A 57,671-nucleotide genomic window follows, 5' to 3' on the forward strand; every position below is an offset into this window, starting at 1 on the left:
TGAGTCCCTTGGCTCTCAGCCCTCGCCTTCCTCAACAAACACCAGTCGATTCCCAAACGGGTCCTTGATGCTCATCTCCCGCGAGCCCCAAGGCGTTTCTTCAACCCCAGGCTTGGCATACCGGTAGTCCTTGGCCAGCAACTGCTGCTGGTAGCCGTCCACGCCTTGCGCCTGAATCCGCACCGCCGAGCCCGGCGAAGCATCGCCATGGTGCTCGGACAAATGCAGCACGCACTCGCCCAGCGACACTTGCAGATACAACGGGAAATTCGCCTCGAAACGGTGCTGCCAGTCAACCTTGAACCCCAGGAAGTCGACGTAGAACTCCAACGCCTTGGCCTCGTCGAAGATCCGCAAAATCGGGGTGACTTTTCCTAAGTGCATGGCAACCGCTCCGTGTATGAAGGCACCCACTATAGGGACGAAAACCCGCCACGCAAATCCCCATTGCGCGCAAGGAATCGCCCCGGCCGATGACCATTGGCCTGCCCATCGCTATAACTCAGCACGCCATTGACCCACACGCCATCAATCCCCTCGGCAGCGCGTTGCGGTTCTTTGAAATCCGCCACATCACGCACGCGCAACGGGTCGAACAACACCAGGTCGGCCCAGTGCCCTTCACGAATTTCTCCACGCTCGACCAGCCCAAAACGCGCCGCCGACAACCCGGTCATCTTGTGCACCGCCGTGTGCAGTGGAAACAACCCCACATCCCGGCTGAAGTGCCCCAGCACCCGTGGAAATGCGCCCCACAAACGTGGATGGGGAAACGGGTCTTCCGGCAAACCATCCGAACCCACCATCGACAACGGATGCGCAAGAATACGCCGTACATCCGCCTCATCCATTCCGTAATACACGGCCCCTGCCGGTTGCAGGCGACGTGCCGCATCCATCAGCGAAACCTCCCACTGCGCCGCGATGTCCTGCAAGTCGCGCCCGCCGACCTCCGGGTGCGGTGTTGACCAGGTAATAGTGATACGAAACGCGTCGGTGACCTGCTTCAAATCCAGCGTCGACGAGCTGGCGGCATAGGGATAGCAATCACACCCGACCGGATGGGTTTGCGCTGCCAATTCCAACGATGCCAACAGTTGCGGACTGCGCCCCCAATTGCCCGCACCGGCGCACTTGAGGTGGGAAATGATCACCGGTGCCTGCGCATGTCGGCCAATCACAAACGCCTCGTCCATCGCCTCCAGTACCGGTTCGAATTCGCTGCGCAAATGCGTGGTGTACACCGCACCAAACGCCGTGAGTTCTTCACTGAGCTGCAGCACTTCATCGGTCTCGGCATTAAACGCGCTGGCGTAGGCCAGGCCTGTGGATAAACCGAGGGCACCCGCCTGCAGACTCTCCTGCAACTGCACACGCATGGCGGCAATTTCACTGGGCGTGGCGGTGCGGTGCAGGTCGTCCATATGGTTGCTGCGCAAGGCGGTGTGGCCGATCAAAGCGGCAACGTTGACTGCCGGATGAGCACTTTCCACGGCAGCACGATAGTCGGCAAAACGTGGATAAGCGAATGCCTCACGCGCCCCCAGCAGGTTCATCGGGTCCGGCGGATCGCTACGTAAACTCACCGGCGATGCGCTGATGCCGCAGTTGCCGACAATCACCGTGGTAACGCCCTGGCTGAGCTTGGGCAGCATCTGCGGGTGGCGGATCACCACCGTGTCATCGTGGGTGTGCACGTCGATAAAACCCGGCGCCAACACGCGGCCACTGGCGTCGACTTCATGCTCGCCGGTTGCGCTCGACAAGTCGCCGATCGTCTCGATGCGCCCGGCGCGCAGCCCCACATCGGCGACATAGCCCGGCGTGTTGCTGCCATCAATGATCAGCGCCTGGCGGATCAGCGTGTCGTACTTCATATCAGTCTCCAAGCGGCAGGCTGTCGGGGCCGCCGCGATAATCGTCGAGGGCCAGCTTGATCCGGCGCAGGCGTTCCTGGTTGTCGTCCGGCAGGGCCAGCGCCAGTTCGGTGGCGAGCAGGTCGATGGCCAACAGCATGCCGTAGCGCGCCGCGGTGGGCTTGTAGATAAAACTGGTTTCGGCCGGTTGCAGCGGCAGTAATACATCCGCCAATTCGGCCAGGGGTGAGTCGGCCAGGGTGATGGCGATGATGGGGGCATCGTAGCTACGCGCCAGTTTCACGACGTCCAACAGTTCTGGCGTCAGCCCGGTGAGCGAGCACACGATCAGCGCCTGCTCCGGGCCTAAAGTGGCCGCCGTGACCCGCATCATCACCGGGTCATGGCTGGCGGCAATCGGGTAGCCCAGGCGTACCAGGCGCACCTGCAATTCGTCACTGCACAGGCTCGATGGGCCGCCCATGCCAAACGCGTGAATCATCCGCGCCTTGCCCAACAGGCTGACCGCATCAACAAAACTGGCCTGGTTAAACCCCGACAGGTGCTGACGCAACGTCGCTTCGATGTCCCCCAGAATCTGCCGGTGAAAGGCCGACTGCTCCGGCAACCCGGCCGGGTCCAGAAAACGACTGCCCACGCCACTGGCCTGGGCCAATTGCAGGCGCAAATCACGTAAATCGCGGCAACCGACACTGCGAGCAAAACGCGACAAAGTTGCCGTGCTGACCTCGGCCCGTTGCGACAACGCTTCCAGGCTGGCCGACGCGGCAAAGCCCACGTCATCGAGCATCAGCTTGGCGATACGGCCTTCACCGGCGCTGAACGAATCCTGACGGGCGCGGATCTGGTAGAGGATGTCCATGGCGGCTCCGGCTTAAAAAATGAGGCTTATAAAACAAGAGAAAGGCCGTAAGTCAGACCAAACGCGACCACCGAAATCAAAGTCTCCAACACGGTCCAGGTCTTGAAGGTCTGGATCACCGTCATATTGAAGTATTCCTTGATCAGCCAGAAGCCGCCGTCGTTGACGTGGGAAAAGATCACCGAACCCGCACCGGTCGCCAGCACCAACAATTCAGGGTGTGGATAACCCAGGCCCATGGCGACGGGCGCGACCACACCCGAGGCCGTGGTCATGGCCACGGTGGCCGAGCCGGTAGCGATGCGCATCAATGCGGCAAACAACCAACCCATCACCAGCGGCGACAGGTGGAAGGCATGCGCCAGACCAAGAATCTCATTGGTCACGCCCGCGTCCACCAGGATGCGGTTCAAACCGCCGCCTGCGCCCACCAGCAAGGTGATGCTGGCGGTCGGCGCCAGGCATTCATTGGTGAACTTGAGGATCGATTCGCGGTTGAAGCCCTGGGCCAGGCCCAAGGTCCAGAAGCTCACCAGCGTGGCGACCAGCAGCGCAATCACCGAGTTGCCGATAAACAGCAGGAATTGATTGAAACCAGTGCCCGGAGTGGAAATCACGTTGGCCCAACCGCCGATCATCATCAGCACCACCGGAAGCAAGATGGTGCCCATGGTCAGGGCGAAACTTGGCAAACGTGTACGCGGCTCGCGCTCGATAAACTGGCGTTCCAACGGGTTTTCCGCCGGCAGGTGGATGCGTGGCACGATGAACTTGGCGTACACGGGGCCGGCGATGATCGCCGTGGGAATGCCGATCAGAATCGCGTACAGCACGGTCTGCCCCACCGACGCGTTATAGGCCAGCACCGCCATCATCGCCGCCGGGTGTGGCGGCACCAGCGCGTGTACCACCGACAGACCGGCGACCATCGGCAAGCCGACCATCAGGATCGACACGCCCACACGCCGCGCCACGGTAAAGGCGATCGGCACCAGCAACACAAAACCGACCTCGAAAAACAGCGGCAGCCCCACCAGGAACGCAATACACACCATCGCCCAATGCGCGTTGCGCTCGCCGAAACGGTTGATCAGCGTGCGCGCCACCTGCTCGGCACCGCCGGATTCGGCCATCATCTTGCCAAGCATGGTGCCCAACGCCACCACCAGGGCGATATGCCCAAGGGTCTTGCCGACGCCCGCCTCGTACGAGCCCATGATCGTGTCGGCCGGCATGCCGGCCATCAAGGCCAGGCCGATAGACACCAACGTGATGACGATAAACGGGTTGAGTCGGTAGCGTGCAATCAGCACGATCAATGCAATGATGGCGATGGCAGCGTATGCCAACAGCCCAAAGCCCAGTGGTGCGGCCATGCGGTACTCCTTGGAAAGGGTCACGTCGAATTGGTTGTGAAACTCATAAATCATTACCGGGTGTAATTTTCAATTTTTATGAAAGTAATTTTCGCCCACAGATAAGCGCTGTCGCTTTGGGACATGCCCAACGCCAGCCGATGAAAATCCGGGGGGTGTTCTTACATGAAGTTTTTTGCGTGCGGAAACTCAGTTGCCAGGGCCGAGTCTCAGATGACAGGCCTATCCACAACCAGGAAAACCAACAATGAAGCGCAAGACCCTGCTTGTTCCTTTCGCCGCCAGCGCACTGCTGCTGGCCTTTTGCGGCAGCGCTTGGGCCGATGACAGCCCGGCGTTGAAAAAATGCCTGGATGGCGCCAACACCACGGCGGACATGGTCAGCTGCAACGCCACCGAAGCCAAGATCCAGGACGCGCGCCTGAACAAGGCCTACAAAGACGTCCTTGCGCTTCAGGAAGGCAAACAGAAGCAGCAACTGCAGGACGTACAGCGCCTGTGGATCAAGTACCGAGACGCCAACTGCGGCTTCATCGGCTCAGCGACTGGTGGCACCATCGATCAGGTCAATGGCATCGGCTGCATGCTGGACATGACCCGCACCCGCGCCCAGGAACTGGAAAATATGCTGCCGCTGTAATCAGTCGTGATGCACGCGGGCGCGCTTGAGCAGCTTCTTGCAGCGCTCCGACAAATGCAGCACGCGCAATTGCTTGCCGGCCTTGGTGTAGCGCTCGCGCAAAGTCATCAGCGCTGCAGTCGCTGAATAGTCGACAAAGCTCAGGTGACGACAATCGAGCGTCACCTGGGCCGGGTCGTTGGCCGGGTCGAACTGGTTCAAAAACGGCGTGGTCGAGGCAAAGAACAGCGTGCCGTGCAGGCGATACAGCTTGCTGCCGTCGGCTTCCAGATGCTCATCGGCATACAGCTCACGGGCCTGTTGCCAGGCGAAGTTCAGCGCCGCAATCACGATACCGCAGAGCACGGCGGTCGCCAGGTCGGTGAACACGGTAATCACCGTTACCGCAATAATCACCAACACGTCGTTGACCGGCACCTTGTTGATCACCCGCAGCGACGCCCAGGCAAAGGTCTGCTGGGACACCACGAACATCACGCCGACCAAAGCCGCGAGCGGAATACGCTCAATCAGCGGCGACAAAAACAGAATAAACAACAGGATCATCACCCCGGCGAACACCCCGGAGAAACGCCCGCGCCCGCCAGAGCTCAAGTTGATCACGGTTTGCCCGATCATCGCGCAACCGCCCATGCCGCCAAACAGGCCCGAGACCATATTCGCCGCGCCCAGGGCCACGCTTTCGCGGTCGGGGTAGCCACGGGTTTCGGTGATTTCGTCGGTGAGGTTCAGGGTCAGCAGGGTTTCCAGCAGGCCGACCATCGCCATCAGGAACGCGTAAGGCGCAATGATGCCGAGGGTTTCCAGGGTCCACGGGATTTGCGGCAACGCGAAGGTTGGCAGGCCGCCGGCGATGTGGGCCATGTCGCCCAACGTGCGGGTTGGCAGGCCAAGCAGGTAAACAGCCAGGCCGACGCCCAAAATCGCCACCAGCGCGGGCGGCACGGCGCGGGTCAGGCGTGGCAGCAGGTAAACAATCGCCATGGTTGCCACCACCAGCCCGCTCATCACATACAACGGCGTGCCGCTCAGCCAGGTTTCACCGCTTTTGAAATGCTCCAGCTGCGCCAGCGCAATGATGATCGCCAGGCCGTTGACGAACCCGAGCATCACCGAGTGCGGCACCATGCGCACCAGTTTGCCCAGGCGTAGCAGGCCGAACGCAACCATGATCAGCCCGCCCAGCAGCACGGTCGCGAGCAAATATTCCACGCCGTGTTGCACCACCAGCGCCACGATCACCACCGCCATCGAACCCGCGGCGCCCGAGACCATGCCCGGCCGGCCGCCGAACAAGGCCGTGAGCGTGCAGATGATAAAGGCGCCGTAGAGGCCCATCAGCGGGTTGAGGTGAGCCACCAGGGCAAAGGCGATGCATTCGGGCAGCAGTGCGAAAGACGTGGTGAGGCCAGCCAGGGCATCGGCGCGCAGACGGGTGAGGTTCATGAGGTACCAGGGAGTAGCGAGGGATATGGCGGGGGATGGTACGGAATTGCGGTCGGTGGGGCCAGTAATGTGTAACAACACATGAACCGAGTCGCCTTCATCGCAGGCAAGCCAGCTCCCACATTTTGAATTGCGAATACATTCAAGTGTGGGAGCTGGCTTGCCTGCGATGGCAACGCCGCGGTACTAAGCGAACATCACACCATCTCGTTGCGAATCCACTCCACCACCGACGTGCGCGTCGGCGCCCAGCCCAGCAACTCACGCGCATGTTTGCCACGCACCCGGCTGTTGGAACCCAGGCCATAGTTGGCCATTTCATAGCCCCACTCAGCCTCAGCCTCAGCCAATGGCCAATCCTGCGGCTCGCCCAGGTTCAGGGCTTGGGCAATCGCGGTGGTCATGTCGACAAACGCCGCTTCGCTGCTTTCCACAAAGTAGAACGTGCCCGGGACGTTCTTGGTCAGCGCCAGCAGATACAGGGCTACCACATCTTCAATATGCACGTTGGACCAGATGTTCTGGCCAGTGCCCACATGCCGTACCACACCACTTTTGCGCGCTTGCTTGAGCAGTCGTGGCAACTGCACGCTGTCACGCTTCACGCCCAGGCTGTGGCCGTAGATCAAGGTATTGCAGATCACCGCCGAGTTCACGCCCTCTTTGGCCGCCGCCAGGATCAGGTTGTCGATGGCCACGCGCGCGGCCTTGTCGACGGTCGGCTCCGGCAGGTTGTCTTCAACGTAGATGACATCGCTGGATTTACCGCCCGAAGCATCACCGACAATGCTCGAACCGCTGGTGTGCAGGAACGGCTTGTTTGAACCTTTCAAGGCGGCCAGCAAGGTTTCCACGGCAGCGCGATGGTCGCTGCTCGCGGCATTGATCACCGCATCAGCTTTAGAAGCCTGTGCGCTCAACACGGCGGCGTCATCCAGCGTGCCGATCACGGGCGTGATGCCCAGGGCGGTCATTTCAGCCGCTTGCTCGGCGCTGCGCACCAGGCCGGTGACCGTGTGGCCGGCCTTGACCAGGCCGGTGGCGATGGAGCCGCCGATAAACCCTGCTGCGCCGGTGACGAATACGTTCATGGAGGTTGCTCCTGACTGGGTAAGTGATAGGCCCAGTATCAAGGACTCATTCCTGCCGAATAAGCCCATGCTGCCCAATTCAATCTTGCGCACAGGTCACGAATCAGCAGGCATACCGCGCAAGCTTGGTTTGAATGAAATCCAGGAAGCACTGGATGCGCAGCGCCAACTGCGAGTTACGGTAGAACACCGCGTGGATCGGCTGGCGATAGCCGCTGTTGAAGGCTTCCAGCACCGGTACCAGGCGCCCGGCATCGATGTCGGCGTTGGTCATGAAGTTCGACAGGCAGCAAATGCCCTGGCCTTCCAGCGCCAGTTGGCGCACGGTTTCGCCGCTGGAGGCGGCAATGCTTGGCTGGATCAGCCAGCGGTCGCCTTCCACGTGGCGCAGCGGCCAGTGGTTGAGGGTTTCGGTCTGGGTGAAGCCCAGCAGCGTATGGTCGACCAACTCGGCCACCGTCTTCGGCGTGCCGAACTGCTTGAGGTAGTCGGGGCTGGCGAGGATATGCAGCGGCGTACAACCCAACGAGCGCGCATGCAGGGTCGAGTCGGCCAGGGCACCGATGCGGATGGCAATGTCGGTGCTCTGCTCCAGCAGGTCGATGATCAGGTCGTCACTGTTCAGCTCCAGCTGGATATCCGGGTAGAGGCTGCGAAACTCGGCAATGTAGGGCACGATCCCATGCAGCATGAACGGCACGGCCGCATTGATGCGCAGACGCCCGGCGGGGTTCTTCTGGCGCGACGACAGGCGCTCTTCCAGCTCGTCCATCTGCGCCAGGATCAGCTTGGCCTGCTCGAAAAAGTACTTGCCCTCCTCGGTCAGGTCCATGCGCCGCGTGGTGCGGTTGATCAGCGTGGTGTCGAGCTTGGCTTCCAGGCGCGACAAGGTGCGGCTGACGGCCGACGGCGTCTGCCCGACCTGCTCCGCGGCTGCCGAAATCGAGCCGCACTCAATCACGCTGACGAAGATCTGTAGCTCATCGGATCGGGCTTTCACGGGGTGTCCTCTCAATCGGTTCGCGACAGCTTACACCGTGAACAGCCACTCAGCCGCTGATCAGTAGATGGCCCCCCAACAGCGCCATGCCGACGAAAAACACCCGTTTGAACAGCACCGCGCTGATGCGCTGGCGCAACACCTGGCCCAGCCACATCCCCAACAACGCGGGTATCAGCGCCAACAGCGAGGCGCTGACTTCGCCACCGCCCAGGGTGCCACGCCAGGTCAGCGCTGCGGCCAACGCCAACGTGGAAGCGGTGAACGCCAGCCCCAGCGCCTGCACCAATTGATCGCGGTTCAAACCCAGGGCTTGCAGATAGGGCACGGCCGGAATCACGAACACGCCCGTCGCCGAAGTGATAAGGCCGGTGACCAGACCGCACAACGGGCCAAGCCAGCGCTCGGTTTTAGGTTTCACCTTGAAGGTCGGCAAAAACAAGCCACTTAACGCATACACCAGCAAGGCGCCACCCAGCGCGCGAACCACCCAATGCCCGCCGTCCGTGCCCAGCCACAACGTGCCAAGCCCGGTGCCGAGAAAAATCAGCAGCAGCATTGGCCACAGGCGCTTGAGCAAGGCGCTCAAGTGGCCACCGAACGCCAGTTGCCAGAGGTTGGTGACTGTGGATGGAATGATCAGCAAGGCCGCAGCCTGCGCCGGGAGCATAGCCAGGCCGAGCATGCCCATGGCCACGGTGGGCAGGCCCAGGCCGATCACGCCCTTGACGGTGCCGGCCAGCAGGAAGGTGCCGATCACCAGCAGGGTCAAGGCCGGGCCGAGGTTTTGGTAGAACGCGAGGAAGGTAGTCATGAGGCGATTTTGCAGGCTTTCGTTGAGGTCGAAAATTCGCCATATACTGAGGTAGCCTCTTGTTTTGCGTGAGGCTTAAATAGCTATCGCAGGCAAGCCAGCTCCCACATTGGACTGTGTTCACAAAGCAAAATGTGGGAGCTGGCTTGCCTGCGATAAGGCCAGTGAAGTCACTCGAGAAACCTCAGCCATGCACTTTGACCTGATCGACCTGCGCCTCTACCTGCACACCCTCGACACCGGCAACATCACCGCCGGCGCCGCCCGAAGCCATTTGTCCCTGGCCGCCGCCAGCGCGCGCATCCGTGCGATGGAAGCCTCACTGGGCATCGAGCTACTCGAACGTAACCGCCGTGGCGTCAGCCCAACACCCGCCGGCAAAGCCCTGGCCCGCCACGCCCGCCTGCTGTTGCAACAGGCCGAGCACCTGCAACAGGACCTGGCCGAATACGCCCAGGGCATCAAAGGCCAGGTGCGCCTGCTGTGCAACACCACCGCCCTGAGCGAATACCTGCCGGAACTGCTGGCGGACTTTTTGCGCCAACACCCCAACCTCGATATCGACTTGCAGGAGTTGCCCAGCCTGCGCATTACCCAAGCCTTGCGCCAGGGCACAGCAGACCTGGGGATTATCTCCGATGCGGTGGACACCCACGGCTTGCAGACCCTGCCGTTTCGCGATGACCCGCTGGTGCTGATCATGCCCCTCGATCATCCGTTGGCGACGGCGAATTTCATCGACAGCCTGCAATACGATTATGTAGGCCTGACCGCCAACAGCGCGCTTTCGGTATACCTGGAAGAACAGGCATTGCACGCAGGCTTTCGCCTGCAAACACGCATTCGCGCCGAGGGTTTTGATGGGTTGATCCGCATGGTCGCCGGCGGCGCCGGCCTGGGCATCGTGCCCCAGGCCGCATTGGAACGTTGGCCGACAGAAAAGCGCATTAAAGCCCAGCCATTAAGCGAAGACTGGGCCTGTCGCAAACTACTGTTATGCGCCCGCTCCTTCGAGCAATTGCCCGGTTACGCCAAAGCCTTGTTCGACGCCCTGGCCTTGCGGAAAAACCCGTAATACACCGCTGACAGGATCATCAGGAATGGCACGCCAAACACCAGCGTCATCTTGAAGGCCTCGGTGAAGTACGTGGTGATCATCACCGCCCCCATCAGCACCAGGCCCAGCAGTGTGCTGTAGGGAAACAGGCGCAGCTGGAACGACAGCTTCGGCCCGCCATGACGCTTGCGATAACGGCGAAAAAACAGGTGCGTGAGGAAGATCATGAACCAGGTGAAGATCGCGCCAAACATCGAAATCGCCATCATCAAGGTGAACGAGCTTTCCGGGTACACCACGTTCAACAAGGTCGCCAGGGCAATGCCGGAGCTGGACAGCAGCAACGCGTTCAGCGGAATGCCGCTCTTGCTCAAGGCGCCCATGGACTTGGGCGCAAAACCTGCACGCGACAGGCTGAACATCATGCGTGTGGTGATGTAGAGCTGGCTGTTCATCGCCGACAACGCGGCGATCAGGATCACGAAATTCATCACCCCGGTGGCACCGGGAATACCAATGGTCTGCATTACCGTAACAAACGGGCTCTGGGTCTGGCCGGCCTGGTTCCACGGCACGATGGCGAGCATCAATGCCAGGGTCAGCAGGTAGAACACCACCAACCGCACGATGGTGGCGCGAAAGGCCTTCTTCACCGCTTGCTCCGGGTCGGCGGCTTCACCGGCGGCCACGGCGATCATCTCTACGCTCAGATAGCTGAAGATCGACACGATCACTGCGATCCACATGCCGCTCAGCCCATGGGGGAAAAACCCGTCGTGGGCCGTATAGTTCTGCACGCCATAATCAGGATTACCGGAGCCGAACACCACGTACACCGCGAGGATGATGAAGCCGACGATTGCGGTGATCTTGATGGTCGAGAACCAGTATTCGAAGTTGCCGAAGGTCTTTACGCTGATGGCATTGAGCAGGATCAGCACACTGGAAAACGACACGATCCACACCCACTCCGGCACGTTGGCGAACCAGTACTTCATGTACATCGCCACCGCCGTGACCTCGGCGCCCACTGCCAGCACAATCGCCGCCCAGTAGGCATAACGCACCAGAAAGCCGGCCAGCGGGCTGATGTAGAACTCGGCGTAGGCACCGAACGAGCCCGAGGTGGAGTGCGCCACGGTCATCTCCGCCAGGCAGCCCATCAACAGCAAGGTGATCAACGCACCGATGGCGTAACTCACCAGCACACTCGGCCCGGCATAACCGATGGCGTAGGCGCTGCCCATGAACAGCCCCGTGCCGATGGCGCCACCGATGGCGATCATGCTCATCTGGCCGGAAGTGAGCTGGCGCCTCAGGCCCAGTTCGCGATGGGTGATCTCTGCAAAGCCGTTGTCTGGCGTGGTCACGTGGTGTGCCCCTTTATTATTGTGATGGTTATGGCTGGCGCTGAACCTTGTGGGAGCTGGCTTGCTGTGGCGAGGGAGCTTGCTCCCGTTCGACAGCGCAGCTGGAGCCGGCTTTTTGGGGGCGCTTCGCACCCCAGCGCAAGCAAGCTTGCTCGCCACAACAAGCCAGCTCCCACATTTTGATTCGTGTTGTACTTAAGTGACGCTGTTGCGCACTTTGAATTGGGGTTGGTCCCAGGTGTGGTTGTCGAGGATTTCGCCAAGGATCTCCACGGCGTCCCATACCTCGGTAAAGCTCGTATACAACGGCGTAAACCCAAAGCGCATGATGCGCGGCTCACGGTAATCGCCGATCACGCCACGGGCGATCAAGGCCTGGATCACCGCATAACCTTCAGGGTGTTCGAAACTCACGTGGCTTCCGCGCCGGGCATGCTCACGCGGCGTAATCAGCTCCAGCCTGTGGGCGGCGCAACGGGCTTCGACCAGCGCGATAAACAGGTCGGTCAAGGCCAGGGATTTGCTGCGCAGGCTGGCCATGTCGGTCTGGGCAAAAATCTCCAGGCCGCATTCGACCATTGCCAACGACGTGATCGGCTGCGTGCCGCACAGGTAGCGCGTGATGCCGGCGCTTGGCGCGTAGTGAGCTTCCATGGCGAACTGGCGCGTGTGGCCAAACCAACCCGATAGCGGCTGGCGCACCATATCCACCAACGCCGGGTTGACCCACACAAACGCCTGCGAGCCCGGCCCGCCATTCAGGTATTTGTAGGTGCAGCCGATCGCATAATCGGCACCGGCCTTGTTCAGGTCGATGGGCACCGCGCCCGCCGAATGCGCCAGGTCCCAGATGCTCAGCGCGCCACATTCGTGGCTCAAGGCGGTGAGCGCCTGCATGTCGTACATGTAGCCGGTCTTGTAATTGACGTGGGTAAGCATCACCACCGCCACGTCCTGGTCGATGGCTTGGGGCAGCTCGTCCGGGCTGTTGACCAACCGCAGGGAATAGCCCTGTTGCAACAACTCGGTCAGGCCTTCGGCGATGTACAAATCGGTGGGAAAGTTACTCGCCTCGCTGACAATCACCTTGCGCGCAGGCTCGCGTTGGCGCTGCACGCTCAAGGCAGCGCTGAGCACCTTGAACAGGTTGATCGAGGTGGTATCGGTAATCACCACTTCACCGTCACGCGCGCCGATCAGCGGCGCCAGGCGGTTGCCCAGGCGTTGGGACAAATCCGCCCAACCGGCGCTGTTCCAGCTGCGAATCAAGCCATTGCCCCACTCCTCGGCAATCACCTGCTGGGCGCGCGCCATCGCCGCCACCGGGCGGGCGCCCAGAGAGTTGCCATCGAGGTAGATCACGCCCGCAGGCAAGGCAAACTGCTGACGCAGTGGCGCCAGCGGGTCCTGGGCATCGAGGGCTTGGCAGTGGCTTCGGTTGGTCATGGGTTGTCCTGATTTTTTATAAGTGAAGATGGACCAAATAATGAACGAAGTTTTAGAGAATTTTCGTGCAAAGTGGTGGGTAACAGGCTAATTAAGCTGTAGGAAATTCGAATTTAACCCCCAAATACGCGGATTTATTCTAACCATGATTCTCGACGCCACCGACCTGCGCCTCCTGCATTTTTTGCAACAGGATGGCCGCATCAGCAACCAGGAACTGGCGGAAAAAGTCGCCCTCTCGCCCTCCGCCTGCCTGCGCCGTTTGCGCCTGCTGGAGAGCGAAGGAATCATCAGCGGCTACCGCGCCGTGTTGAATGCCGAGCAGCTGGGGATTGAGCTTGAGGCCATCGTGCACCTGTCGTTGCGCCAGGATGTGGAGGACTGGCACGAGACGTTTATCAAGAAGGTGCAGGGGTGGCCGGAGGTGGCCAGTGCCTATGTGATTACGGGTGCAAGCAACTATGTGTTGCGTGTGCAGGCGCGCAACCTCAAGCACTTTTCCGACTTTATCGTGAACCACCTGAACCGCACGGCGGGGGTGATGGATATTCGTTCGGAGATTGTGTTGCAGAAGATCAAGGACCGGGATGAGGTGTTGGATCTGGTGGTGCGCAAATAACCGCAACACTACAAAACCTGTGGGAGCTGGCTTGTTGTGGCGAGGGAGCTTGCTCCCGTACGACAGCGCAGCTGGAGCCGGCTTTTTGGGGGCGCTTCGCACCCCAGCGCAAGCAAGCTTGCTCGCCACAACAAGCCAGCTCCCACATTTTTTTGACCGCGTTTAATCAGTCTTCGAGGGCGCGAACGCGCTGCATGCGTTTTTGCTCTACCGGCGCGTCTGCCAGTTGCAACTCAAAGTCAAAATCAATCTGCGCAAACCGCCCTTGCACCCCAAACTCGCGCGCCAATTGCTGATCGTCACTAAAGCGAATCTCGGCGATCAACTCATCGCGCGTCGCGTAGGCAAAATCATCATGCAGGTACGGGTCGTCCGACAGGTTGATCTGCGTGGTCAGGTGCCGGTGCCCCGGCGCCGAGATGAAGAAGTGAATATGCGCCGGCCGCTGCCCGTGGCGACCCAACTGGTCGAGCAACTGCTGAGTCGGCCCGGTCGGCGGGCAACCGTAGCCCGACGGCACGATGCTGCGGAACCGGTAGTTGCCCTGGGCATCGGTCTCAATGCGCCGACGCAGGTTGAACTCCGATTGCGTTGGGTCAAACCACGAATAGGTGCCACCCGTGTTGGCCTGCCACACATCCACAATCGCACCCGCCAACGGCTTGCCGTCGGTGTCGCGCACTTGCCCGCGCATAAACAGCGGCACTGCGTCGTCCTTGCCATCGTCCAGCCGCGCTTCGTATTGGCTCAGCGGCGCGCCGGCCACGTACAGCGGGCCTTCGATGGTGCGTGGCGTACCGCCGGATTTGCCGGCCTCTTCGTCCGCAGCGTCCATCAGCAAGTCCAGGTAATGCTCCAGGCCCAAGCCGGCAGCCAGCAAACCCGCCTCCTGATTTTTACCCAATTCATTGAGGTAATTGACCGCCTTCCAGAACTCTTCCGGGGTCACTTCCAGGTCTTCGATGATGTTTACCGTATCGCGCAGGATCCGGTAGATCAGCGCCTTGGCGCGCGGGTTGCCGCCGTCGTTATGGTTGCCGCTGGCTTCTTCGAGAAACGCCTGGGCATGGGCAGTCTGGGACAGTCGGATGGACATGGTGCAATCCTCATCTTGTAATTATTGGGTGCAAAACAGGCTCAACGGTCGTCCTCATGGATCGACGAAGGGTGGCGGCACAGGGCGTTCACTTCGATGGCCATGTAGGGAAAAAGCGGCAGTTGCATCAGCAGGTCGTGCAGGTCTTGCACGCTGTCGACATCGAACACGCTGTAGTTGGCGTAGTGCCCGGCGATTCGCCACAAGTGGCGCCATTTGCCCTCCTGTTGCAGGCGCTGCGCCAGGGCTTTCTCCTCGGCCTTGAGGGTGGCGGCGCGCTCGGGGTTCATGTCCAGCGGCAGGTTCACGGTCATTTTTACGTGGAACAACATGGCAGGCGCCTCTTAGTGTTTGTCACGACGCAAGAACGCCAAGCGTTCTTCATCAATGGCCAGGCCCAGGCCCGGTGCGGTGGAGACATGCAGCTCGAAATCGCGGTACACCGGCGGTTCGGTGAGAATGTCTTCGGTGAGCAGCAGTGGGCCGAACAGTTCGGTGCCCCACACCAGCGTGTTCAGCGTGAGAAAGGCATGCGCCGACGCCAATGTGCCGATGCCGCCTTCGAGCATGGTGCCGCCGTACAAGCCGATGCCCGCCGCCTCGGCAATCGCGGCGGTGCGCAACACCGCCCGTGGGCCGCCGTTTTTGGCTATCTTGAGCGCGAACACCGAAGCCGCGCCTTCGCGGGCCAGGTTGAAGGCGTCTTCGACACATTCAATGGATTCATCGGCCATGATCGGCGCCGGGCTCGACAGGTTGAGCCGGGCCATGCCGCCACGGTTGTTGCGCGAAATCGGCTGCTCGATCAGGTCAATGCCGTTATCGCCCAGCACCTTGCAGGCGCGCAGGGCCACGGCTTCGTCCCAGGCCTGGTTGACGTCGACACGCACACTGGCACGCTCGCCCAGGGCTTTTTTGATCGCGATCACATGGGCCAGGTCGCGATTGACCTCTCCAGCGCCGATCTTCAACTTGAAGAGGCGATGACGGCGCAGGTCGAGCATCTTTTCGGCCTCGGCGATGTCCTGTTCGGTGTTGCCGCTGGCCAAGGTCCAGGCCACCGGCAAGGCGTCACGTACACGCCCGCCGAGCAGTTCGCTCACCGGCAGGTTCAGGCGTTTGCCCAGTGCATCGAGCAAGGCGCTTTCGATGCCGGATTTGGCAAAGGTATTACCGCGAATGCTGCGCTCCAGGCGCAACATGGCCGCGTTGATATTGCTCGCGTCCTGGCCAATCAGCAGCGGCGCGAAGTGACGGTCAATGTTGACCTTGATGCTGTCCGGGCTTTCGTTGCCGTAGCTCAAACCGCCGATGGTGGTGGACTCACCGATGCCTTCAATGCCGTCGGCGCAGCGCAGGCGGATGATCACCAACGTCTGGTTTTGCATGGTGTGCATCGCCAACTTGTGCGGGCGAATGGTGGGAAGGTCGACGATGATGGTCTCGATCGACTCGATGGCGCAAATCGGCATGGCTATACCCGTTGGGTTCTTTATAGATTTGAGCCGATTCTGTGCCGTATCTTTAAAGGCTTCCAATATAGAATGGGTCTCGCACGATACCCTCAAGGTATAAAAGGAACCGTCATGGAACTGCGTCATCTTCGCTATTTCCAGGTGCTGGGTGAAACCCTCAACTTCACCCGCGCAGCCGTTCGCCTGCACATTGCCCAGCCGCCATTGAGCCGGCAGATCCAGCAACTGGAGGATGAACTGGGCGTGATGTTGCTGGAACGCGGCCGCCCGTTGCGGCTGACCGAAGCCGGGCGATTTTTCTATGAGCACGCCAATGTGCTGCTGGAACAACTGGCCAAGGTTTGCGATACCACGCGGCGCATCGGCCAGGGCGAAAAGACCTGGCTGGGCATCGGCTTTGCGCCATCGACCCTGTACGGCGTGCTGCCGGAGTTGATACGGCGGCTGCGCAACCATGAGGCGCTGGAGCTGGAGTTGGGCTTGTCGGAGATGACCACCTTGCAGCAAGTCGAGGCGCTCAAGGCCGGGCGCATTGATGTGGGTTTCGGGCGCATTCGCATCGACGACCCGGCCATCGTCCAGCGCGTGCTGGTGGAAGATCGACTGGTGGCCGTATTGCCCGCCGGCCACTCGCTGCTGGGCGCGCCCGCCACCCTCGCGCAATTGGCCGCAGAGCCGTTTGTGCTCTACCCCGGCAACCCGCGCCCCAGCTATGCCGACCATGTGATCGCGCTGTTCGACGCCCATGGCTTGAGCCTCAAGGTGGTGCAGTGGACCAACGAGTTGCAGACGGCCATCGGGCTGGTGGGCGCGGGAATGGGCGTGACGCTGGTGCCGGCCTCGGTGCAGGTGTTGCACCGGGCGGATATCGGCTACACGCCGATTGTGGAAGCCACTGCGACCTCGCCGATTATCCTGAGCAGGCGAGTGAATGATCAGTCGCCAGGGCTGAGTCATTGTTTGCAGTTGGTTGAGGAGTTGATCTGAAACCCTCCAAACACCGCAATTCCCCTGTGGGATCTGGCTTGCCTGCGATAGCGGTGGGTCAGTTAACCAGGATGCCAACGGGTCCACCGCTATCGCAGGCAAGCCAGCTCCCACATTTGAATACTCTTTGATTTCAGAGACTGCGCAGGCGTTTGCGCTGCAGGGTTTGGCTGGGGGATTCATCGAAGAGTTTGCGGTACTCCGCCGAAAACCGACCCAAGTGGGTAAAGCCCCAGCCCAGCGCGATCTCGGAGATAGTGCGAATTGAACCATGCTCGAGGATTTCCTGGCGCACGACACCCAGTCGGTACTTCTTCAAATACGCCATCGGCGACAGTGCAAAGTATTTACGAAACGCATCGAACAGCTTGAACCGCGACACACCCGCAGCCGCTTCCAGGTCTTCCAAATGGATCGCCTCGCGGGCGTTGTCGTGGATGTATTGCCGCGCCCGAATCAGGTAATGCGGCAGCTTCACGCCGAGCACGTCGCGCAATTCTTCTGAATAGTTGTTCGGCTGGGCCAGGATCAAACCCTTGATCAACGAGCTTTCCAGATCCCGCGTAAACGCCGCCTGCTCATACAACTCGCTGCTGCACTCAAGCTCCGCAATAAAGTAGCGCGCCATGCGCCACCACGATGCCGAAGCACCGTCCACCGCATCCATCACCGACTCAAACCGCAGTGGCGCTTCAATCGGCCGTTGCAGCAACCCTTCCAGCGACTCACTCATCGCCGCCCGCGTAATCACCACCTGCAACTTGCGACAATCACCGGAAATCGCCAGCACCTGATGCTCGTTAGGCGACAAAATCACGCCTTGGTCACGGTTGGAACTCAGGCGCTCGCCGTTCTTGCTCAATTCCTGCTCGCCCACCAACGGCAGGCTCAGGCTGTAGCTGCTGAAGTGCTCGGCGTCTTCGATATCAATGGTCACATCGGTGCCGTACTCGATCACGCCCAAGGTGGTGGCGCGGGACTTGAACACATTGGCGCTGTGGTGAAAACGCAGGCGCTCGGGCGTGCTTGTCGCCAGGCGGTGCGGCCCGCAGATGCCGGACATCCAGCTGCAGGCGCCCTCCAGGTCGAAGCGTTGAATATGGATCTCGCGTGTATGGCTACTCATCAGGGTGCACCCACGGCGGTTAGGCGGTTGCGCGCTCTGGCGGCGCGTCGTTGGCAATCGACAGCAAGTTCTACGCCACGCCCGCCTGAATGCAACCGGGTGGATAGCAAGCGTCGACTATGTGGATAAGCCGCAGGCATTTGCGACCTTCCTTTGGTATGACAGTAGCGCATGGCGTCACCTGGGCGCACTGAACTGGGTATTTGCTGCCCAATTTTGCGGCCTGCCTTCACCCATTAAGCGGATAGCCCGCGCCCTGCCCCACTGCCTCTAATAACCCACCGATTAGCCCCTATCTAAAAAGGTGCCTCCCATGAGTGGTGCAAGAAGCGTCGAGCAGTGGAAAACGTTTATCGAAGGTTGCCTGGACTTTCGGCCGGTGGATGAAGTGTTTCGCATCGCCCGCGACATGTTCACCGAGCCCGAACTGTTCGACCTGGAGATGGAACTGATCTTCGAAAAAAACTGGATCTACGCCTGCCACGAAAGCGAACTGGCCAATAACCACGACTTCGTGACCATGCGCGCCGGGCGCCAGCCGATGATCATCACCCGCGACGGCGAAGGCCAACTCAATGCGCTGATCAACGCCTGCCAGCATCGTGGCACCACACTGACCCGCGTCGGCAAGGGCAACCAATCGACCTTTACCTGCCCGTTCCACGCCTGGTGCTACAAGAGCGACGGCCGGCTGGTGAAGGTCAAGGCGCCGGGCGAGTACCCGGAAGGTTTCGACAAAGCCACACGCGGCCTGAAAAAAGCCCGTATCGAAAGCTACAAGGGCTTTGTGTTCATCAGCCTCAACGTGCAAGGCACCGACAGCCTGGAAGACTTCCTCGGTGACGCCAAAGTGTTCTTCGACATGATGGTCGCGCAGTCGGCCACCGGTGAGCTGGAAGTGTTGCCGGGCAAATCCGCCTACACCTACGACGGCAACTGGAAACTGCAAAACGAAAACGGCCTGGACGGTTATCACGTCAGCACCGTGCACTACAACTACGTGGCCACGGTGCAGCATCGCCAGCAGGTGAATACCGAAAACGGCAGCGCGTCCGCCAGCACACTGGACTACAGCAAACTCGGCGCCGGCGACGCGAATACCGATGACGGCTGGTTCGCCTTCAACAACGGCCACAGCGTGCTGTTCAGCGACATGCCCAACCCCAGCGTGCGCTCGGGCTACGCCACCATCATGCCGCGCCTGGTGGAAGAACACGGCCAGCAGAAAGCCGAGTGGATGATGCACCGCCTGCGCAACCTGAACATCTACCCGAGCCTGTTCTTTCTCGACCAGATCAGCTCGCAGCTGCGCATCATCCGCCCGGTGGCGTGGAACAAGACGGAGATCATCAGCCAGTGCCTGGGCGTGAAAAACGAGTCGGATGCCGACCGCGAAAACCGCATTCGCCAGTTTGAGGATTTCTTCAACGTATCGGGCATGGGCACGCCGGATGATCTGGTGGAGTTTCGCGAAGCCCAGCGCGGTTTCCAGGGCCGCCTGGAGCGCTGGAGCGATATCTCACGGGGCAGCCATCGCTGGGAAACCGGCCCTACGCCGAACAGCAAAGCCATCGGCATTCAACCGGCCATGACCGGCACCGAATTCACCCACGAAGGCCTGTATGTGAACCAGCACCGTAACTGGCAGCAATTTCTGCTCAAAGGCCTGGACCAGCAAGCGCTGACACTGCGGGAGGTGAAGTGATGGATGCCCAATTGCAGTACCGGATCGAGCAATTTTTCTATCGCAAATCCGAACTGTGCGACGCCCAGGACTGGGACGCCTATGTGCAGCTGTTCGACCCGCAGAGCGAGTTTCACTTGCCGCAATGGGACTCGGAGCACGTGTACACCCGCGACCCCAAACGCGAAATGTCGCTGATCTACTACGCCAACCGTTCGGGCCTGGAAGACCGCGTGTTCCGTTTGCGCACCGGCAAGGCCGCGTCGGCCACGCCGATGCCGCGCACCTTGCACTTGATCAATAACGTGCGGATCGCCGAGCAGGCAGACGGCACGCTGGAGGTGAAGCTGAACTGGCACACGCTGTTCTATCGCCTGGCCACCTCAGAGCAGTTTTACGGGCCTGCCACTTACCACCTCAAGCCGGATGGGGACAGCTGGCTGATCACCCGCAAGCACGCACTGTTGCTCAACGACACCATCAACTCGGTGCTGGATTTCTATCACTTGTAGCAGAGAACTTTTGTGACAAGCACCGTCCTGTGGCGAGCGGGCTTGCCCCGCGTTGGGGCGCGAAGCGGCCCTAATTCAGGCACTGCGGTTTGACTGGATAAATGCGGTGACTTTATTGGGGCTGCTTCGCAGCCCAACGCGGGGCAAGCCCGCTCGCCACAACAAGCCCGGTCGCCACAAAAGCTCACGGGTCAGCCACAAAAATCAGATACGCGGAGTTATGCGGATGAATCACAAAGTGGCCTTCAGTTTTGCCGACGGCAAGACCCTGTTTTTCCCGGTAGGCGCGAATGAAATCCTGCTGGATGCGGCATTGCGCAACGGCATCAAGATCCCGCTCGATTGCCGCGAAGGCGTGTGCGGCACCTGCCAGGGTCGTTGCGAGTCCGGCGATTACACCCAGGATTATGTCGACGACGAAGCCCTCTCCAGCCTCGACCTCAAGCAACGCAAGATGCTCAGTTGCCAGACGCGGGTGCAGTCCGACGCTACGTTCTACTTCGATTTTGATTCAAGCCTGTGCAACGCGCCGGGGCCGGTACACGTGCGCGGCGAGGTCAGCGAAGTGCAGCAGGTGTCGGCCAGCACGGCGATTTTGCAGGTGACCCTGGACAACCCGCTGGACTTCCTGCCCGGCCAATACGCCCGCCTGGCGGTGCCCGGCACCGACAGTTGGCGTTCGTACTCCTTCGCCAACCGGCCGGGTAATCAACTGCAGTTTCTGGTGCGCCTGCTGCCCGATGGTGTCATGAGCAACTACCTGCGCGAGCGCTGCCAGGTCGGTGATCAAGTGCTGATGGAGGCGCCATTGGGTGCCTTCTACCTCAGGCATGTCACCCGGCCGCTGATACTGGTGGCCGGCGGCACTGGCTTGTCGGCCTTGCTGGGTATGCTCGATGAGCTGGCTGCCAACGGCTGCAACCAGCCGGTCCACTTGTATTACGGCGTGCGCGGGGCCGAGGACTTGTGCGAAGCACAACGCATCGAAGCCTACACCTCGACAATCCCCGGCTTTCGCTACACCGAAGTGCTCAGCGACCCGTCACCCGAGTGGCCTGGCAAACGCGGTTACCTCACCGAACATTTCGACCTGGCCGAATTGCGGGACAGTTCGGCCGATATGTACGTATGCGGCCCCCCTCCAATGGTCGAATCCATCCAACAATGGCTGGCGGATCAGACACTTGATGGCGTTCAGCTGTATTACGAAAAGTTTACGCAGAGTAATATCTGACCCTCAGCAGTTCTGAGGGGCTGATGCGGCGTGCACTCACCCTCAAGAAAAACAAGTAGAAGGGAATGTTAATGGCGGATGACATGGTTAACCCGGTGGGCCTCAAGCGTGGCCTGAAGAACCGGCACATTCAGCTGATCGCCTTGGGAGGGGCGATTGGCACAGGGTTGTTCCTTGGCTCGGCCGGGGTGCTCAAGTCGGCGGGGCCGTCGATGATCCTGGGCTACGCGATTGCCGGTTTCATCGCGTTCCTGATCATGCGCCAGCTTGGCGAGATGATCGTCGAAGAGCCGGTGGCCGGCTCCTTCAGCCACTTCGCCCACAAATACTGGGGCGGCTACGCAGGCTTTCTGGCCGGCTGGAACTACTGGGTGCTCTACGTGCTGGTGGGCATGGCCGAACTGACAGCCGTGGGCAAATACATCCAGTTCTGGTGGCCGGAGATTCCGACCTGGGTCAGCGCGCTGGTGTTCTTTGTCGCGGTCAACCTGATCAACACCCTCAACGTGAAGTTCTTCGGTGAAGCCGAGTTCTGGTTCGCGATCATCAAGGTGGTGGCGATTGTCGGCATGATCGTGCTCGGCTGTTACCTGCTGTTCAGCGGCACCGGTGGCCCGCAAGCCTCGGTGAGCAACCTGTGGAGCCACGGCGGGTTCTTCCCCAATGGCGGCATGGGGCTGTTGATGTCCATGGCCTTCATCATGTTCTCGTTCGGCGGCCTGGAGCTGGTGGGTATCACCGCAGCCGAGGCCAGCGAGCCGCGCAAAGTGATCCCCAAGGCGATCAACCAGGTGGTCTACCGCATCCTGATTTTCTACGTCGGCGCGCTGACCGTGCTGCTGTCGCTGTACCCGTGGGACCAACTGCTGCAAACCCTCGGCGCGTCGGGCGATGCCTACAGCGGCAGCCCGTTTGTACAGATCTTCTCGCTGATCGGTAACGACACCGCCGCGCACATTCTCAACTTCGTGGTGCTGACCGCGGCGCTGTCGGTGTACAACAGCGGCGTGTACTGCAACAGCCGCATGCTGTTCGGCCTGGCCGAGCAAGGCGATGCGCCCAAAGCGCTGATGAAACTCAACAAACAAGGCGTGCCGATTCGCGCCCTGGCCATTTCGGCGCTGGTGACGATGCTGTGCGTGGTGGTCAACTACGTCGCGCCGCACAGTGCGCTGGAACTGCTGTTTGCGCTGGTGGTTGCCTCGCTGATGATCAACTGGGCACTGATCAGCCTCACCCACATCAAGTTCCGCAAGGCCATGGGCGAGCAAGGCGTGACGCCGTCGTTCAAGACCTTCTGGTTCCCGTTCAGCAACTACCTGTGCCTGGCGTTCATGGTGATGATCATCAGCGTGATGCTGGCGATTCCGGGGATTAACAACTCGGTGTATGCGATGCCGGTTTGGGTGGGGATTATCTACATTGCCTACCGGTTGCGGATTAGAAAAAGCAACGCGGTAGTGAACGCACGGTGATCCCTGTGGGAGCCGGGCTTGCCCGCGATGGCGGTGGGTCAGTCAGTGGATGAGCTGGCTGACAGACCGCTATCGCAGGCAAGCCAGCTCCCACATGAAGCGGACGCAGAGCGTCCAAAGCGACATTCCCACGCAGAGCGTGGGAACGATCAGCCCCGGGATTCCGGGGCTTTTTGTTTAGAGCGTGGAACGCACTCGCCACAGTTCGGGGAACAGCACGGTGTCGAGCATCTTGCGCAGGTAACCCACGCCTTCGGTGCCACCGGTGCCGGGCTGGAAGCCAATGATGCGCTCCACCGTAGTCACATGCCGAAAGCGCCACTGGCGGAATGAGTCTTCCAGGTCGATAAACTTCTCGGCCAACTGATACAAATCCCAATACCGACTCGGGTCGCGATACACCTCGCGCCACGCCGCCTCCACAGATTCATCGTGAACCGTGGCCGCCGTCGGGTCGCGTTCGGCGCGCTTGGGGTCAATCGCCAACCCGGCTTTAACCATCAGATTAATCGCCTCGTCGTACAGCGACGGCGTGGCAATCGCCACTTTCAACTCGTTCAACAATTCTGGCCGATGCGCGTGCGGCCGCAACAGCGCTGCGCTTTTATTGCCAAGGATAAATTCGATCTCACGGTACTGGAACGACTGAAACCCCGACGACTGCCCCAGAAACGGGCGAATCGCCTTGTATTCCGACGGCGTCATGGTCGCCAGCACGGCCCAGGCATGCACCAGTTGATCGAAGATTCGTGACACTCGCGCCAGCATCTTGAATGCCGGGGGCAACTCGCCCAGGCGCACGTGCTCGCGGGCGGCCTTGAGTTCGTGGAGCATCAGTTTCATCCACAGCTCTGAAGTCTGGTGCTGGATGATAAAGAGCATTTCGTTGTGATCGGGCGACAGCGGGTGCTGGGCGCTGAGGACTTTGCCCAGGTCCAGGTAGTCGCCGTAGCTCATGGACTCGGAAAAATTCAGTTCGGCGTTATGCCATTCTTCCGGCGGCTGGTAATCAGGTGAAAAGGGACACTGGCTCATCGCGTGGGCTCCTTGAGCGGGCGGAGAATGGCACGGACGGGGCTGGCGTCCAGGTTGGCAAAACGCAACGGCAGCGCGATCAACTCATAGTCGCCCTCCGGTACATCATCAAGCACGATGCCTTCGAGAATCGCCATGCCATGGCGGGCCACGGCGTTGTGCGAATCCATGGTCTTGGACTGTTGCGGGTCCAGGGACGGTGTGTCGATACCGATCAGACGCACGCCCAGGCTGGCGAGCAGCTCAATGGTTTGTGGTGCGATGGCGGTGAAGTTCGAGTCCCACTCGGTCAGCGGTGATTGTGGATAAGTGCGCAGTAGCACACGCTCAGGCAAGTTATCCACACGCCCTTGCAACTGATGCGGCTGCACCAGCGCGCCGCTGCCCAGGCAATGCAACACCCGGCACGGGCCCATGTACACATCCAGCGACACCTCGCCGATCGGCGCACCGTCGGCGCTGTAATGCAGCGGCGCGTCCACATGGGCGCCAGTGTGCGGCGAAAACGTCACGCGCCCCACATTCACCGGGCACTCCGGGCCAAACTGCCACACGCGCTCTTCCTGGAACGGCGTATCGCCCGGCCAGGTCGGCGTCGCCGTGCTCAAGGGCGGGCTGATATCCCACCACGTTTTTATTGGGTTCATTGCAAGGCTCTCACTCGTTCTTGGGTGAATGATACGAGGGCCAGCCGTGCATTTTCTTGCTAATTCCTGCGCAACACGGGAAATTTTTCGCAGTTACTGCGGGGAAATAGCGCTTTACCGCACAAACCTATCACTCAAGAGCGCCTCCTTTCCCTGTGGGAGCCGGGCTTGCCCGCGATGACGGCGGCACAGCTGCATCTCCAGTACCTGACACTCCGCTATCGCGGGCAAGCCCGCTCCCACATGGACTGCACAGTGTCTGAGAGATCGCATTCGGCTGCGCTTCTGGGCATCCCGATGTCGAGTTCAGACCACTGACACAACGCCCAAGGCCTTAGGGTTCATCTTTCCCTTCCCTGCCTCGGAGCCATCATGTCCAAGCCCATCACCGTACTGCGTGACACCCACCCGCTACCTGTCCTGGATGCCTGCAAATGGGAAAAGCTCGAGGGCGACCCGCACACCGTCAACCTCAACGCCTACACCAGCGAAGACGGCAGCAAGATCATGGGCACCTGGATCTGCACGCCGGGCAAGTGGTACGTGGAATACGTAAAGTGGGAATATTGCCACTTCCAGGAAGGCTACTGCGTGATCACACCAGAAGGCCTGGAGCCGATTCACTTGCGGGCTGGGGATATCTTTGTGGTGGAACCCGGTATGAAGGGCACGTGGGAAGTGGTCGAGACCGTGCGTAAGTATTTTGTGTTTGCATAAGCAGCATCAGATAAATCCTTGGCCTGCTTCAGTTTTTCCCTAGCGTGAGTCCGGCCCCTTTAAAGCACCCTGCGATGAGTCTTCCCACTCACGCAGGCTGCCCAATTGAACGTCCTGACCAAAGTATGTGTGTTAAACATCTGTGTTTTTCTCGCACCCTCTGCCCTCGCTGACTTCATCAGTGACAGCACCGGCAAGCTTGAGCTGAAGAACTTTTACTTCAACCGTGACTACCGTGAGCCCAATGCCACGCAGTCCAAGCGCGAAGAATGGGCACAAGGTTTCGCGTTGCAAATTGAGTCCGGGTACACCGAAGGCACCGTGGGTGTTGGCGTCGATGTCCTCGCCATGGCGGGCTTCAAGCTTGATTCAAGTGCAGACCGAACCCGCTCCGGCTTATTGCCGGTGCGTCAATCCGGCAAAGCCGAAGACAGCTATGGCGAAGCCGCTTTTACGGCAAAATTCAGGGCTTCCCAAACGACGCTGAAAATCGGTGCGCTGGCCCCACCAGCGCTACCGATACTGGAAAAAAACGTCGGCCGCTTGCAGCCGCAGCTTTTCAAGGGCGCGCACCTGCGCTCCCAGGAACTCAAAGACCTGACGCTGGACGTGGGCAGAATTACCCACGTCAACCAGGTCGACTCAACCAACTATGAAGCGTTGGCGGTCGCCACCGGCGCACGCAGGAATATCGTGGTTCGTGGGAAGAATCAATCGAATGCATTCGACTTTGCAGGCGGTAGTTACGCCGTCAACAAACAACTCACCGCCAGCTACTACTACAGCACGCTGGACAACCTCTACACCCAGCACGCGGGCAGCCTTCAACATACCTATGCAGTTGCCGAGGACCAAAGCCTGAAAAGTGAATTGCGTTACACGCGCTCTCTCGATAACGGCCAAACCAACATCGACAACACCGCAGTGGGTGCGATGCTGACCTACGCATGGGGGGCGCATAAATTGGGTGGGGCCTACCAAACCATGTCAGGCAACACAGGCCACGCAGCTGTAAGAGGAAGCTATCCCACACTGGTGAATTTTCTGCAGTACAGCGACTTCGCCAATAAGGATGAAAAATCCTGGCAAGTACGCTACGACTACGACTTCACCGCGCTGGGCGTTCCCGGCCTTTCCATGTTCACGCGCTATGCATCGGGCAGCAACGTCGACCGAGGGCCGGGCCGTTCGGACGGGCGTGAGTGGGAACGGGATATCGATGTGAGCTATGCCTTCCAGAATCCGACCCTGAAAAACGTCAAAGTCCGCTTACGCAACGCAATGATGCGCTCCAACTTTGAAAGCGATATAGACGAAACACGCTTGATCGTCAGCTACGAAAAGCCACTGTGGTAACCGGCAAAAACCCGAGAGCCCGCCCGACGCGGGCTCTCGGAAACGCCCCTACTTGGGTTTGCGATAGCTGTTGATGATCGCCGAGAAGTCTTTACCCCCTTCCCCACGCTGACTCATTGATTGATACAACTGCTGGGCCACGGCGCCGAGGATCACCGGTTGCTTGGCCTGGCGTGCGGCTTCGGTAGCCAGCCCCAGGTCCTTGAGCATCAGGTCGGCGCCGAAACCACCGGTATAGCCACGGGACGACGGCGCAGTTTCAATCACACCCGGCCACGGGTTGTAGGTGTCAGAACTCCAGCAGCGCCCGGTGGAGCTGTTGATAATCCCGGCCAGCACTTGCGTGTCGATGCCCAGCGCATCGCCCAGGGCCATGGCCTCGCTGACGCCGACCATGCTGATGCCGAGCAACAGGTTGTTGCAGATCTTGGCGATCTGGCCGGTGCCGACATCGCCACAATGCACGATATTGCGGCCCATCTGCGCCAGCACCGGTTGCAGGGTGGCGAACAGTTCCGGGGTAGCGCCGACCATGAAGGTCAGCGTCCCGGCTTGCGCGCCACCCGTGCCGCCGGAGACGGGTGCGTCGGCCACCACCACGCCTTGTTTTGCCGCCGCGGCAGACACATCGCGAATGGTTTGCGGGTCGATGGTGCTGCAATCCACCGCCGGCACGCCTTTGCCGATGCCAGCAAGCACGCCATCGTCATTCAGCCACACGCTACGCACATGGGCAGCGGCCGGCAGCATGGTAATCACCAGCTCCGCGCCGCTGGCCGCATCACGCGGCGAGTCGCTGATGGTGCCGCCCAGTTCGGCCAACTCCTTGAGCACTGTCTGGTTCAAATCAAACAGGTTCAGCGCATGGCCAGCCTTGATCAGGTTGCGGGCCATGGGCGCGCCCATGTTGCCCAAGCCGATAAATGCAATCTTCATGGTCGTCTCCCCAAATCAGCGCAGGTTGATGGTGGTGTTGACGCCATCGTTGACCGTGTCGTCGTCGAACCAGCGGCTGGTGACGGTTTTGGTCTGGGTGTAGAACTGCACCACTTGCTTGCCGTACGGGCCGAGGTCGCCGAGCTTGGAACCGCGCGAACCGGTGAAGCTGAAGAACGGCACTGGCACCGGAATCGGGATGTTGATACCGACCTGGCCTACATCGATTTCGCTCTGGAACTTACGCGCGGCCGCACCGCTTTGGGTGAACAGGCCAGTGCCGTTGCCGAACGGGTTGGCGTTGACCAGCGCGATGGCCTCATCCAGCGTGGCGACTTCCAGCACCACCAGCACCGGGCCGAAGATTTCCTGGGTGTAGATCTGCATGTCAGTGGTCACGCCCGAGAACAGGGTCGGGCCGACGAAGTTGCCGTGTTCGAAGCCCGGCACCTTGATGTCGCGGCCGTCCAGCTCCAGCTTGGCGCCTTCTTTCACGCCGCTTTCGATCAGTTCCAGAATGCGCGCCTTGGCGCGTTTGGAGATCACCGGGCCGACATCCGTGCCCGCTTCACTGCCAGCGTTAACCTTGAGTTTTTGCGCCAGCGCTTTCAAATCCGGCAGCCACTGCTTGGCCGCGCCCACCAGCACCACCACCGAGGTGGCCATGCAACGCTGGCCTGCCGCGCCGAAACCGGCACCGACCAGCGCATTCAAGGTGTGTTCGCGGTTGGCGTCCGGCAGCACCACGGCGTGGTTCTTGGCGCCCATCATCGACTGCACGCGCTTACCGTGTTTGCCGGCCAGGTCGTACACGTGGGTACCAACGGCGGTCGAACCGACGAAAGAAACTGCCTTGATATCTTTATGGGTGCACAGCGCATCCACCACATCCTTGCCGCCGTGCACCACGTTGAGCACGCCGGCCGGCACACCGGCTTCCAGCGCCAGTTCTACCAGCAGCATCGTCGACAGAGGGTCTTGTTCGGACGGTTTGAGCACGAAAGTGTTACCGCAGGCAATCGCCATCGGGAACATCCACAGTGGAATCATCGCCGGGAAGTTGAACGGAGTGATGCCTGCGCATACGCCGATGGGCTGACGCAGGGTGTAGGTGTCGACGCCACCGGCGACGTTTTCAGCGAATTCGCCCATCTGCAAGGTGCCGATGGAGCACGCGTGTTCAACCACTTCCAGGCCACGGAAAATATCGCCTTCGGCGTCGGCAATGGTCTTACCCTGCTCGGCGCTCAGGACTACGGCGATGCGCTTGGAATGTTCGCGGATCAAGGCTTGCAGCTTGAGCATGATGCGCATGCGTGCGCCGATCGGCGTGAGCTTCCAGGTTTGAAAAGCTTGATGCGCGGCGTCGATGGCGGCGTTGACTTCATCGGCGGTGGCGAAAGGGACTTTGGCCAGCACTTGTTGGGTGGCCGGGTTGACGATGTCTTGCCAGTGGGTGGTCTTGGACTCGACCCATTCACCCTTGATCAGCAACTTGACCTGTTGCACGGAAATATCGGCAGAAGCGTTCATGTGGTCTCCAAATCTTATATTTGTGCAGAGAACCAAGGCGTTGAATCGCCTTGAAGAATGAGGCGTTCGGACTGTTTTTGGAGTATAGATGTGCAAATCTCTAATAAGAACGCACATAAAAGCCGGTCCAATATGCAAAAAAACATCACGTCGCTAGGCTCCCTGAACTGGGATGACCTGAAGTTTTTCCTCGAAGTGGCCCGCACCCGCAAGGCCAGCGTCGCCGCCAAGCGCCTGGCGGTGGACTACACCACCGTGTCGCGGCGCATCAGTTCGTTGGAAGTGTCGCTCGGCACATTGCTGTTCGAAAAATCCCGGACCAACGGCTTCGTGCTCACCACCGAAGGCCAGCGTTTGCTGGGGTATGCGGAGTCCATCGAAAGCACGCTGCACATGGCCTGCGAGCAGGTGTCCGGCTCTGGCGTGGCGCTGTCCGGGCATGTGCGCATGGGCTGCACCGAAGGTTTCGGCAGCTTTTTTGTCACGCCGCAGCTCAGCCACTTTGTCGACACTTACCCGGCAATCTCGGTGGATATTTTGCCCCTGCCCCACTTCATCAGCCTGTCCAAGCGCGAAGCCGACATAGTGATCGCCCTGGAACGCCCGGAACACGGGCCGTATGTGTGCTGCAAACTGTGCGACTACAAGCTGCAGCTGTACGCGACCCAGGACTACCTCGACCAACACCCGCCGATCCGCAAACCGGCAGATTTGGCCGAGCATCCATTTATCAGCTATGTGGATGATCTGGCGTTCAGTTCGGAGCTGTTGTACCTGGCAAACGTGGTGCCCGGCGCCAGCGCGAGTTTGCGCAGTACCAGCGTGATCGCGCAGTACGTGGCGGCGCAGCAGGGCCGGTCGATGGCTATTTTGCCGTGCTTTCTGGCGGCGCAGGATCCACGGTTGTTGCCGGTGCTGGGCGAGCAGATTGCGATAACGCGGCAGTTTTGGATGTATTGCCGGGAGGATTTGCGGAAGCTGAAGCGGATTACGCTGTTGTGGGATTACATCAGGGAAGTGACGGAGCAGAACGCGGGGTTGTTGATGGGGGAAACGCGGGAGATGAGGTTCGCGGATTAAAGGGCCATCAGCGACGATTCGCTTTAATTTGCAGGACGTTTCCTAGAGACTCTCTACCCTATTGCGCCTTACCGTTTGGGTCACTAGCCTCCTGACTTCGCTGCTCATCAGCGATCGGGTTTAGCGATCCGGGTTTCAGGCGTGACACTGCCCCCAACAGTATCAGCTGGCTCTCGTCAGCTTTTAGCGTTTTATGGCGGCTGTGTGCGGGAGACTTTCGAGTCTACCCGGGATGCGCTCTGGCCCGGATCGCTAACCTGCACACAGCTGCCACCCTCTTCATGTTTAGCGATGTGATGTGGCAGCTCTACTTCAGCAGAGAGCAATCATCATGAGCAAAATCGTCCCCGATCCACCCCTTTCATCCATCACCACCCTCGGCGTCGTCACCTTCGGCGACTACGGCGAAAACCAAAAACCGCTGTTCCGCGTCAACTCCGGCATGCCCATCGAGCAAGCCCTGGAACACGCCTCCACCCTGCTGTTTTATTCCAAGAAACTCGCCATGGAAGCCGCCATGGATGTACGCGGCGAACAATACGCCTGGGCCGCACACTACCTGTGTGAGATGGGCAAAGCCGTGGTGGATGACCTGACGCAAGCGATGACGCCTACGAGCTAAAGGCTAGATCGCAGATCGTTCCCACGCTCTGCGTGGGAATGCCGCCCTGGACGCTCTGCGTCTGCTCTTGAAGTCGTGACGCGGAGCGTCACAGGATGCATTCCCACGCGGAGCGTGGGAACGATCGGAATGTGGGAGGAAGCTTGCTCCTTCCACTTCTAAACCGCACCAGCCCCAGCTATTTGCGGATGCCGAGCCCGCACTTCCCGCAAAAACTCACCCGCGGTGCTCTTGAGCCAAACAATTAACCGAGCGATATCGGGCTCCGACTGTCGTCCGTTTCGGCAAATTATGTAATAGGCCGCTGGCGACATCATCACTGGGCTATTCAGCGCAACCAATGTGCCGCCTTCCAATTGGTCGTACACCAACGCAGTTCTGCCCAGCGCAATCCCTGTGCCCTTCACCGCCAGACTGATCGCCTGGCTCGAATCCGGAAATCGCGGCCCATGGTGATAAGGCGGCGCCGCCAGCCCCTGAAATGCAAACCAGCTTTCCCACCCCGGACACACCTGATCGTCCACCCGATGGATCAGCGGGTACCGGGCGACATCTTCCTGTGCAATATCACCCTTCAACCGCAGAAACTCCGGCGAACAAACGGGGAACACCGCGTCGCGCATCAGCAGTTCAACATGATGATCCGGGTAGTCGCCGTACCCCATCACCACCGCGACATCGTATTGATGAGCCTCCAGGCTGGCGCCGCTCATGTCAGCGCTGGTCAACACCAGGTCAATGTTGAACGAGGCCTCAGTGTGAGAGCCGTGCATTCTGGGAATCAGCCACGTCGAACAGAGGGAAGAGGTGCATGAGAGGTACAACGGCGGGGATTTACCGGGGTTGAGCGAATGCAGCACCCCGTCCAGCGCCTTGAAAAATCCGTCGGTTACCGGCAATAAGGCCTGCCCCGCTGCCGTCAGCTTCACACCGCGCGAGTGCCACTCAAACAACAGCACGCCCCACCACTCCTCAAGGCCCGCAATTTGATGACTGATGGCACTGGCGGTGAGGTTGAGCTCAGAGGCAGCACGCGCAAAACTACCCGTTTGCGCTGCGCTGACGAACGCTTGAAGCATGGGTGTGGGAGGCGGACGCTGGGCCATCAGGTGCTCACTTTGATCAAGATGATCCCGCAAACAATGACGAATGCCGACAGCATCCGTCGCCAACCGAACCGTTCATGAAAGAACAGCGCGGCAATAATGGCGCCGATAATAACACTGGTTTCCCGCAGCGCTGAGACCTTGGCGACCGCATCCAGCGATAACGCAAACAACACCAATCCGTAAGACGCCAGGTAAAAAACACCGCCTAACAGGCCTACTCGCCAATGCCCACGTATTGCTTGAGCCAAGGCTGAACGCTCTTTGGAATACGCCAGCACAGGGATCGGAATACTCTGGAACACTGTCAGGTAGATGATGTACTGCATTACCGTCTCACTCGCTCTTACACCTTTGGCATCCACCACCGTGTAAGACGCAATAAACACACCGGCGCACACCGCCATCAGGATCGGTTTGAACATCTGCGCCGTCATCCTGCGCACAAAGGTCAGGCTGATAATCCCCACACAAATCAGCAACACTCCGGTCAAAGCCTGGAGTGACAACTGCTCATGCAGCAGAAAGAAGGAAAACAGCGCGACCAATACGGGCGGTACCCCACGCATCACGGGGTAAACCTGGCCGAAGTCACCCGTTTCATACGCCTTGATAAGGAATAGCCGATAGACCGTATTGAGCATCACGGAGACGAGGATATAGCCCCCAACCTCCAGGCTCGGCACTCTGACAAATGGCAAGGCCAGCAGGCATATCACTAGCGCGGTACCATCAACCATGGCCAAGGTCATGAAGCGACTGCTACCGGCGCGGACTACAGCGTTCCAGGTGGCGTGCATGAAGGCAGAGATCAAGACCAGCGTGATCGCGATATCGGAGTTGTCCATGGGGCTCGGCTTTTTCTTTTTGAGATAAGAACACTTCAAATGTCTAGCAGGCCATGTCTGATAACTTGCTCATTCTAGGTATCGAGACAACACTCAAGAAAAATCGAAATGCACAGCCATGGGTGCATTTTTCGACAGCGCTAACCGTTCTGACTGATCAATCATCGCTGCATTCCGGAACGTTACGTGGCGCTTCGAATCTCGAGCCGCTATTGCCTGACTGTCACGCTGCAACGCCGAGAACATAGACGAATCAACTGTTACGTCCGCCCCGGAATAAATCAGAGCGAGTACCTCAGCATTACTGATAGACATCGGCTTCTTGTCCGGAAGTTGAGTGGGTGTGCCTTGTAGTTCATCAACCAAGGCTGTTGCATGGCTGCACACCTCTTGGCTGAAATTACTGCCTTTTATGATCATCGAGATTCTTTAAGGTGGTTAGTTAGAGCGCCCATTTAACTAAGCCCACCACTTGCGAAAAAGCGAAACCTCATCAGCTTAGCCATCAAGATTCGTCATGAGTATGGGTGTAGAGCAATACGCATGGGCCGCGCATTACCTGTGTGAGATGGGCAAAGCCGTGGTGGATGACCTGACGCAAGCAATGACGCCAACGGGCTAAACGCTAGATCGCAGATCGAATGCCGCCTTGGACGCTCTGCGTCTGCTCTTGAGTCGTGACGCGGAGCGTCACAGGATGCATTCCCACGCGGAGCGTGGGAACGATCGGACAAAAAAGTGTGGGAGCTGGCTTGCCTGCGATGGCGGTGGGTCAGGCAGCTTATCTACTGCTGATATACCGCCATCGCAGGCAAGCCAGCTCCCACAGTTGACCGCATTGCCACTTTGGAACTGAGTGTGGTGCTTAGTCGGCAATCACGACGATCGACACGCGCCGGTTCTCGGTGCGGCCTGCCACGGTGGTGTTTGACGCCACCGGTTCGCTGCTGCCCAGGCCGCGCAGTTGGATGTTTTCTTCTTTCATGCCCACGCTGGTCAGCACCTTGCCCACGCTTTTGGCGCGGCGCAGGGACAGTTGCTGGTTGTAGGTTTCTTTGCCCGAGGCGTCGGTGTGGCCGTCTACGCGCACGCGGTCGATACCGGCGCCCGTCAGGGCTTTGCCGATGCGTTCGACGATGTCGGTGCTGGCTTTGTTGAGGCTTTCGACGTCGCTGCCGAACAGCACTTTGCCGGATAACCCGAAGGCCCAGCCTTCGTCGGTGAGTTCAAAGCCTTGTTGTTTGAGGACCGCGACTTGCGCCGGGGTCAGGCCTTTGGGCGGCGGCGTCTGGCAGCCGCCGAGGGCCAGGAAGGCAACCAGTAAAGTGATAAACAGAACACGCGTTTTCGAGAACAAGGGATCAACTCCTGTGTTGAACGTTGGCAGCGGTAGGCTCCGCCTCCGCCGTTTGCTGGCCGCCCTGGGACAGCCGCTTGGCTTGGTACATGGCCGCGTCGGCGGCATTAAGCAGGGTGCCGGGAGTGGCGCCATGATCGGGGTAGATGGCGATGCCGATACTGAGGGAGGTCAGCACCTGGGTATTGCCGGGCAACGGGATTGGTTTGTCCATGCTGGCAATGATCTTGTCGGCGATGCGCTGGGCATCCTCGGCCTTGTGCAGCGGCGCCAGCAGGATCGCGAATTCATCACCGCCCAGGCGCGCCACCAGGTCATCCTCACGCAGCTGCGCACGCACGCGTTCGGCGACGGCGACCAGCACGGCATCGCCGGCGGCGTGGCCAAAGTTGTCGTTGATGTCTTTGAAGCGGTCGCTGTCGAGGAACAACACCGCCACTTTCTCATTGATCTTGGCGGCGCTGCGCAGTGCGCGAATCAGGCGGCCTTCGAAGAACGCGCGGTTGGGCAAGCCGGTGAGGCTGTCGTGGCTGGCTTGGTGGGCGAGGGTTTCATTTTCACTTTGCAGGTGGCTTTGCCAGGCTTCCATCTCACCGAGCAAGGCGTTGAAGTCGCTGCCGAGGCTGTCGAGTTCGGCGATCTGCGCCGGTGGCACGCGGCGGTCGAAATCGCGCTCGCTGCGGGCGGCGTGGGCCACGGCGGCAAGGCTTTGCAGCGGTTGGGTGATGCCTTGCAACAGACGCCGCGCCAGGTACAACGCAACCCAGGCGCTGAGCGCGGTACAAATCAGAATCCCGGCCAGACCACTGAGCAAAAAGCGCAGCAGGCTGCCGCCATGGCCGACCAAGTGAATGCTGCCGACGGGCTGGCCCTGATGCAGGACCGGCTGGCTGATGGGCTGTTCGAGCAGGGTGTGCGCCACCGCCAGCTCGACCTTGGAGAGCATGCCGGTTTCGGGCCGTACCCATTGCGCCAGCAGCTTGCCGTTGGCGTCGAAGACTTCGGCCTGGGCCACTTCTTCAGTCGATGCAATCAGGCTCAACGCTTCGGTGGCGGCGGCACTGTCATCGAACACCACCGCAGCTTCCACGGTGTAGTTGATGGAGCGCGCGATCAGGTGCAGGTTGTGTTCGGCATACACCCGCAGCGCCAGCACGCCGAGCAGGGTCAGCGACACACTGGCCAGGGTCACGGCCACCAGTGCCAGGATCAAATGCCCACGGCCAATGACCGAACGCAAGGTCGGCCGCGCTTTAGCGGTTCTCATGGCGCTGGCGCTCGACGTCGGGACAGTTGCAACACACTGGGGTGGATGCGCACGCCGCTACGGGCGACGGAATCCAGGTTGACCTCGAACGACACTTGCTCATCGCCCACGCGCAGGCAGAACAGGCTGCCCACGGTGCATTGGTCGCCGCCTTCGCTGATGCTGAGCACCGGGTGGCCGATCAATGAGGTGAACAGGCGGCTGCGTTCATCGGCGGTGAGTTTGCCGATGTAAATGGCGTCGCAGGCACTGACGATATCGGGATTATCGGCCAGCAGGCGCTGCACCACCACCGGGCGGCCAGTGGCCTGGGTGGTGCCTTTGACAAGGTCGTCGGTGTATTGGGTGGGGCCGACGATGCACAAGCGCAGTTGTGCAGGCTCCACCGGCCAACGGGCATAACTGAGGATGCCGAGTACCACTTGGGTGACCGCCTGGGCGCGGTGATCCGCCAGGCTGGGCGTCTGCGCAAATACACGCGGGGCGAGCAGGCATAGCACCGCCACCAGTAACATGCGTCTCCAGCTCAAACTGCGCTCTGTGGGCGAGACAGCCACGTTCATGCAGCAATTCTCTCAAATATTTTACAGGGTGATGCCGCAACGATAGCACAGCGGCGGAAAACCCCACGAACTGGGGGTTTATCAAAGCCCGCTATATTTTCAGAAAAATCAGACAACTAAACCAGAAATATTTAATGACCAATCAGTCAGTTTTATCGAGGGCGGCATCCAACTCCAGCATCAACCCGCTCAGGCGTTTGACCTTGCGCCGCACCGCTTCTTCAAACACCCCGCCTCGCGGTTCGATCAAACTGAACCAGCGTTTGGCGCGGGTGATGCCGGTGTAGATCAGCTCTTTGGTCAGCACCGGGTTCAGCGCATCGGGCAGGATCAGCGCCGTGTGAGTGAATTCGGAGCCCTGGGATTTGTGCACGGTCATGGCGTACACGGTTTCCACATCATTCAGACGGCTGGGCAGTACAAAACGCACCCCACCCTGGCCATCGTTGCGTGGGAAAGCCACACGCAGCACCTGTGGGCCGCCGTCGCTTTCGGGCAGTTTGAGGGCGATGCCGATGTCGCCGTTCATCAAGCCCAGGCCGTAGTCGTTGCGCGTCATCAATACCGGGCGGCCTTCGTACCATTGGTCATCGCCTTCGATCAGCCGCACTTTGCGCAAGGCGGCGGTGATGCGCTGGTTTAAACCTTCCACGCCCCATGGGCCTTTGCGCACGGCGCAGAGTAGTTGGAAGGCGTCGAAGGCTTGCAATAGTTGTTGCGCCCAGTGGGTCCAGGCGGCGTCTTCGCGCGCTGTGTCGAGGGCCGGGCGCGCGCTGTGCAGCAGGTTGAGGTAATAGCGATAACCCTGGGCGTCGTCGCCCTGCCCGTCCAGCACCAGGCGCTCAAGCGCGTGATCGTGTTCGCCCTTGAGGCTGAGGCAGAACAGGTCGTTGTGGCTGCGCGCGGCAAGCAGTCTGCGCGCCTCTTCGGCATTTTGCTGGTTAACCCAACGCGCCAGTTGGCCGATGCCACTGCCTTCGCCGAAGCGTCGCGAATAGCGCAGCATGACCACTTGCTGGGCGAGCGGATGACTGCCATCGAGATCTTCCTGCAGGCCGCTGGCGCTGAGGTCTTCGCCGCTGACGGCTTGCAGCCATTGGCGTGTGTCGGGGCTGTACCAGCCGGCCTCGGCATCACGGCACAAGTCGCCGAGCACCGCACCGGCTTCGACCGAAGCGAGTTGGTCTTTGTCCCCGAGCAATACCAGGCGTGCGTGGGGCGGCAACGCGTCCAGCAGGTTGGCCATCATTTCCAGGTCGATCATCGAGGCTTCGTCCACCACCAGCACATCCAATGGCAACGGGTTGCCGAGGTGATGCCGAAAATGTCGCGTGCCGGGGCGGCTGCCGAGCAGGCGGTGAACCGTGGTGACCTGGGTGGGGATTTTTTCCCGCACGCTGTCCGGCACATTCAGCGACAACACTTGCTGGCTGATGGATTCGGTGAGGCGCGCAGCGGCTTTGCCCGTGGGCGCGGCGAGGCGGATGCGCAATGGGCTGTTGGCCTCTACGGCCGGGGCCTGCAGCAGCGCGAGCAGGCGCACTACAGTGGTGGTTTTGCCGGTGCCGGGGCCGCCGGTGACGATGCTGAAGGCACCGCGTGTGGCCAGGGCGCAGGCAAGTTTTTGCCAGTCGATCACGCCGTCCGGCGGCGCTTGATCGAACAAGGTGTTCAGGCGTTGCGGCAAATCAGTGGCGACGGTTTCCAGGGTGGCCAGGCGCAGGCGCAACGCCGTGTCGATGCGCCGTTCGTAGGTCCAATAGCGGCGCAAATACAGGCGTTTGCCGGACAGCACCAGCGGGCGGCTTTGGGCCGATTCAGTGCCATCAACAGCCAGCGCGACCAAGTGGCTGGCGGCCAGCGCCTGGCACCAGTGGGCGCCATCAAGGCCGTCGAGCAATTGCGAGGGCAGCAACATGGCGCCGGTTTGCAGGTCGCCTTCGGGTGGCAATGACAGGGCAAAGTCTGGCGCTTTAAGGGTTTCGAACAAGTCCAGGCAGACGTGGCCATGGCCCAATTGGTGGCTGGTCAATGCGGCGGCCAGCAATACCAGCGGGTCGGCCTGCGGGTCGAGTTCGTGGAGGAAACCGACGAAGGCTTTGTCCAATGCGCGCAGCCAGCCACGGTCAACCCAGCGTTCCAACAACTGCAACAGGTCGGCGGCGCGACTGAGGGGCATCAGGTCCTCAAGCGGTAAGGGCGACAGGCTCATAGCAGCACTCCTTGTTCCCAGGCGGGCTCAACCTTGGGCGGTATGGGTTTGCCCTGGAACAGCAGGTCCAAGCCTTCGATCAGCTCACGTGGCGGCCGGGTGAAATACGCGCCCTGGCTGGTGGCCTGGGTGCCCCGCAGGAACAGGTACAGCGCGCCGCCGACATGGCGGTCGTAGTCGTAATCCGGCAGGCGCGCCTTCAGCTGGCGGTGCAGGGCCAGCTGGTAAAGTACGTATTGCAGGTCGTACCGATGCTCGAGGATCGACTGTTCCATGGCGTCCTGCGTGTAGGCCGAATCGTCAGGGCCGAGCCAGTTGGATTTGTAGTCGGCCACGTAATAACGGCCGTCGTGTTCGAACGTCAGGTCGATAAAACCCTTGAACATACCGTTGAGCAGCACCGGTTCGGCGGCCACTCGGGACACACCGTTGTGAGTGTGCTGGCACACTAGCTTGTCGAGGGCCAGCACGTCGACTTTGTGGCTGGCGAACCAGAACTCCATTTCGATCTGGTAGTGCTGCAGGCTGCTGAGGGCGACTAGATCGTTATCTACCGGCAGCGGCGTTTGCAGCAAATGGCCGAGCCAGCCGCTGAGGGTGACGATCCAGCCTTCCCAGTTGCGCCGATTACAGCGGGCGCCCACGGCTTTTTCGATGGCCTCGGGCGTCACGTTGAAGCCTTCCTCGCCCGCCCATTCCAACAGACCATGGAGAAAGGTGCCGGGGTTAGGGCCACGTGGGAAACGGTGAATGTCGCCGCCAGACGCTGCCACTTCACGCGGTGCGTCGGGGTCGAGGCGTTCGTCGTCGAACAGCTTCTGGGCTTGTGGGCTTTCTGGTGCTTCTAGATTAGCGGCGCTCATGCTGTCGCCAATTCTTAGCGCACTGTAAGAAGCGATCCACCAGTTTTCAGCGGCTTTGCGCGTGGGCAGTAGCGGTGCCAGCAAGGTAGCCTCGTTACGCGGCGGGTGGAACAGGCTGTCTTGCGCGTCGGGCACGTGGGTGTAGTGGATGGCAGCGCAGCCCTCCTGCAAGTCCAGCAGCCAGCGCGCCAAACCGGCGGATTCGCCCAACGAGGCACCGCCACCGAGCAGATAACCCAGCGCGGACAGGTGCAAGACCGAGCTGCTGTTATTGCCACGTTTGAGGTCGGCAATGCCCAACCAGCACGCGTGTTTGGCGCGCGTGAGGGCGACGTAGAACAACCGCAGGTCTTCGGCCAGGCGCTCGTCGTCGGCTTGGGCAATCAGCTCGGCGGTCGGCCGCAGGCTGACTTGGGATTTGCCCTGTTCGTCGTGGTAATGCAGCGGCAAGCGGCTGCCATCCACCGGCTTGGCCGAGCAGATAAACGGCAAGAAGACCAGGTCGTATTCCAGGCCCTTGGATTTGTGGATGGTCACCACCTTGACCAGTTGTTCGTCGCTTTCCAGGCGCAGAATCTGTTCTTCACCGGCCTGGCCCGACAGTGCCAGGTGTTCGGCCAGGTGGCGAATCAATGCTTGCTCGCCATCCAGCTCTGACGCGGCCTGTTGCAGCAGTTCGCTCAGGTGCAACAGGTTGGTCAATACGCGTTCGCCGTCACTGCGGGCGATCAGGGTTTGCGGCAGTTTGAAATCATGCAGCAGGCGTCGCAGCATCGGCAGCACGCCTTGGGTACGCCAGATCGCGCGATAACCACGGAACTGCATCACGCGGGTTTCCCACGCCAGTTCGTCCTGGTTCAGACGCTCCAGTTCCGCCAGTGACAGGTTCAGGGTGACGCAGGCCAGGGCGGCGCGCAGTGGGCGCTCGACGTCCGGCTCGGCGCAGGCCTTGAGCCAGGCCAGCAGGTCATGGGCTTCCTGGGCGGCGAACACCGAATCCTTGTCAGACAGATAAACGCTGCGCACGCCACGGGCGGCCAGCTCGGCGCGCACGGCTTGGGCTTCCTTGCCGTCGCGCACCAGGATGGCGATGTCTGACGGAAATACGCCTTTTAAGCTGCCATCCGGTTGTAGGAAACCCGCGCGGCCCTGCTGCCCGCCATTGAGCAACTCAACAATTTGCGCAGCGCAGGCCGCCGCGAGTTGTTGGCGATAGACCGCGTTGGAAATCGGCTGATCGGTGGGCAGGTGCCAGAGGTTCATCGCCGGCAAGGTTTGGCCATCGACCTGCAACTGCTCTTTGCGGCCTTGGGACAACACCGAGTGGAACGGCACCGGGTTGTCGCCATTTGGCTCACGGAACAGGAACGCGCCACGGCCGGTCTCGGCACGCTGGAACACATGGTTGACCGCTTCGACCATCGCGTGGCTGGAACGGAAGTTGGTGCCCAGGGTGTGATGGCGGCCGGTGGTGGACTGGCGGGCGCGCAGGTAGGTGTAGATGTCGGCGCCACGGAAGGCGTAGATGGCCTGTTTGGGGTCGCCGATCAGGAACAGGCCACTGTCTAGGTGGTTTTCTTCGATGCGGTAGATGCTGTCGAAGATGCTGTATTGCACCGGGTCGGTGTCCTGGAATTCGTCGATCAGGGCGACCGGGAATTGCTCACGGATCACATTGGCCAAGCGCTCGCCGCCGTCGGCTTGCAGGGCGGCGTTGAGGCGGATGAGCATGTCGTCGAAGCCCATTTCGGCGCGGCGGCGTTTTTCTTCTTCGAAGCGTTTACCGACCCAACCGGCGGCGTGTTGCAACACGGCGGCATCGGGGGTTGGCAGCGCGTCGAGGCTGGCCTTGAGGCTGGCCATGGCGTCGATGCCAGGGTGGCGCGGCGGCTCGCCCTTCCAGGCTTCGGCCATGCCATCGGGCGTAAGGCGGGTGAAGCCGGTGCCGATGTCGAGTTGTTCGAGGGTTTCGTCAGCGGCCCAGGCGCTGATCTTTTCGAACCAGGGTTCGAAGTAACGCGCCTGCATCTTGCGGCCGTCGACGGCTTTGGCGGCGACGGCTTGCAGGCAGATATCGCGCAGCTCGATGGCCCATTGTTGCCAGGGCGCCTTGAGCGCGACCAGCGCTTGGCGGCGCTCTTGCAAGCAAGCGTTGATCAATTCGGCCGGCTCACGGGTTTCATCGGTGGGCCGCTCGCTGCCGAACAGCGCACGCACGCGTGGCATCAGCGCGGCGGGGCCGCTCCAGTTTTTGCGCACCCAGTTGAGTGCGTCGTCGTGCATTGGGTAGCAGAACAGCCGCCAGTAATCGCGCAGCACTTCGCCGAGCAGGTCGCTGTGGTCGGTTTCCAGGGTTTGGGTGAACAGGCTGCCGCTGTCGAACGCGTGTTCGCGCAGCATGCGCTGGCACCAACTGTGGATGGTCGAGACGGCAGCTTCGTCCATCCATTGGGCGGCGATGTCCAGGCGGTTGGCACAGGCAGGCCATTGCTCGGGAAGGTATTGGTCACGCAGGTCGGCGATCAGGGCGTCCGGTTGCTCAATTTCGTCGCGGAAGAACCGCGCGGCTTCGGCGAGGCGGATGCGGATGCGTTCGCGCAGCTCTTTGGTGGCGGCGTCGGTGAAGGTCACCACCAGGATTTGCGGTGGCAGCAGTTCACGACCAAAGCCGGATTCTTCACCACCGTGACCAAGCACCAGGCGCAGGTACAGGGCGGAAATGGTGAAGGTCTTGCCGGTGCCGGCGCTGGCTTCAATCAGCTGGCTGCCTTTGAGTGGGAAGGCCAGGGCCAAAGGTTTACTGATCATGCGCTGGCCTCCTCGCTGCTGAGTGATCGCCATGGGGCGTTGATCAAGGGCCGATACAGGGTTTCGGCCCAACCTTCGAATTCTTCGCTGGCGATGAGCGTGGCGTAATCCGGGAATTGGCGGGTGAGCGCCGGGGTTTCGCGGCGTTCGCCGTCGGTGGTCAGGCCGTCACCTTCGTAGGCTTTGCTGGCTGCCGCCTGGGCCTTGTCGGGGTCGGTTTGGCCGAGCCAGGCGAAGGCGGTTTTCACGGCGACGGGCAGTGGTTTGCGCATGCCGGTGTGCCAGGCCAGTAAAAGGTTGCCGAGTATTTCCTGGGCGACGGTTTTTTCCAGCGGGGCCAGCAGCAGGGTGTCGTCACTGGCGACCAGCCCGGTACTGAGTGGCAAGCCGCAGGCGCAGGCCACCACATGATTGACCCACGGGCGGATCAGTCGATGCCACTTGCGGGTCTTGATCGAGCCAATGCTGTTGGGGATGGTGGTGACGCTTAACAATCCGCCATCACTGCGCCGATGCAGGCCACTGATCCAGCCTTCGAGTTCAATGCCTTGATGCTCAAAACTGATCGGTTCGGCAGCGGTTTGTGGCGTAGGCCAGAGCGCCAGTAAGTGTTGATAACGCTGCAGTAGATCGGGCAATGGCTCGACCAATTCATTACGCAGGCATTCGCCGAAACCGACCATGGGCAGCAGGCCACTGCCTTGCAGGCGCAGGGCTTGGGCATTCAGGGCCTGGTCTATGTGATCGGGCTGGGCCAAGGCTGCATTGAGCAGGCTGTCGCTGAGGCTGTAGCGTTGCAAGGCATCGAGAACGAAAGGTTCTTCATCGGCCAGCGGGACTTCGGCGGCTTCGAAGAACACTTTCAGACGCTGGCTGAAGAAGTGTTTGACGGGGTTGCGCACAAAGTCTTGCAACTGACCGAGGCTCAGAGGTTCTTCCTGGTGGTGCTCTGCCAAGTGTTCTTCTGTAGCCGTGGCCACGGGTGCTTGATGGAGCAATTGCCATTCGCGGGCGTAGCTGAACAGCGCATCACCTTCGTGGAAATAGCGGGCGCTGAAGGGTTGGAGTGGGTGCTCCTGGGTCATGGCTTCCAGCAACGGTTCTTGTGTGTCTGCGTTATGCCAGCCGCTGGCGAGGTGGTCACGCAACTGGCCGATCAATACCGAGGCCGGGCGATCACTGTTGTCGCGGATGCTGCGGCCTACCCAGCTGATATAGAGCTGATCGCGGGCGGACAGCAGCGCTTCGAGCAGCAGGTAACGATCGTCTTCGCGGCGTGAACGGTCGCCGGGGCGGTAGTCGCTGCCCATCAGGTCGAAGTCCAACGGTGGCTGGGCTCGCGGGTAGTCGCCGTCGTTCATGCCGAGCAGGCAGACCAGTTTGAACGGGATGGCGCGCATGGGCATCAGGGTGCAAAAATTGACAGCCCCAGCAAGGAAGCGCTGGGACAGGCGGCCTTGGTCCAGGCCGGCGAGCCAGGCTTCGCGGACGACGGTAAGGGGTAACTCGTCCTGCAGGCCGACGGACTCGCAGGTTTCCAGCCAGTCTTCTCGCAGCTGTTCGAGTTGGCCGAGTAGATAGTCGTCGTGCTCGCTGCTGGGCAGGAAGAACAGCTGCATCAGGCGTTGCAGGCGCTCGCCCCATTCTGGGGGGCTTGCCGGTTGTGACAAGGCTTGATGGGCGTGGTTTAGCGCATCGAGCAAGGCGACCAGTGGGCCGATCAACGCGGCGTCCAGCCCGCCGATTTCATCGTAGGGCTCAATACCGTCACAGGCGATTCCAGTGCCCACGGCATAGCCCAGCAACATACGGCGCAGGCCGAATCGCCAGCTGTTTTGCTCAAGCTCCTGGGGGAGGCCGAGGCCGGCGCGCTGTTCGGCGTTGAGGCCCCAGCGAATGCCGGCGCCTTCGATCCAGCGGTGCAGCGTGGGCAGATCGCGCTCCTTGATGGCAAAACGTTCGCGCAAGGCGGGGACGTCGAGCAGGTCGAGGATTTCGCTGACGGGGAAGCGGCTATCTGGAAGTTTTAGCAGGTGTTCGACGGCGATCAGCAGCGGATCGCGGCCGCGTTGGCCTTGGTCGGTGAGGGTGAACGGGATGAAGCGTGGGTCGTTTCGCTCAAGCTGGCCGAAGACGGCGCGGATGTGCGGCGCGTAGCTGTCGACGTCGGGGACCATGACGATGATGTCACGCGGGCGCAGTGTGGGGTCGGCGCTGAAGCGTTGGAGCAATTGGTCATGGAGGATTTCCACTTCGCGTTGGGCGCTGTGGGCGACGTGGAAGCGGATGGAGCTGTCGTGATTTAGATCGACACCCGGCCACAGTTCGCGGGTTTCATTGAGTGGGCGCAGTTCGAGGATGTCGTCCTGCAATTGGTTGAGCAACGTGGTGGGTTCGTTGTCGCTGAACAGGTCGATGCGGCCATCACGGAAGGCGGCGCGGTAGCTGTTGGGGTCGTCGTAGCTGTCCAGCAGGCTAATGTAGTCGCGGCCCTGTTTGCCCCAAGCGGCCAGCAACGGGTGCGCATGTTGGTGCAGGGTTTGCGGGTCGATGGTGACTGGCATGCCGGCTTTGCGCGCCTGGCGTTTGTACTCGTTACGCAGCAGGTCTTTGTCGGCGACGATGTCGGACCAGTGGTGGCGGCAAGGGTTGTGTACGCACAGCAGGACTTGGCTGAAGCGTGCCAGGCCGGCGAGTGCTTCCAGCGCTTGGGCGGGCAAGGATGAAATGCCGAAAACGATGACTCGGGACGGCAGCCCCTGAGGGGCTTTTTCGAGGGTGTTGATCCGCTCGATAAAACGCTGGTGAACACCGGCACGGCTTTCGGCCATGCCCTCTTCGCCAACGTCCAATAGCAGTGCACGCCATAGTTCGGCCTGCCAACAATTTGCCGGGTTCAGGGGCTTTGCTTCGCCTCGGCCATTGCGCAGTTGATGGCGACCGGCGGCCCAATCTTCCAGCCAGTCGGCGCGGTAGACCTGGTATTGGTCGAACAAGTCGGCCAGGCGTTCGGCCAGTTGATAGCGTTTGCGCAGGTCGGTGTCGTCGGTGAGAAAGCGCTGCAGGGGCTCGAAGTGCGGTTGGTCGATGAGCTCCGGGAGCAGGCGCATCAGGCGCCAGGTCAGCGGGGCCTTATCGAGCAGGGATTTGGGCGGGATTTCGTCTTTGCCCAAAACCATGCGATAGAGCTGCCACATGAAGCTACCGGGGAGTTGCACATCGATAGCCGCGGCGATGCCACAGCCGCCCATATCATCTTCTTCCGGATCTTCTGCCAAGGCCAACTTGAGCCATTGGGCAATGCCGTTGCTTTGGACCAGAGCAATTTCGTTTTCCAGAGGAGCCAGGGGATAACGGCGCATCCAGCTGACTACCAGACTGCGCAGTTCGTCCAGGCGGTTGCCGTGAACCACCATGAATCCAGCGCTGAGGGACGTCGCATCCGGCATAACGGCTTCCTTGGGAAAAGCAAAATCGAGGCATGGACTTTAGCATTGAAGGCGGTGGCAGGCTGCAACAGGGAAACGCTTGATACATTGCGTGCCCACGCTTTTCGACCGCCCAAAACAAAACCCCATCTGCTTTCGCAAATGGGGTTTCGGAATTTAATCTTGACGATGACCTACTCTCACATGGGGAAACCCCACACTACCATCGGCGATGCATCGTTTCACTACTGAGTTCGGGATGGGATCAGGTGGTTCCAATGCTCTATGGTCGTCAAGAAATTCGGGTACTGAGTCGTAGCCAAATGGCTTCGCTTCAGCAAATTGGGTATGTGACAGCTTTCGGTGTTTTGTGAGCGTCGAACTTTCGGTTCATCTCGTCTTCACACACCGCAATCTGATGCTCTTTCGAGTAGTCAAATTGCTTGGGTGTTATATGGTCAAGCCTCACGGGCAATTAGTATTGGTTAGCTCAACGCCTCACAGCGCTTACACACCCAACCTATCAACGTCGTAGTCTTCGACGGCCCTTCAGGGGACTCAAGGTCCCAGTGAGATCTCATCTTGAGGCTAGTTTCCCGCTTAGATGCTTTCAGCGGTTATCTATTCCGAACATAGCTACCCGGCAATGCCACTGGCGTGACAACCGGAACACCAGAGGTTCGTCCACTCCGGTCCTCTCGTACTAGGAGCAGCCCCTCTCAAATCTCAAACGTCCACGGCAGATAGGGACCGAACTGTCTCACGACGTTCTAAACCCAGCTCGCGTACCACTTTAAATGGCGAACAGCCATACCCTTGGGACCGGCTTCAGCCCCAGGATGTGATGAGCCGACATCGAGGTGCCAAACACCGCCGTCGATATGAACTCTTGGGCGGTATCAGCCTGTTATCCCCGGAGTACCTTTTATCCGTTGAGCGATGGCCCTTCCATACAGAACCACCGGATCACTAAGACCTACTTTCGTACCTGCTCGACGTGTCTGTCTCGCAGTCAAGCGCGCTTTTGCCTTTATACTCTACGACCGATTTCCGACCGGTCTGAGCGCACCTTCGTACTCCTCCGTTACTCTTTAGGAGGAGACCGCCCCAGTCAAACTACCCACCATACACTGTCCTCGATCCGGATAACGGACCTGAGTTAGAACCTCAAAGTTGCCAGGGTGGTATTTCAAGGTTGGCTCCACGCAGACTGGCGTCCACGCTTCAAAGCCTCCCACCTATCCTACACAAGCAAATTCAAAGTCCAGTGCAAAGCTATAGTAAAGGTTCACGGGGTCTTTCCGTCTAGCCGCGGATACACTGCATCTTCACAGCGATTTCAATTTCACTGAGTCTCGGGTGGAGACAGCGCCGCCATCGTTACGCCATTCGTGCAGGTCGGAACTTACCCGACAAGGAATTTCGCTACCTTAGGACCGTTATAGTTACGGCCGCCGTTTACCGGGGCTTCGATCAAGAGCTTCGCGTTAGCTAACCCCATCAATTAACCTTCCGGCACCGGGCAGGCGTCACACCCTATACGTCCACTTTCGTGTTTGCAGAGTGCTGTGTTTTTAATAAACAGTCGCAGCGGCCTGGTATCTTCGACCGGCATGAGCTTACGGAGCAAGTCCTTCACCCTCACCGGCGCACCTTCTCCCGAAGTTACGGTGCCATTTTGCCTAGTTCCTTCACCCGAGTTCTCTCAAGCGCCTTGGTATTCTCTACCCAACCACCTGTGTCGGTTTGGGGTACGGTTCCTGGTTACCTGAAGCTTAGAAGCTTTTCTTGGAAGCATGGCATCAACCACTTCGTTAACTAAAAGTTAACTCGTCATCAGCTCTCGGCCTTAGAATCCCGGATTTACCTAAGATTCCAGCCTACCACCTTAAACTTGGACAACCAACGCCAAGCTGGCCTAGCCTTCTCCGTCCCTCCATCGCAATAACCAGAAGTACAGGAATATTAACCTGTTTTCCATCGACTACGCTTTTCAGCCTCGCCTTAGGGACCGACTAACCCTGCGTCGATTAACGTTGCGCAGGAAACCTTGGTCTTTCGGCGTGGGTGTTTTTCACACCCATTGTCGTTACTCATGTCAGCATTCGCACTTCTGATACCTCCAGCAAGCTTCTCAACTCACCTTCACAGGCTTACAGAACGCTCCTCTACCGCATCACTTACGTGATACCCGTAGCTTCGGTGTATGGTTTGAGCCCCGTTACATCTTCCGCGCAGGCCGACTCGACTAGTGAGCTATTACGCTTTCTTTAAAGGGTGGCTGCTTCTAAGCCAACCTCCTAGCTGTCTAAGCCTTCCCACATCGTTTCCCACTTAACCATAACTTTGGGACCTTAGCTGACGGTCTGGGTTGTTTCCCTTTTCACGACGGACGTTAGCACCCGCCGTGTGTCTCCCATGCTCGGCACTTGTAGGTATTCGGAGTTTGCATCGGTTTGGTAAGTCGGGATGACCCCCTAGCCGAAACAGTGCTCTACCCCCTACAGTGATACATGAGGCGCTACCTAAATAGCTTTCGAGGAGAACCAGCTATCTCCGAGCTTGATTAGCCTTTCACTCCGATCCACAGGTCATCCGCTAACTTTTCAACGGTAGTCGGTTCGGTCCTCCAGTTAGTGTTACCCAACCTTCAACCTGCCCATGGATAGATCGCCCGGTTTCGGGTCTATTCCCAGCGACTAGACGCCCTATTAAGACTCGCTTTCGCTACGCCTCCCCTATTCGGTTAAGCTCGCCACTGAAAATAAGTCGCTGACCCATTATACAAAAGGTACGCAGTCACAGAACAAAGTCTGCTCCCACTGCTTGTACGCATACGGTTTCAGGATCTATTTCACTCCCCTCTCCGGGGTTCTTTTCGCCTTTCCCTCACGGTACTAGTTCACTATCGGTCAGTCAGTAGTATTTAGCCTTGGAGGATGGTCCCCCCATATTCAGACAAAGTTTCTCGTGCTCCGTCCTACTCGATTTCATGACTAAGAGATTTTCGCGTACAGGGCTATCACCCACTATGGCCGCACTTTCCAGAGCGTTCCGCTAATCTCAAAGCCACTTAAGGGCTAGTCCCCGTTCGCTCGCCACTACTAAGGGAATCTCGGTTGATTTCTTTTCCTCAGGGTACTTAGATGTTTCAGTTCCCCTGGTTCGCCTCTTACGCCTATGTATTCAGCGTAAGATAACCATCTTATGATGGCTGGGTTCCCCCATTCAGACATCTCCGGATCAAAGTCTGTTTGCCGACTCCCCGAAGCTTTTCGCAGGCTACCACGTCTTTCATCGCCTCTGACTGCCAAGGCATCCACCGTATGCGCTTCTTCACTTGACCATATAACCCCAAGCAATCTGGTTATACTGTGAAGACAACATTCGCCGAAAATTCGAATTTCTCAACTAAGAGAACTCACAAATTTTACCTTAGCCTGATCCGTTACCAGTGAAAGTAACGTTCAGTCTATCTTTCTATCACATACCCAAATTTTTAAAGAACGATCTAATCAAAGACTAGAAATCAATATTCACTTCAGAATATTCATTTCTAAACTCTAACAGCAGAAGCAGTTAATGGTGGAGCCAAACGGGATCGAACCGTTGACCTCCTGCGTGCAAGGCAGGCGCTCTCCCAGCTGAGCTATGGCCCCATAACAAAATTGGTGGGTCTGGGCAGATTCGAACTGCCGACCTCACCCTTATCAGGGGTGCGCTCTAACCAACTGAGCTACAGACCCAATTTCGAGCGTCACTGATTAGCTAAGAGCTATCAGCTTGGAGCTTAAAGCTGCTTCTATCGTCTTCTTCAATGAATCAAGCAATTCGTGTGGGAACTTATGGAGCAGCTGATGTCGTCGATTAAGGAGGTGATCCAGCCGCAGGTTCCCCTACGGCTACCTTGTTACGACTTCACCCCAGTCATGAATCACACCGTGGTAACCGTCCTCCCGAAGGTTAGACTAGCTACTTCTGGTGCAACCCACTCCCATGGTGTGACGGGCGGTGTGTACAAGGCCCGGGAACGTATTCACCGCGACATTCTGATTCGCGATTACTAGCGATTCCGACTTCACGCAGTCGAGTTGCAGACTGCGATCCGGACTACGATCGGTTTTGTGGGATTAGCTCCACCTCGCGGCTTGGCAACCCTCTGTACCGACCATTGTAGCACGTGTGTAGCCCAGGCCGTAAGGGCCATGATGACTTGACGTCATCCCCACCTTCCTCCGGTTTGTCACCGGCAGTCTCCTTAGAGTGCCCACCATGACGTGCTGGTAACTAAGGACAAGGGTTGCGCTCGTTACGGGACTTAACCCAACATCTCACGACACGAGCTGACGACAGCCATGCAGCACCTGTCTCAATGTTCCCGAAGGCACCAATCTATCTCTAGAAAGTTCATTGGATGTCAAGGCCTGGTAAGGTTCTTCGCGTTGCTTCGAATTAAACCACATGCTCCACCGCTTGTGCGGGCCCCCGTCAATTCATTTGAGTTTTAACCTTGCGGCCGTACTCCCCAGGCGGTCAACTTAATGCGTTAGCTGCGCCACTAAAAGCTCAAGGCTTCCAACGGCTAGTTGACATCGTTTACGGCGTGGACTACCAGGGTATCTAATCCTGTTTGCTCCCCACGCTTTCGCACCTCAGTGTCAGTATTAGTCCAGGTGGTCGCCTTCGCCACTGGTGTTCCTTCCTATATCTACGCATTTCACCGCTACACAGGAAATTCCACCACCCTCTACCATACTCTAGTCAGTCAGTTTTGAATGCAGTTCCCAGGTTGAGCCCGGGGATTTCACATCCAACTTAACAAACCACCTACGCGCGCTTTACGCCCAGTAATTCCGATTAACGCTTGCACCCTCTGTATTACCGCGGCTGCTGGCACAGAGTTAGCCGGTGCTTATTCTGTCGGTAACGTCAAAACAGCAAAGTATTAATTTACTGCCCTTCCTCCCAACTTAAAGTGCTTTACAATCCGAAGACCTTCTTCACACACGCGGCATGGCTGGATCAGGCTTTCGCCCATTGTCCAATATTCCCCACTGCTGCCTCCCGTAGGAGTCTGGACCGTGTCTCAGTTCCAGTGTGACTGATCATCCTCTCAGACCAGTTACGGATCGTCGCCTTGGTGAGCCATTACCTCACCAACTAGCTAATCCGACCTAGGCTCATCTGATAGCGCAAGGCCCGAAGGTCCCCTGCTTTCTCCCGTAGGACGTATGCGGTATTAGCGTCCGTTTCCGAACGTTATCCCCCACTACCAGGCAGATTCCTAGGCATTACTCACCCGTCCGCCGCTCTCAAGAGAAGCAAGCTTCTCTCTACCGCTCGACTTGCATGTGTTAGGCCTGCCGCCAGCGTTCAATCTGAGCCATGATCAAACTCTTCAGTTCAAACATCTTTGGGTTTTTAAGAAACCCTAAACTTGGCTCAGCAATCGTTGGTTACATCTTTGATTTCTCGCGGAGTAACTTGTGATGCTGATAATCTTGTTGACTATCAGTCTGACTCCACAAGCACCCACACGAATTGCTTGATTCAGTTGTTAAAGAGCGGTTGGTTAAGATCTTTCGTCTCAACCGAGGCGCGCATTCTACAGCAGCCTCATTTGCTGTCAAGTGATTATTTTCAGAAGCTTTCGAAGAATTCTTCAACAACTTCAACCACTTGCGCTTACGATCTCTCGTTAGCGGGAGGCGAATTCTACAGCGTTACACGCTGCTGTCAACACCTCTTTTTCAACTTCCTTTTGGCTTCGATGAACTGAAGCAACTTGCTGCCGAAAACTTCGTAACTCATTGTTTACCAAGGAGTTTTCCGTTTCGACTGCGCCGGAAGTGGGGCGAATTATAGACAGATATAAAACGCCGTCAATCCTTAATTACGCTTTTGTCGCAGAAAGTGGTTTTTTCGCAATAAGACGGGGAATCCGGCGCATCACTGGCGGGATCCGCAGCACTAGCAGCAGCGCGCCTATAGATGCATAGATCGCCCATTCCTTCAGGTCGGCCCGCACAATCCACAACATGTGCAACAAACCAAGCCCAAGAATCACGTACACCAGGCGATGCAGCTTCTTCCAACGGCTACCCAACCGGCGCTGGCTATAACGATTGGACGTTACTGCCAGCACCAATAAGCCAAGGAACCCCAGCGCACCGACAATAATGTAGGGCCGCTTACGCAGCTCGACGCCGAACTGCGACCAATCCAGCCCGAGGATGAATACGCAGTACGCAGCCAGGTGCAGTGCCACATACGCAAAACACCACAATCCCAGCTGCCGACGCACGGCAATCCACCCTGCCCACCCGCTGAGTTTCTGCAACGGCGTCATACCTAGCGTTACCAGCAACAGGATCAGGGTCCCAAGCCCCAACCGATCCATCAACACTTTGCCTGGATCAGGCCCGAGCACAGAGCTCCACGCCTCATACAGCCAGAAAAATGGCCAGATCGCCGCGGCTATAAAGACGCCAATGCGCCAGATCGGATAACGCATCAGTAGTTCTTCCGCAGGTCGAGGCCCGTATAGAGAGAAGCGACCTCATCCGAATAGCCGTTGAACATCTGCGTCTCTCGCACATTCGGGCTGAACAGACCGCTCGGCAAACGACGCTCACGCGCCTGGGTCCAGCGAGGATGGTCGACGGTCGGGTTCACATTCGCGTAGAACCCATACTCATTGGCCGCAATGCTTTGCCAAGTCGTCTTTGGCTGCTCGCTGACCAGGCTGATCCGCACAATCGACTTCACGCTCTTGAAGCCGTACTTCCACGGCACTACCAGACGCAGTGGTGCACCGTTCTGGTTCGGCAACTCCCGCCCATACATACCCACAGCCAGGATCGCCAACGGATTCATTGCTTCATCCAGACGCAGCCCTTCTACATAGGGCCAGTCGATCAAGCCGAAGCTGGAGCGCTGTCCCGGCATGCTTTTGGGGTCCTGCAGCGTTTCAAAGCGGATGTACTTGGCTTTAGCGGTTGGTTCAACCTGCTTGAGCAAGGCTGAAATAGGAAAGCCCATCCACGGAATCACCATCGACCACGCCTCGACACAACGCAGTCGGTAGATACGCTCTTCCAATTGATAAGGCTTCATGAAGTCTTCCAGGGCATAGCGCCCAGGTTTACCGACTTCCCCATCGATCACCACACTCCAGGGTTCGGTCTTGAGTGAACCGGCGTTCTTCGCCGGGTCGCCCTTGTCCGTACCGAACTCATAGAAGTTGTTGTAGTGGGTGGCGTCCTTGAACGGGGTGATGGCTTCGTCTTTTACCGTAACCGCCTGCCATTGGGTGCTGGGCAGCTTATCTGCAAACCAGCCTGGGGCATTGCCCGGCTCGACATCGGCATAACGCGCGGCATCTTCGGCACTCGCCCAACGCGGCAACGCAGTGGCCGCAACACCGGCCAGCGCACCACCGAGCAAGCTGCGACGCGAAAGATAGAAGGATTCAGGCGTGACATCCGATTCATGACAATCGGACGCTTTGGGGATTTTGATTAACATGGCAACTCCGCAGCATTGGAGAACTGATGCACCAATAGACTGCGGAGTATGGGGGAAATTACATTAAGGCAATGTTTTGTCGCGGCGCAGGTGCAGCAGGTATTGAACCGGCCCCGACGCGGCATACACCAGGAACGCCAGCAGCAGAATACGTGGCGGATCACTGAACACGACCGCAAACACCAGCACCACCACCAGGATAGCCACGAAAGGCACGCGCCCCTTGAGGTCAAACTCCTTGAAGCTGTTGTACTTGATATTGCTGACCATCAGCATGCCGGCGGCTGCAACCATCAAGGCCACCAGGAACGACATCTTCGAACCCTGGATGCCGTAGTCACTGAACGCCCAGACGATACCTGCCACCACACCTGCCGCCGCCGGGCTGGCCAGGCCGATGAAGTAACGCTTGTCAGCAGTACCCACTTGGGTGTTAAAGCGCGCCAGACGCAACGCCGCGCCGGCGACATAGATGAAGGCAACCATCCAGCCGACCTTGCCCATATCACCCAGCGCCCAGGCAAATGCCAGCAATGCCGGCGCAACGCCGAAAGCCACCATGTCCGACAGCGAGTCGTACTCGGCACCGAAAGCGCTTTGGGTATTGGTCATGCGCGCCACCCGGCCATCCAGGCCGTCGAGCACCATGGCCACGAAGATGGCGATAGCCGCAAAGCCGAAATACTTGCTGGCACTCGCCGCATCACCCGCCGCCAATGCGCTTTGCGCACTCATGGAGTTGATGATGGAGTAGAACCCGGCAAACAGGTTCGCCGTGGTGAACAGATTGGGCAGAAGATAGATACCACGATGCCGGACCTTGCGACCTTCCGCATCATGCCCTTCTTCGACATGCTCATCGATCGGTAGCAGGCTTTCGGCGTCAGAGGCCTGGTTTGGCTCTTCGGGACGTTCGGTCATGGACTTTACCTTGCAACGGTGTGAAAAGAATTCGACAAATACTTGCAGCGCGTGTTCGCCCGCAAACGATGCAGCTTTATACCAGAACCCGCCCCCAAACGAAAAAACGCGGCCTAAGCCGCGTTTTTTCTGGATACGTACGACTTAGTTTTTGGCTTTGTCGACGATCTTGTTGGCACCGATCCACGGCATCATGGAGCGCAGTTGCTCGCCGATCACTTCGATACCGTGAGCGGCGTTGTTACGACGCTTGGCGGTCATCGAAGGGTAGCCGGTAGCGCCTTCGCTGATGAACATTTTGGCGTATTCGCCGTCCTGAATACGTTTCAGGGCGTTGCGCATAGCCTGACGGGACTCGGCGTTGATGACTTCCGGGCCGGTCACATACTCGCCGTATTCGGCGTTGTTGGAGATCGAGTAGTTCATGTTGGCGATACCGCCTTCGTACATGAGGTCAACGATCAGCTTCAGTTCGTGCAGGCATTCGAAGTAGGCCATTTCTGGCGCGTAGCCAGCTTCAACCAGGGTTTCGAAACCGGCTTTGACCAGCTCAACGGTACCGCCGCACAGTACGGCTTGCTCGCCGAACAGGTCGGTTTCGGTCTCGTCCTTGAAGGTGGTTTCGATGATGCCGGTACGACCGCCACCAACGCCAGCAGCGTAGGACAGTGCCACGTTCTTGGCGTTGCCGGATGCGTCCTGGTAGATCGCGATCAGGTCAGGGATGCCGCCGCCTTTGACGAACTCGGAGCGCACGGTGTGGCCCGGCGCTTTCGGCGCGATCATGATCACGTCGAGGTCAGCGCGTGGCACAACCTGGTTGTAGTGAATCGCGAAGCCGTGGGAGAAGGCCAGGGTGGCGCCTTTCTTGATGTTTGGCTCGATTTCGTTCTTGTAGAGCGCGGACTGGAATTCGTCCGGGGTCAGGATCATGACCAGGTCGGCAGCGGCAACGGCGGAAGCAACGTCAGTCACTTTCAGGCCGTGGGCTTCAGCCTTGGCAACAGTGGCCGAGCCTTTGCGCAGGCCAACAGTCACGTCAACGCCGGAATCTTTCAGGTTGCACGCTTGGGCGTGGCCCTGGGAACCGTAGCCGATGATGGCGACTTTCTTGCCCTGGATGATCGACAGGTCACAATCTTTATCGTAATAAACTTTCATGAGGTTCCTCTATATATCCAGGCCGTAAGGCCATTCGCTAATTTGGGTTAGATGCTGAGTACTTTGTCGCCACGGGCAATCCCGGTGACACCACTGCGTACGGTTTCCAGAATCGAGGCCGTCCCGATCGACTGGATGAAGCTGTCCAGCTTGTCGCTTGTACCGGTCAGTTGAACGGTATAAACGCTGGCGCTCACATCGACGATCTGCCCGCGATAAATGTCGGTGGTGCGTTTGATCTCGGCACGTTGGGCACCCGTGGCCTTGACCTTGACCAGCATCAGCTCGCGCTCGATGTGGGCACTTTCCGACAGGTCGACCAGCTTGACCACTTCGATCAGCTTGTTGAGGTTCTTGGTGATCTGCTCGATCACCTCATCGTGACCAACAGTAGTCAACGTCAGGCGCGACAGGGTCGGGTCTTCGGTCGGCGCCACGGTCAGGCTTTCGATGTTGTAGTTGCGTTGCGAAAACAGGCCGACAACACGAGACAGAGCGCCGGGTTCGTTCTCCAGAAGCAGGGAGATAATGTGCCGCATGATTAGGTACGCTCCGTCTTGTTCAGCCACATGTCGCGCATAGAGCCGTCTTTGATCTGCATCGGGTAGACGTGCTCGCTGGTGTCCACTTGAATATCGAGGAACACCAGGCGGTCCTTCATGGCGAACGCCTCTTCCATCTTCGGCTTCAGATCTTTCAAATCGGTGATGCGCATGCCGACGTGGCCGTAGGCTTCAACCAACTTGATGAAATCCGGCAGCGATTCCATGTAGGAATGGGAGTGACGGCTGTTGTAGCTCATGTCCTGCCACTGACGAACCATGCCCAGCACGCCGTTGTTCAAGCACACGATCTTCACCGGAAGACCGTACTGCAGGCACGTCGACAGTTCCTGGATGTTCATCTGGATGCTGCCCTCACCCGTCACGCAGGCGACGTCGGTGTCCGGGAAGCTCAGTTTCACACCCATGGCCGCCGGGAAACCAAAGCCCATCGTGCCCAGGCCACCGGAGTTGATCCAGCGGTTAGGCTTGTCGAACTTGTAGTACTGCGCAGCGAACATCTGGTGCTGGCCCACGTCGGAGGTCACAAAGGCGTCGCCCTTGGTCACTTCGCACAGGGTTTCGATCACGGTTTGTGGCTTGATGATGCTGCCGTCACCCTTGTCATAAGGGAACAGGCCGCGGTCGCCGCGCCATTCGTCGATCTGCTTCCACCAACTGGCAACCGATTCCTTGTTCGGCGTTTCGCCGATGTCCTTGAGCGCCGCAACCATTTCGGTCAGCACGCTTTCTACCGGACCTACGATCGGCACGTCGGCCTTGATGGTCTTGGAGATGGACGCCGGGTCGATGTCGATGTGGATGATCTTGGCATTCGGGCAAAACTTGCTCGGTCCGTTGATCACACGGTCATCAAACCGCGCGCCCACCGCCAGGATTACGTCGGCGTGGTGCATGGCCAGGTTGGCGGTGTAGCTGCCGTGCATGCCAAGCATGCCGACGAACTGACGGTCCGTACCCGGGAATGCGCCGAGGCCCATCAAGGTGTTGGTCACTGGCAGGTTAAGCAGCTTGGCCAATTCGGTCAGAGGTGCAGAACCGCCGCCCAGAATCACGCCGCCGCCGGAGTACAGCACTGGGCGCTTGGCCGCCAAGAGCATTTCTGCCGCCTTGCGGATTTGACCCGAGTGCCCACGAACGGCCGGGCTGTAGGAACGCAGCTTGGCTTTTTTCGGGAAGACGTATTCGAACTTTTCCGCCGGGTTGGTCATGTCTTTCGGGATATCGACCACCACAGGGCCCGGGCGACCGGACTGTGCGAGGTAGAAGGCCTTTTTCATGACTTCCGGGATTTCCGACGCGTGCTTGATCATGAAGCTGTGTTTCACGATCGGCCGGGAGATACCGATCATGTCGGTTTCCTGGAATGCGTCGGTGCCGACCATGGTGCTGGGCACCTGGCCAGAAATGATCACCATCGGGATGGAGTCCATATAGGCAGTCGCGATGCCGGTAATGGCATTGGTTGCGCCTGGGCCGGACGTTACCAGTACCACACCGGCTTTACCGGTGGCACGGGCATAGCCGTCAGCCATATGGGTCGCGGCCTGTTCGTGGCGAACCAGGATGTGGGTAACAGCCGGTTCCTTGAACAGTGCGTCGTAAACATGCAGCAGAGCACCACCTGGGTACCCGTAGATATAGTCGACGCCTTCGTCACGCAAAAAGCGGACGAGCATCTCACCGCCAGATAAAAGCTCCACGTTGTTCACCTCTAAAACGCCAGAATACCGTCCGTTAAAAACCGACGGGTCTTAATAGGTTTACTTCTCAACAGAGCATGAGCGACGGTGGTCGCCGACTACGTCAGCACTGACTGAGCAAGTATTGGGATCGTCCCAAGTGTTGCGGGCTTTTCCCACCCAGCGCGAGGTAACGCGTTGCGGGTGTTACAGGTCGGCGCGGATATGCGCCTCATGATCTGCTGAGCGGGC

General features: G+C 59.2%; 45 protein-coding genes, 2 tRNA genes, 3 rRNA genes and 1 pseudogene. 13 read left to right on the forward strand and 38 right to left on the reverse strand.

Features of this window, described 5'->3' with window-relative positions; genetic code table 11:
* Window positions 1–15: 15 nt before the first annotated feature.
* Genes HU759_RS25485 through HU759_RS25500 form a run of 4 tightly spaced genes read right to left on the reverse strand, consistent with a single transcriptional unit; the run spans window position 16 to window position 4,115 of the window.
* A complete protein-coding gene (locus HU759_RS25485) occupies window positions 16–384 on the reverse strand; it encodes a glyoxalase superfamily protein (protein WP_017137946.1) in 369 nt (122 codons plus the stop codon).
* Window positions 385–413: 29 nt separating this feature from the next.
* Window positions 414–1,877 carry a D-aminoacylase gene (locus HU759_RS25490; RefSeq protein WP_186618058.1) on the reverse strand — a complete coding sequence of 488 codons (1,464 nt, stop codon included), beginning with the start codon at window positions 1,875–1,877 and terminating at the stop codon, window positions 414–416.
* 1 nt (window position 1,878) lies between these two features.
* The gene (locus tag HU759_RS25495; protein ID WP_017137948.1) at window positions 1,879–2,739 is read right to left on the reverse strand and encodes a MurR/RpiR family transcriptional regulator; all 861 of its coding nucleotides are present in this window, start codon (window positions 2,737–2,739) and stop codon (window positions 1,879–1,881) included.
* Between the two features lie 26 nt (window positions 2,740–2,765).
* Window positions 2,766–4,115 (reverse strand): gluconate:H+ symporter, encoded by a 1,350-nt coding sequence (locus tag HU759_RS25500; protein WP_225933009.1) that lies wholly within the window; start codon window positions 4,113–4,115, stop codon window positions 2,766–2,768.
* 247 nt (window positions 4,116–4,362) lie between these two features.
* On the opposite strand from HU759_RS25500, the gene HU759_RS25505 reads away from it, so the two are divergent.
* Entirely contained in the window at window positions 4,363–4,755 is a 393-nt protein-coding gene (locus HU759_RS25505) for a lysozyme inhibitor LprI family protein (RefSeq protein ID WP_099549435.1), read from the forward strand.
* Here the strand turns inward: HU759_RS25505 and HU759_RS25510 are convergent, their stop codons facing one another.
* The 4 genes from HU759_RS25510 to HU759_RS25525 form a co-directional block, all read right to left on the reverse strand.
* A complete protein-coding gene (locus tag HU759_RS25510; protein WP_186618056.1) occupies window positions 4,756–6,201 on the reverse strand; it encodes a SulP family inorganic anion transporter in 1,446 nt (481 codons plus the stop codon).
* A gap of 197 nt (window positions 6,202–6,398) precedes the next feature.
* Complete coding sequence (locus HU759_RS25515; protein WP_099549433.1) at window positions 6,399–7,292, reverse strand: NAD-dependent epimerase/dehydratase family protein; 894 nt, start codon at window positions 7,290–7,292, stop codon at window positions 6,399–6,401.
* A gap of 103 nt (window positions 7,293–7,395) precedes the next feature.
* Complete coding sequence (locus HU759_RS25520; RefSeq protein ID WP_017137953.1) at window positions 7,396–8,292, reverse strand: LysR family transcriptional regulator; 897 nt, start codon at window positions 8,290–8,292, stop codon at window positions 7,396–7,398.
* A 49-nt stretch (window positions 8,293–8,341) separates the two neighbouring features.
* Complete coding sequence (locus HU759_RS25525) at window positions 8,342–9,106, reverse strand: sulfite exporter TauE/SafE family protein (RefSeq protein ID WP_017137954.1); 765 nt, start codon at window positions 9,104–9,106, stop codon at window positions 8,342–8,344.
* Window positions 9,107–9,296: 190 nt separating this feature from the next.
* Between HU759_RS25525 and HU759_RS25530 the strand changes: the two genes are divergently transcribed.
* On the forward strand, window positions 9,297–10,181 hold the full coding sequence (locus HU759_RS25530; protein WP_186618053.1) for a LysR substrate-binding domain-containing protein: 885 nt from the start codon (window positions 9,297–9,299) through the stop codon (window positions 10,179–10,181).
* On the opposite strand, the gene HU759_RS25535 is transcribed toward HU759_RS25530, so the two are convergent.
* Window positions 10,133–11,533, reverse strand: coding sequence for an amino acid permease (locus HU759_RS25535; RefSeq protein ID WP_186618052.1), 1,401 nt, complete (start codon window positions 11,531–11,533; stop codon window positions 10,133–10,135). The two genes, HU759_RS25530 and HU759_RS25535, sit on opposite strands and share 49 nt — an antisense overlap.
* Before the next feature lie 195 nt (window positions 11,534–11,728).
* On the reverse strand, window positions 11,729–12,979 hold the full coding sequence (gene kynU, locus HU759_RS25540; protein WP_186618051.1) for a kynureninase: 1,251 nt from the start codon (window positions 12,977–12,979) through the stop codon (window positions 11,729–11,731).
* A 145-nt stretch (window positions 12,980–13,124) separates the two neighbouring features.
* Between kynU and HU759_RS25545 the strand changes: the two genes are divergently transcribed.
* On the forward strand, window positions 13,125–13,598 hold the full coding sequence (locus HU759_RS25545) for an Lrp/AsnC family transcriptional regulator (RefSeq protein WP_003176072.1): 474 nt from the start codon (window positions 13,125–13,127) through the stop codon (window positions 13,596–13,598).
* A 166-nt stretch (window positions 13,599–13,764) separates the two neighbouring features.
* On the opposite strand, the gene catA is transcribed toward HU759_RS25545, so the two are convergent.
* From catA to HU759_RS25560, 3 genes are read right to left on the reverse strand one after another with little or no spacing between them, the layout of a single operon-like run.
* Complete coding sequence (gene catA / locus HU759_RS25550; RefSeq protein WP_186618050.1) at window positions 13,765–14,694, reverse strand: catechol 1,2-dioxygenase; 930 nt, start codon at window positions 14,692–14,694, stop codon at window positions 13,765–13,767.
* A gap of 41 nt (window positions 14,695–14,735) precedes the next feature.
* On the reverse strand, window positions 14,736–15,026 hold the full coding sequence (gene catC, locus HU759_RS25555) for a muconolactone Delta-isomerase (protein ID WP_017137960.1): 291 nt from the start codon (window positions 15,024–15,026) through the stop codon (window positions 14,736–14,738).
* Window positions 15,027–15,038: 12 nt separating this feature from the next.
* Window positions 15,039–16,166 (reverse strand): muconate cycloisomerase family protein, encoded by a 1,128-nt coding sequence (locus tag HU759_RS25560; protein ID WP_177034588.1) that lies wholly within the window; start codon window positions 16,164–16,166, stop codon window positions 15,039–15,041.
* A 114-nt stretch (window positions 16,167–16,280) separates the two neighbouring features.
* Here HU759_RS25560 and HU759_RS25565 point away from each other — a divergent pair, with 114 nt between their 5' ends.
* Window positions 16,281–17,156 carry a LysR family transcriptional regulator gene (locus HU759_RS25565; RefSeq protein ID WP_138452827.1) on the forward strand — a complete coding sequence of 292 codons (876 nt, stop codon included), beginning with the start codon at window positions 16,281–16,283 and terminating at the stop codon, window positions 17,154–17,156.
* Window positions 17,157–17,289: 133 nt separating this feature from the next.
* Here HU759_RS25565 and HU759_RS25570 read toward each other — a convergent pair whose 3' ends face one another.
* Window positions 17,290–18,282 (reverse strand): AraC family transcriptional regulator, encoded by a 993-nt coding sequence (locus HU759_RS25570; RefSeq protein WP_017137963.1) that lies wholly within the window; start codon window positions 18,280–18,282, stop codon window positions 17,290–17,292.
* 313 nt (window positions 18,283–18,595) lie between these two features.
* Here HU759_RS25570 and antA point away from each other — a divergent pair, with 313 nt between their 5' ends.
* The 4 genes from antA to HU759_RS25590 all read left to right on the forward strand — a co-directional run bounded on the left by antA (window position 18,596) and on the right by HU759_RS25590 (window position 23,187).
* A complete protein-coding gene (gene antA / locus HU759_RS25575) occupies window positions 18,596–19,987 on the forward strand; it encodes an anthranilate 1,2-dioxygenase large subunit (protein ID WP_170040483.1) in 1,392 nt (463 codons plus the stop codon).
* On the forward strand, window positions 19,987–20,478 hold the full coding sequence (gene antB / locus HU759_RS25580; protein ID WP_056858366.1) for an anthranilate 1,2-dioxygenase small subunit: 492 nt from the start codon (window positions 19,987–19,989) through the stop codon (window positions 20,476–20,478). The genes antA and antB overlap by 1 nt, the downstream gene beginning before the upstream one ends.
* A gap of 226 nt (window positions 20,479–20,704) precedes the next feature.
* The gene (gene antC / locus HU759_RS25585) at window positions 20,705–21,712 is read left to right on the forward strand and encodes an anthranilate 1,2-dioxygenase electron transfer component AntC (protein WP_017137966.1); all 1,008 of its coding nucleotides are present in this window, start codon (window positions 20,705–20,707) and stop codon (window positions 21,710–21,712) included.
* A gap of 71 nt (window positions 21,713–21,783) precedes the next feature.
* Window positions 21,784–23,187, forward strand: a complete 1,404-nt coding sequence (locus tag HU759_RS25590) for an amino acid permease (protein WP_017137967.1) — start codon at window positions 21,784–21,786, stop codon at window positions 23,185–23,187.
* Window positions 23,188–23,364: 177 nt separating this feature from the next.
* Here the strand turns inward: HU759_RS25590 and kynA are convergent, their stop codons facing one another.
* A complete protein-coding gene (kynA, locus tag HU759_RS25595; RefSeq protein WP_017137968.1) occupies window positions 23,365–24,222 on the reverse strand; it encodes a tryptophan 2,3-dioxygenase in 858 nt (285 codons plus the stop codon).
* Entirely contained in the window at window positions 24,219–24,869 is a 651-nt protein-coding gene (gene kynB, locus HU759_RS25600) for an arylformamidase (protein WP_186618049.1), read from the reverse strand. The genes kynA and kynB overlap by 4 nt, the downstream gene beginning before the upstream one ends.
* Before the next feature lie 372 nt (window positions 24,870–25,241).
* On the opposite strand from kynB, the gene HU759_RS25605 reads away from it, so the two are divergent.
* Together HU759_RS25605 and HU759_RS25610 are read left to right on the forward strand one after the other, a co-directional pair.
* On the forward strand, window positions 25,242–25,586 hold the full coding sequence (locus tag HU759_RS25605) for a cupin domain-containing protein (RefSeq protein ID WP_010566207.1): 345 nt from the start codon (window positions 25,242–25,244) through the stop codon (window positions 25,584–25,586).
* 105 nt (window positions 25,587–25,691) lie between these two features.
* Window positions 25,692–26,942 (forward strand): OprD family porin, encoded by a 1,251-nt coding sequence (locus HU759_RS25610; protein ID WP_177034586.1) that lies wholly within the window; start codon window positions 25,692–25,694, stop codon window positions 26,940–26,942.
* 48 nt (window positions 26,943–26,990) lie between these two features.
* On the opposite strand, the gene mmsB is transcribed toward HU759_RS25610, so the two are convergent.
* The gene (gene mmsB, locus HU759_RS25615) at window positions 26,991–27,878 is read right to left on the reverse strand and encodes a 3-hydroxyisobutyrate dehydrogenase (protein WP_186618048.1); all 888 of its coding nucleotides are present in this window, start codon (window positions 27,876–27,878) and stop codon (window positions 26,991–26,993) included.
* A 15-nt stretch (window positions 27,879–27,893) separates the two neighbouring features.
* Window positions 27,894–29,411, reverse strand: a complete 1,518-nt coding sequence (locus tag HU759_RS25620) for a CoA-acylating methylmalonate-semialdehyde dehydrogenase (RefSeq protein WP_186618047.1) — start codon at window positions 29,409–29,411, stop codon at window positions 27,894–27,896.
* Between the two features lie 132 nt (window positions 29,412–29,543).
* On the opposite strand from HU759_RS25620, the gene HU759_RS25625 reads away from it, so the two are divergent.
* Together HU759_RS25625 and HU759_RS25630 are read left to right on the forward strand one after the other, a co-directional pair.
* On the forward strand, window positions 29,544–30,491 hold the full coding sequence (locus HU759_RS25625; RefSeq protein ID WP_017137973.1) for a LysR family transcriptional regulator: 948 nt from the start codon (window positions 29,544–29,546) through the stop codon (window positions 30,489–30,491).
* Between the two features lie 331 nt (window positions 30,492–30,822).
* Complete coding sequence (locus HU759_RS25630; RefSeq protein WP_017137974.1) at window positions 30,823–31,113, forward strand: DUF3077 domain-containing protein; 291 nt, start codon at window positions 30,823–30,825, stop codon at window positions 31,111–31,113.
* A gap of 158 nt (window positions 31,114–31,271) precedes the next feature.
* Here the strand turns inward: HU759_RS25630 and HU759_RS25635 are convergent, their stop codons facing one another.
* The 3 genes from HU759_RS25635 to HU759_RS25645 all read right to left on the reverse strand — a co-directional run bounded on the left by HU759_RS25635 (window position 31,272) and on the right by HU759_RS25645 (window position 33,487).
* Window positions 31,272–32,219, reverse strand: a complete 948-nt coding sequence (locus tag HU759_RS25635; RefSeq protein ID WP_186618045.1) for a LysR substrate-binding domain-containing protein — start codon at window positions 32,217–32,219, stop codon at window positions 31,272–31,274.
* A complete protein-coding gene (locus HU759_RS25640; RefSeq protein WP_186618043.1) occupies window positions 32,219–33,067 on the reverse strand; it encodes an EamA family transporter in 849 nt (282 codons plus the stop codon). The genes HU759_RS25635 and HU759_RS25640 overlap by 1 nt, the downstream gene beginning before the upstream one ends.
* 93 nt (window positions 33,068–33,160) lie before the next feature.
* On the reverse strand, window positions 33,161–33,487 hold the full coding sequence (locus HU759_RS25645; protein ID WP_170040477.1) for a hypothetical protein: 327 nt from the start codon (window positions 33,485–33,487) through the stop codon (window positions 33,161–33,163).
* Window positions 33,488–33,599: 112 nt separating this feature from the next.
* Here HU759_RS25645 and HU759_RS25650 point away from each other — a divergent pair.
* Window positions 33,600–33,689, forward strand: a pseudogene (locus HU759_RS25650) (DUF3077 domain-containing protein); the annotation flags it as partial.
* 243 nt (window positions 33,690–33,932) lie between these two features.
* On the opposite strand, the gene HU759_RS25655 reads toward HU759_RS25650, so the two are convergent.
* The 17 genes from HU759_RS25655 to HU759_RS25735 form a co-directional block, all read right to left on the reverse strand.
* Window positions 33,933–34,424 carry an OmpA family protein gene (locus HU759_RS25655; protein ID WP_017137978.1) on the reverse strand — a complete coding sequence of 164 codons (492 nt, stop codon included), beginning with the start codon at window positions 34,422–34,424 and terminating at the stop codon, window positions 33,933–33,935.
* A gap of 4 nt (window positions 34,425–34,428) precedes the next feature.
* Window positions 34,429–35,691, reverse strand: coding sequence for a diguanylate cyclase (locus HU759_RS25660; protein WP_017137979.1), 1,263 nt, complete (start codon window positions 35,689–35,691; stop codon window positions 34,429–34,431).
* A complete protein-coding gene (locus HU759_RS25665) occupies window positions 35,688–36,254 on the reverse strand; it encodes a YfiR family protein (RefSeq protein WP_099549471.1) in 567 nt (188 codons plus the stop codon). The genes HU759_RS25660 and HU759_RS25665 overlap by 4 nt, the downstream gene beginning before the upstream one ends.
* A 142-nt stretch (window positions 36,255–36,396) precedes the next feature.
* Window positions 36,397–38,466 (reverse strand): exodeoxyribonuclease V subunit alpha, encoded by a 2,070-nt coding sequence (gene recD / locus HU759_RS25670; protein ID WP_186618041.1) that lies wholly within the window; start codon window positions 38,464–38,466, stop codon window positions 36,397–36,399.
* Window positions 38,463–42,137: an exodeoxyribonuclease V subunit beta gene (gene recB / locus HU759_RS25675; protein ID WP_186618039.1), complete on the reverse strand. Its 3,675-nt coding sequence runs from the start codon at window positions 42,135–42,137 to the stop codon at window positions 38,463–38,465. Before recB ends, recD begins: the two co-directional genes overlap by 4 nt.
* Window positions 42,134–45,586 carry an exodeoxyribonuclease V subunit gamma gene (gene recC / locus HU759_RS25680; protein ID WP_186618037.1) on the reverse strand — a complete coding sequence of 1,151 codons (3,453 nt, stop codon included), beginning with the start codon at window positions 45,584–45,586 and terminating at the stop codon, window positions 42,134–42,136. The genes recB and recC overlap by 4 nt, the downstream gene beginning before the upstream one ends.
* A gap of 160 nt (window positions 45,587–45,746) precedes the next feature.
* Window positions 45,747–45,862: ribosomal RNA gene (gene rrf / locus HU759_RS25685) — 5S ribosomal RNA — on the reverse strand.
* 157 nt (window positions 45,863–46,019) lie between these two features.
* Window positions 46,020–48,911, reverse strand: a 23S ribosomal RNA gene (locus HU759_RS25690).
* A gap of 237 nt (window positions 48,912–49,148) precedes the next feature.
* Window positions 49,149–49,224, reverse strand: a tRNA-Ala gene (locus tag HU759_RS25695).
* A 10-nt stretch (window positions 49,225–49,234) separates the two neighbouring features.
* Window positions 49,235–49,311: transfer RNA gene (locus tag HU759_RS25700), tRNA-Ile, on the reverse strand.
* Between the two features lie 122 nt (window positions 49,312–49,433).
* Window positions 49,434–50,970 (reverse strand): 16S ribosomal RNA (locus HU759_RS25705).
* The 16S, 23S and 5S rRNA genes sit together here with 2 tRNA genes alongside, the layout of an rRNA operon.
* A gap of 488 nt (window positions 50,971–51,458) precedes the next feature.
* Window positions 51,459–52,079 (reverse strand): protein-methionine-sulfoxide reductase heme-binding subunit MsrQ, encoded by a 621-nt coding sequence (gene msrQ, locus HU759_RS25710; protein ID WP_017139218.1) that lies wholly within the window; start codon window positions 52,077–52,079, stop codon window positions 51,459–51,461.
* Window positions 52,079–53,092 carry a protein-methionine-sulfoxide reductase catalytic subunit MsrP gene (gene msrP, locus HU759_RS25715; protein WP_017139219.1) on the reverse strand — a complete coding sequence of 338 codons (1,014 nt, stop codon included), beginning with the start codon at window positions 53,090–53,092 and terminating at the stop codon, window positions 52,079–52,081. Before msrP ends, msrQ begins: the two co-directional genes overlap by 1 nt.
* Before the next feature lie 63 nt (window positions 53,093–53,155).
* On the reverse strand, window positions 53,156–54,013 hold the full coding sequence (gene pssA, locus HU759_RS25720) for a CDP-diacylglycerol--serine O-phosphatidyltransferase (protein ID WP_017139220.1): 858 nt from the start codon (window positions 54,011–54,013) through the stop codon (window positions 53,156–53,158).
* 144 nt (window positions 54,014–54,157) lie between these two features.
* Window positions 54,158–55,174, reverse strand: a complete 1,017-nt coding sequence (gene ilvC / locus HU759_RS25725; protein ID WP_003176099.1) for a ketol-acid reductoisomerase — start codon at window positions 55,172–55,174, stop codon at window positions 54,158–54,160.
* 47 nt (window positions 55,175–55,221) lie between these two features.
* Window positions 55,222–55,713: an acetolactate synthase small subunit gene (ilvN, locus tag HU759_RS25730; protein ID WP_003176102.1), complete on the reverse strand. Its 492-nt coding sequence runs from the start codon at window positions 55,711–55,713 to the stop codon at window positions 55,222–55,224.
* 2 nt (window positions 55,714–55,715) lie between these two features.
* Entirely contained in the window at window positions 55,716–57,440 is a 1,725-nt protein-coding gene (locus tag HU759_RS25735) for an acetolactate synthase 3 large subunit (RefSeq protein WP_099547656.1), read from the reverse strand.
* Between the last annotated feature and the right edge of the window lie 231 nt (window positions 57,441–57,671).

It is taken from the genome of Pseudomonas sp. OE 28.3 (assembly GCF_014268205.2).
Lineage (GTDB): Bacteria > Pseudomonadota > Gammaproteobacteria > Pseudomonadales > Pseudomonadaceae > Aquipseudomonas > Aquipseudomonas edaphica.

Bases quoted from the DNA above. Each gene is read 5' to 3' on its own strand.
- HU759_RS25510 (WP_186618056.1), bottom strand. From the start codon at position 6,201: ATGAACCTCACCCGTCTGCGCGCCGATGCCCTGGCTGGCCTCACCACG.
- HU759_RS25630 (WP_017137974.1), top strand. From the start codon at position 30,823: ATGAGCAAAATCGTCCCCGATCCACCCCTTTCATCCATCACCACCCTC.
- antC (WP_017137966.1), top strand. From the start codon at position 20,705: ATGAATCACAAAGTGGCCTTCAGTTTTGCCGACGGCAAGACCCTGTTT.
- HU759_RS25620 (WP_186618047.1), bottom strand. From the start codon at position 29,411: ATGAACGCTTCTGCCGATATTTCCGTGCAACAGGTCAAGTTGCTGATC.
- msrQ (WP_017139218.1), bottom strand. From the start codon at position 52,079: ATGCGTTATCCGATCTGGCGCATTGGCGTCTTTATAGCCGCGGCGATC.
- HU759_RS25490 (WP_186618058.1), bottom strand. From the start codon at position 1,877: ATGAAGTACGACACGCTGATCCGCCAGGCGCTGATCATTGATGGCAGC.
- HU759_RS25485 (WP_017137946.1), bottom strand. From the start codon at position 384: ATGCACTTAGGAAAAGTCACCCCGATTTTGCGGATCTTCGACGAGGCC.
- ilvN (WP_003176102.1), bottom strand. From the start codon at position 55,713: ATGCGGCACATTATCTCCCTGCTTCTGGAGAACGAACCCGGCGCTCTG.
- mmsB (WP_186618048.1), bottom strand. From the start codon at position 27,878: ATGAAGATTGCATTTATCGGCTTGGGCAACATGGGCGCGCCCATGGCC.
- HU759_RS25625 (WP_017137973.1), top strand. From the start codon at position 29,544: ATGCAAAAAAACATCACGTCGCTAGGCTCCCTGAACTGGGATGACCTG.
- HU759_RS25565 (WP_138452827.1), top strand. From the start codon at position 16,281: ATGGAACTGCGTCATCTTCGCTATTTCCAGGTGCTGGGTGAAACCCTC.
- HU759_RS25515 (WP_099549433.1), bottom strand. From the start codon at position 7,292: ATGAACGTATTCGTCACCGGCGCAGCAGGGTTTATCGGCGGCTCCATC.
- catC (WP_017137960.1), bottom strand. From the start codon at position 15,026: ATGTTGTTCCACGTAAAAATGACCGTGAACCTGCCGCTGGACATGAAC.
- kynA (WP_017137968.1), bottom strand. From the start codon at position 24,222: ATGAGCCAGTGTCCCTTTTCACCTGATTACCAGCCGCCGGAAGAATGG.
- msrP (WP_017139219.1), bottom strand. From the start codon at position 53,092: ATGTTAATCAAAATCCCCAAAGCGTCCGATTGTCATGAATCGGATGTC.
- HU759_RS25525 (WP_017137954.1), bottom strand. From the start codon at position 9,106: ATGACTACCTTCCTCGCGTTCTACCAAAACCTCGGCCCGGCCTTGACC.
- recB (WP_186618039.1), bottom strand. From the start codon at position 42,137: ATGATCAGTAAACCTTTGGCCCTGGCCTTCCCACTCAAAGGCAGCCAG.
- HU759_RS25500 (WP_225933009.1), bottom strand. From the start codon at position 4,115: ATGGCCGCACCACTGGGCTTTGGGCTGTTGGCATACGCTGCCATCGCC.
- HU759_RS25645 (WP_170040477.1), bottom strand. From the start codon at position 33,487: ATGATCATAAAAGGCAGTAATTTCAGCCAAGAGGTGTGCAGCCATGCA.
- HU759_RS25560 (WP_177034588.1), bottom strand. From the start codon at position 16,166: ATGCCGATTTGCGCCATCGAGTCGATCGAGACCATCATCGTCGACCTT.
- HU759_RS25570 (WP_017137963.1), bottom strand. From the start codon at position 18,282: ATGAGTAGCCATACACGCGAGATCCATATTCAACGCTTCGACCTGGAG.
- kynB (WP_186618049.1), bottom strand. From the start codon at position 24,869: ATGAACCCAATAAAAACGTGGTGGGATATCAGCCCGCCCTTGAGCACG.
- kynU (WP_186618051.1), bottom strand. From the start codon at position 12,979: ATGACCAACCGAAGCCACTGCCAAGCCCTCGATGCCCAGGACCCGCTG.
- HU759_RS25590 (WP_017137967.1), top strand. From the start codon at position 21,784: ATGGCGGATGACATGGTTAACCCGGTGGGCCTCAAGCGTGGCCTGAAG.
- recC (WP_186618037.1), bottom strand. From the start codon at position 45,586: ATGCCGGATGCGACGTCCCTCAGCGCTGGATTCATGGTGGTTCACGGC.
- antB (WP_056858366.1), top strand. From the start codon at position 19,987: ATGGATGCCCAATTGCAGTACCGGATCGAGCAATTTTTCTATCGCAAA.
- HU759_RS25665 (WP_099549471.1), bottom strand. From the start codon at position 36,254: ATGAACGTGGCTGTCTCGCCCACAGAGCGCAGTTTGAGCTGGAGACGC.
- pssA (WP_017139220.1), bottom strand. From the start codon at position 54,013: ATGACCGAACGTCCCGAAGAGCCAAACCAGGCCTCTGACGCCGAAAGC.
- HU759_RS25640 (WP_186618043.1), bottom strand. From the start codon at position 33,067: ATGGACAACTCCGATATCGCGATCACGCTGGTCTTGATCTCTGCCTTC.
- HU759_RS25635 (WP_186618045.1), bottom strand. From the start codon at position 32,219: ATGGCCCAGCGTCCGCCTCCCACACCCATGCTTCAAGCGTTCGTCAGC.
- ilvC (WP_003176099.1), bottom strand. From the start codon at position 55,174: ATGAAAGTTTATTACGATAAAGATTGTGACCTGTCGATCATCCAGGGC.
- HU759_RS25545 (WP_003176072.1), top strand. From the start codon at position 13,125: ATGATTCTCGACGCCACCGACCTGCGCCTCCTGCATTTTTTGCAACAG.
- recD (WP_186618041.1), bottom strand. From the start codon at position 38,466: ATGAGCCTGTCGCCCTTACCGCTTGAGGACCTGATGCCCCTCAGTCGC.
- HU759_RS25660 (WP_017137979.1), bottom strand. From the start codon at position 35,691: ATGAGAACCGCTAAAGCGCGGCCGACCTTGCGTTCGGTCATTGGCCGT.
- HU759_RS25505 (WP_099549435.1), top strand. From the start codon at position 4,363: ATGAAGCGCAAGACCCTGCTTGTTCCTTTCGCCGCCAGCGCACTGCTG.
- HU759_RS25530 (WP_186618053.1), top strand. From the start codon at position 9,297: ATGCACTTTGACCTGATCGACCTGCGCCTCTACCTGCACACCCTCGAC.
- antA (WP_170040483.1), top strand. From the start codon at position 18,596: ATGAGTGGTGCAAGAAGCGTCGAGCAGTGGAAAACGTTTATCGAAGGT.
- catA (WP_186618050.1), bottom strand. From the start codon at position 14,694: ATGTCCATCCGACTGTCCCAGACTGCCCATGCCCAGGCGTTTCTCGAA.
- HU759_RS25605 (WP_010566207.1), top strand. From the start codon at position 25,242: ATGTCCAAGCCCATCACCGTACTGCGTGACACCCACCCGCTACCTGTC.
- HU759_RS25495 (WP_017137948.1), bottom strand. From the start codon at position 2,739: ATGGACATCCTCTACCAGATCCGCGCCCGTCAGGATTCGTTCAGCGCC.